Origin of the sequence: Acinetobacter sp. WU_MDCI_Abxd143 (assembly GCF_025514195.1) — a bacterium.
Taxonomy (GTDB): Bacteria; Pseudomonadota; Gammaproteobacteria; order Pseudomonadales; family Moraxellaceae; genus Acinetobacter; species Acinetobacter pittii_H.
Genome location: NZ_JAHPTH010000011.1, coordinates 1 through 57671 on the forward strand (window position 1 = coordinate 1; position 57671 = coordinate 57671).

The following is a 57671-nucleotide window of genomic DNA, read 5'->3' on the forward strand; positions in this document are numbered from 1 at the left end:
GTCCCTATCGTCTAGAGGCCTAGGACATCGCCCTTTCACGGCGGTAACCGGGGTTCGAATCCCCGTAGGGACGCCAAATTCTAAAAAGCCACTGCATAACGTCAGTGGCTTTTTTTTGCCTAAAAAATAAAAAGCTAATCTATGATTAACTTTTTATATGCTCTATCAACTTGCAATTCCTACTTGTACTTCAAGACGACCAGACTGCACTCGTAGTCCTCTAATTTCAAACTGATCTACGAGCTGCTGCACAAGCTCGCGACTTTCTCTCAAAATATTCAAGCCCGGTAAAATACTAAAATCAGTCAAACTCAGAAGCTTTTCAACCATCCATGAACGGTTGTTAATAAAGTCAATAAATCCTGCTTGCTCTAGGTCAATAAACCACATGCGATGCCCATCGCGTTGGATTCCGGGAATATCGCCAATCAAGTGATTAATGAGTGATGGAATAGGCAACATATTTACCACTTCGAAACCAACTCGACCAATACGTCGCACAGCCCAATTTGACAAGGTGCCGCCATGACGAATCTGGACATCAAGACTTTCATCCATTTGACGCAAGCGTAAGAATTTTTCCTGCCCAATACGGCATTCCAATACTTTAAAATCTAAACTCAAACGATACATGAAGCGATGATAATGCCCATCGATCTCGACTTGGAAACTGTCATTGCCGCACTTGATTTTAATATCATCAATTTCTGAGCGATCTATGCGCTTACGAATCTGATTATTTAATAACATTTCGGGTAAGTACAACGTTAAGGTACTTTTGCCTAAAAAAGTTCGCGCCATAATCAACGCGACTTGGCGTGCTGTTTCACTGGTTTCAGACACCATATCTCTTACAGTACCTGCTGCCAGATTTGTCATTCCGACAACTCCACGTCGTGTATGCGTAGTTACTTGATCGAGCGCGCCCAAAGCAGCATCAGCAACCTCTGCAATATTACGTGTCGTGTCACTAGCAAACCCAACTGCATCTTGGGCATGTTGCAATGTCTTATGCAGTAATCGACGAGATAATGACGGTTTAGCAGTATCTGGGGTAGCTAAAACCGGTGCTGTCGTTGTAGGCTGCGACTTATTGTCATCTTGTTGACCCAAGTCCCTCTCTCCTTTTTATATTTATCCCACATCCTATTCGAGTATTTAAGCTCATTTATTGTGCTAATCACACTTCATTTTTCTGTAGATTAGCATGCTCTACAATATTATTTTATTTTTTATGTGTACGGATAAATCATCCGTTTTTTATATTTCTTTGTTTATCCATAAGTAATTTTTCTCCTAACTCAATACATTTCATCGATATATTACAAATTTTTTTCTTTCTGCACATTTCCGTTAGAATAGATTCAAACTAAATGTGGAGTTCCCATGCAATATCGTTGCCCTAAATGTCAAAGTGTTAAAATTATGCCTGTGAGCCAAGGCGTTAACAGCGCAAAACCTGTCGTTCCTAAAAGTCTGGTTATCTTGATTCCTGCAATTTTTGTGCTTTTACTGTTAGTAGTCATTAGCATCTTTATGTGGATTTTTGGCAATGGTGCAGGTAGTTCTCTTCAAATCGCAACAGTAGTTGCATTTGTGGTTACTGTAGGGGCAGGTTTTATGTTCTGGCGTGATTTGCCTGATTTCAAATTGTCTATGCAGGCATTTATGCAGTCACAAAAACACTGGAAATGCCGTGACTGCAATAACGAATGGGAAATTTAAAAAAACTGTTCACATCAGCTCAATGCTGATGTGAATGTGCATTATCTGCATCATCATGTTTATGCGAAGCATGTTGAGCAATATGCTGACAATTGATCTCGGCATCGTCCTCAATCTGCAATGTCACTTCACCAATACCATGTTCATGAGAAAGCATTTCAACCGCATCTTGATACAACTTGGTACGATCAGCTTCAGGCGCAAATAAGTGCACGGTTAAATGGATGTTTTTAGACGTAATCGCCCACACTTTGAGTTGGTGAATACTCTCAACACCATTTAAAGAAAGTAAATCTGCACGTAGCTTCTCAATATCGACCTCTTCAGGTACACCTTCGAGCAAAATGTTAATACTTTGCTTAAGTAAAACCCATGTTCTTGGTAATACCCAAAATCCAATCAGTACTGCAATAAGCGTGTCAATCCAGTACCAATTAGTGAAGTAAATAATAATTGCACCAATAATAACGCCTACTGAACCTAGTGCATCACTCAATACTTCTAGATAAGCACCTTTCACATTTAGGCTGTTATTGGCACTCGACATCAGGATTTTCATTGAGATGAGGTTAATCAACAAACCAATGGTTGCCACGATCAACATGCCCACACTTTGAATTTCGGGTGGCTTAGAGAAACGGATATAGGCTTCATATAAAATATAAATTGCCACAACGAACAGCATGAGTGCATTAAATAAAGCGGCCAGAATTTCAAAGCGCTGATAACCAAAAGTACGTTTATTATCAGCAGGGCGTTTTGAAATCTGAATTGCGACCAGAGCAATTGCCAAAGCAGCTGCATCTGTAAACATATGCGCAGCGTCAGAGAGCAATGCCAGACTTTGTGTGATTAAACCTGCAATGACCTCAACAATTAAAAATGTCGTAGTAAGCGCCAAGGCAATCGTTAGTTTCTTGGCATTACCTTCAGTCACTACAGCATGACTATGGTCATGACCATGTTGTCCACCCATTTTGCGGACTCCTTATTATTTATCTTTATGGTGAGGTAAAAGTAACCATGAATTCATGTTTACCTTTACCTATTTCAAATACTTTTCTGACTCAAACTTTTTCATCAAAAAAGATATCTCAAATCGATGACATTATGAATGCTCAACTTTATTCGGCTTGCTTTCATTCATCCATCGATAAATGACTGGCAATAAAACCAGCGTTAGTATCGTAGATGAAATAATGCCACCGATTACTACCGTTGCCAAAGGTCGTTGTACCTCTGCACCCGTTCCAGTTGCCAAAGCCATTGGAATAAAACCGAGTGAAGCAACGAATGCTGTCATTAATACAGGGCGTAATCGCAGTACCGCACCTTTCCAAGTTGCAGCATGAACATCTAGAGTTGCTCTTAGCTCTTTAATGAATGTGAGCATTACCAGACCATTCAATACCGCAACACCTGATAGAGCGATAAACCCGACTCCAGCAGACATAGAAAGCGGAATATCTCTCAGCCATAGAGCCACTAATCCACCAGATAAAGCGAAAGGAACCCCGCTAAATACAAGTAAACTATCTTTAAAGTTACTAAATACCGCCATCAGCAATACAAAGATCATGATGAGCGCCATCGGCACAACGATTTGCATTCTTGCAGTGGCAGAAGCAAGATTCTCAAATTGTCCTCCATAACCCAACCAATAACCGCTAGGTAGCTTTTGCTGCGCCAGTTTGCTTTGCATCTCTTGTACAAAAGACCCAAGGTCACGATCACGCACATTTGCTGTCACAATCACTCGGCGTTTGCCATTTTCACGGCTCACTTGAGCAAGGCCCAGAATATTCTCAACCTTGGCAACATCTTGTAACTGGATCAGACCGCCGTTTGGTAAGCGAATCGGTAATTGCGCTAGCTGCTGAGGCGTACGCATGTCTTCCTGCAAACGAATCACAAAATCGAAACGTCTATCCCCCTGTAAAATTTGCCCTACGCTTTGTCCTCCAATACTCGCAGCGACAATATCCTGAATAGACTTGACTGATAATCCATATTGGGCAGCCAGAGCATGATCAACATCAACATTGAGTAATGGCAAACCGTCAGTCTGTTCAACTTTGACTTCACTGGCACCTGGAATGCTACGTAGCTGTTGGGCTATTTTTTCCGCTTCCTGATTGAGGACCTGCATATCGTCCCCAAAAACTTTCACCCCGATATCACTACGTACACCTGAAATGAGTTCATTAAAACGTAGTTCGATGGGTTGCGAGAATTCACTGTTATTACCAGGAATCTGGTTCACAAATTGCAGCATTCTGGTACGCAATTCATCTATCGTTTCTTTAGGGTTTGGCCATTGATCGTGCGGTTTTAATAGAACAATACCATCGGAAATATTAGGAGGCATGACATCGGTCGCAACCTCGGCTGTTCCTGTTCTTGCAAAAATGGCTTTAATTTCAGGGAAAGCTTTGAGTAACTGCTTCTCTACATTCTCCTGAATCTTAAGTGACTCTTCTATGCCTGTGCTCGGTGCACGCATGAGTTGTAGTGCAAAATCCCCCTCACTGAGTTGAGGTGCGAACTCACTTCCCACTCGTGTTGCAATAGCACTTGTCAAAATCAAGATGCTGATCGCTGCTGTGACAACAACATATCGGAAGGCATATGCTTTATCGAGTAAGTCTGCATAACCTTTTTTCAGTGACATCATCCAGCGGCTTTCTTTTTCCTTCACTTCACCTGTAACAAACAAAGCGACAGCTGCTGGCACAAAGGTCACAGATAAAATAATTGCACCCAATAACGCTAAAACGACGGTCATTGCCATAGGATGGAACATTTTTGCTTCTACGCCTGCCAAAGCAAAAATTGGCAAGTACACGACCATAATGATGATCTGACCAAATATTAATGGCCGGCGTGCCTGTTTAGCGGCTAGAAAGACCTCAGTGAAACGTTCTGAACGTGTTAATAAGCGACCTTTTAAATGCTGCGCTTCAGCTAAACGCCGAATACAGTTTTCAACAATAACAACTGCTCCATCAACAATGATCCCGAAGTCCAAAGCACCCAAACTCATCAAGTTGGCACTGATTTTTTGTTCTGCCATACCTGTTAAGGTAAAAAGCATTGCCAATGGGATAATACAAGCAGTGATTAAAGCGGCGCGAAAGTTTCCTAAAAAAATAAAAAGGATAACGATGACTAAAATCGCACCTTCAATCAAATTTTTAGCTACAGTTTTAATCGCTTTATCTACGAGGCTACTCCGATCATAGACTGTTTCGATCACAACGCCCTGAGGGAGTGATCTTTGAATTTCCTGAACTTTGTCGTCAATCGCCTTGGCAATAGTTTTACTGTTTTCACCCATCATCATCATGGCGATACCTAAAACAGTTTCCTGTCCATTATAGGTAGCACCACCTGTACGCAAATCATGACCAATCGATACTGATGCAACATCTGCAACCCGTATGGGTAAACCGTTTTTAGTGGCAACCGTAACGTTCTGAATATCTTGTATCGATGTCAGCATGCCCGGAACACGAACGGTGAGTTGCTGGCCATTTTCTTCAATAAATCCAGCACCACGGTTTTCATTATTATTTTGAAGCGCATCCTGTAAATCAGTGAGTGGAATTTGCAACTGTTGTAACCGTGTCAGATCTGGAGAGACCACATAGGTTTTGTTATATCCACCAATGCTATTAACTTCGGCCACCCCTTGTACGCGTTGTAACTGGGGCCGAATAATCCAGTCCTGAATTTCTCGCAAGTCCATCGCGCTATAGGCTGAACCATCTGCTTTTTTAGCATTTGGCTCTGCTTTTACCACCCATTGATAAATCTCACCGAGTCCAGTCGAAATTGGAGACATTTGCGGATCAATGCTATCTGGTAAAGCACTCTTAGCCTCTTGTAAACGTTGGTTAATCAGCTGTCTTGCCCAGTAAATGTCAGTACCATCTTTAAAGATAATCGTGACCTGAGAAAGGCCATATCTGGAAATTGAACGAGTCTGTTCCAGATTTGGAATACCAGACATGGCATTTTCAATCGGATAAGTAATCCTTTGCTCAACTTCAGGTGCTGTAAAACCATTGGCCTGACTATTGATTTGTACCTGTACATTAGTGATATCAGGCACGGCATCAATTGAAAGTTTTTGGTAGCTATAAATTCCGACACCAATCCAAGCCACGACAAACATCATGACCCAAATGGCGTTGTTAATTGAAAACTGAATGATTCGATCAAACAAACCTTCAGCCTTTGGCAGATCAGGTTTATTAATGTCCATGCTCAGCCTCCCCTTTTTCAAGTTCGGACTTGAGCAAGAAACTACCTTGAGTCACATATTGCTGCTTTTCAGTAATTCCGGATTTAACTTCGACCCATTGTGCATCTGAAGAATAATTACCTAACTCAACTGCAACAGGAGCAAAATGAATTTTGTCCTTCTCTTGTTTTGCAATAAAGACGACATTCTTGCCATCAATCTGTTGTATCGCTGTCTTGTTAACTCGTAATACAGTCGCTGCATTATTTTGTTTCAGTAACACATTGACCATTAAGTTAGGACGTAATTCTTTTGAAGGTGTGAGTACCTTGGCACGAACCTGTAGACGACCAGTTTGAGTATCTGCTTCTGAAGTTAAACTTTGTACCTGTGCTTTAAAAATATTATTCGTTTGCAGTGATTTAAATTCAATTTCCTGATTAGGCTGAATATTGGTATTTGCACTTGGTAGCACAAATTCAACCCATAACTGATCTAGGCGATCAATAACAAATAACTGTTTTTCAGGACCAATTTGCTCACCAATGACAATATCTTTACTACTGATTACACCGCTTAAAGGTGCAGTTAAAACATATCGGCCTTTACTTGAGCGATTTGCTCCCAATGCAGATAAACGGCTATTTGCAGCCTGCACCTGGATCTGCGCCTGACGATAAGCATTGTAAGCACGCTGATAATCTTGACGTGCTGAAACACCTTGTTCCCACAATTGTTTTTCACGCTGATAATCTTGCTGCGCTAATGTCAACGCTTCTTGCGCCATACTTAAGTTAGCTTGTTGATCGACTAAATCCGGCACAAATAAAGTCGCAAGTGCCTGACCCTTTTCAACTTGTTGTCCCAGCGCAACATTTACGCTGTCTACTCGTGCAGAAAAAGTTGAAGAGACATGTGCTTGCTGGTCTGTGTTTACGACCAGTTTGGCAGGATACGAGAGATTCTGTTCAACTTCTCCACGTCCTACTTGCTCTAACTTCACTCCATATTCAACCAGTTGCTTAGACGTGAGGTTTAAACTGCCTTCCTCTTTTTCAGATTCTTCATGACCAGCTTCACCCTCTGCATGCTCTTCTTCACCTTCAGTATTAGGCTGTTTTTTTCCAGAGAAAAATAACCAAGCACTTAAAGCAAGGCAGACAATCAGTAGCAAAATAGCAATAAACCATTGGTTTTTCATTTTTTTAACTGACATTACTCTGCCCCTCCAACTGTCGGCAACTTATAGGTGTCTTGCCATAAATTTTGATTAATTTGATTTAATGCATCTCCAGACATCACCACATTTGGATCAATCCCGAGAGCTAAACTTTCTGCCTCAATTGCTTTTTGCCAAGCAGATTTAAGTAGTTGAACTTTTTTCAAACGTTGTTCTTGTAATTGAAGGGTAGATTGCTGAACATCAGTAATTGCAAATTTACCGACTTTAAAGCCAAGCAACATTTTCTCTTGTACCGTCTCTGATAAAGGGATTTGCTGCTCATTCATTAAATTATACTGCTGCTTTAAACCCGCTAACTCGTACTGTAGAGTACGGATAGAATTCTGGCTTTGCTTTTTATAAAAGCTTTGCTGCTGGTCAATTAAATCGAGTTTGCTTTGAGCAACTTTGAGGGCATATTGCTGGCGATTAAAGATATTTAAAGGAACTGCTATACCTACTCGAATCTGATTTTCGGTACTGCTCGTTTCTGCGGTTTTACTACGAACCACGCCCATATTTACAGTAGGCGTAGGCCGATTTTTTGCCTTTAAATAATTAATTTCAGAATTTTGTTGTATTGCTTGAAGCTGTAGGGACTGTTCTAACAAATTCTGTTTTAGATATTGGTCGATATCACTTTCATTTTTTAAAGGCCACGCACTTTTTATATCCGGGCGTAAGGTGAAGTTATCTTCTGCCTCACCCCATAAGTTAGCCAATTTTCTTTTAGCACTACTCAATGATAATTCAACTTCCTGATATAAACGCTGATTTTCAACATGCGTCATAAGAGTTCGATCTAAATCAACCTGAGCAATACTGCCGGCCTGAAAGCGTAAGCGGGTAGCATCAAGAAGATTTTTACTCGTTTTTAACTGGGCTTTAGCAACTTCATGTTCAAGCTCTAAAATAGATACTTGTGACCATAAATATTTTACCGCCAGCTTCAGTTGAGCCTCATATAAAACCTGATTTAACTCAACTTGATTTTGCTGAACACTTGCTAGTTTTTTTGCTGCGGAACGTACACCAAAAATATCTAGTTTTTGCGAGATTCCGAGTTCTAATTCCTGATCTTTTCCAGATTTAAAACCCGTTTGCTGTACAGAAACCGTCGGGTTTTCCCATAGCTGGCTCTGTTTGATATTGCTCTCGGCAATATCTTGTTGAGTTTGCCAAATTCCTGTTTGAGTCTGAAATTGCTTAACCTGATCAAGCACCTGCTCAAACGTTAAAACATTCTGTACCTGCTGCGATTGAGTATTCTCAGCAAGATTCTGATTTGAATTAGCAGCAGTTGTTACAACGCTAGTTGAAAGCGCAACTGCAACAACTAATGATTTAAGTACCCAAGATGTGTTCAGACTAACGAAACGCTTTTCGTATAAAAAAATAGACATAAAATAACCCTATGAAATAAATAATATTTCTGGTGGGCTAATTTTCGGCTACCCCACCTATAGCAGGGTTAAAACAGGAGGCGGGTCTTGTTTAGAAATATGAGGGGACTTATAAGAATTGGACCAATAATATTGTTGTTTTGGCTCAGATGACAGTATTAACGGTGAAACAAGTTTTTCTTGTGCTTCTACAATCACAACATGAAAACATGAAGGTAAATGGTCATGATGATCAGACAAAGTTAAAGGAGCTTTATGAGTAGTTCCTACGATATCTGACTTTTCCGTATGGCTATGCTGTAAAGCTTCATAACTCAACGCTGCATGATGACCAAAATGATGTAATGCCTTTTCCTGATTTTCATGGGCGCAAAATGCCGCTGCCACATTCCATAAACTTTGGAATATAAGCAAACAGAATAAGACGGACATGAAAAGTGCAGAACGTGGCAACAGCACACCATTAAACTAAGAAGTTGAACAAAGCCACTATAGCAGGCTATCGGCATGTAATAAAATTACATCTATAAATAGCAGTATAGAAGCGATCCTAATCTCGCCTGAGTAAAGATAAGAATAAATCATTAAGAATTTTTATCTTTACTCATAGGAAACTAATTATTAAGTAATTAGTTTCCTAAAAAATAAAAATTATTTACGCTTACAAGTTAAATGAGGATTCTTACTTTTTTCAGCTTTAGCTTTTGTTTCTTGCTGAGACTTAATATTCTTTTCGAGGAATATTAACCCTCCATCAGCATGAGCCAAACTTGTTGAAAGAAGTAAAACCATCAAAACTGATTTTGTGTTTAGTTTAATAGACATAATAATCACCTGATCTAAATATTCCGAATTTATTTCAGGACTTAACCCAGAAATAAAATTAATTTTTCGCATGCTTTAGTTAATCAACTCAGGACAAATCTTCTGAGTCTCTAAGAAACATGCGGATATACTTTCATTTCATTTTTAGAACCAACTAAACAATGAAGGGAGAACACCGTGGAGACGCAACTCATCAAAAAGTTGGACTAAGGCCGCAACCCAGATAAACCACACCACCTGCGTCAAAAAAATGCGGAAATGCTTCGGCGAAACCAGATAGAACTCAGGCTCTTTAAAATTTTTGAAACTTGGTAAAAAGCGTGGAATTGTCTTTATATAATCTGAATATGCAGTTCCATATTTTTCACTCAGGAACTGTTCTTCTTGGCGTATGACATAATGGTAGTAACAGAGAAAATAAAGCGTGAATAATATTGGGAAGATAAACGTCTCTGTAATCAACATAATCCCGACCCCACCCAGATAACTAAACAGATAGAGTGGATTTCTACATAAAGAATAGGGACCGTCGGTTACTAACTTGGCATTCTTAAATCCAGAAATGTAAAGACTGCACCATATTCTTCCCATTACTCCTATGCCCACAAAAAACCATCCAAAGAACCATAAAATATGTTCTATAAATGCCGCCTGGAAATGCCATTTACTAAAGCTGAAAGCGAGAATAATAGCTAAAATAAACCCAATCACTCGGGAGCTCACAGTTCTAACGCGGGGGGAAAATAAAATATTCATCTCCATAAACCTCCATCACTGTGAATCATCAGAGATGAGATAACCGATTCATTAAAATGATATTTTTGTTTTCCGGAAAGATTTGACAGAATCTTATATCCCGCCTTGTCATTAACATAAGGACGTGAATGTTTAAGCGAGTAATCTACATAGAAGATTGCTGCGCTTTGTTTGCACATATAATTAAGCATGAAATAACCCTTTGAAATAAATAAATTTCTGGTGGGTTATTTTTCGGCTACCCCACCTATAGCAGGGTTAAGACAGGAGGGGGATTTAAAGAGCCAAGATACGGAGACTGATAAGAATTAGACCAGTAATAAATTTGTGAAAGCTCATGTACACGCACAAAAGGTTCTTGAGCTTGTTGTGCATTTTCAGTCATCACTACATGAAAACACGAAGGTAAATGATCATGGTGATCTTGCCAGCTTAATGGAGCATTATCAGAATTTTCTACAATACCAACATGTTCAGTCTGCCTATGGTCTGAAGATTGATACACATTTAAATCTGCATGATGACCGAAATGTTGTAATGCCGCTCCCCTATTTTCATGCACGCAAAATGCCGCCGCCACATTCCATAAGCTTTGGAATATGAGCAAGCTAAACAAGACGGACATAAAAATTGTAGAACGTGGCAACCGTACACCATGATAATTAGAAATTGCACAAAGTCACTATAGCAAGTGATACCAATGTAATAAAATTACAAAATAATTTTTGGTCAATTTATCGCTGTTTTAAAAAAGTTTTTTCTTTAGAAAAATTATTTTCCTATTTGAGTTCCTGCAATGTATAAACTATTTTCCACCCTAATCGTTATCGTCTGTTTAAATTTGAGTGCTTGTGCCACGACATTGCTTTCAGAAGCCCTTCCTAATGAAACCACAAGAATCGAGAAGATCATTTTAGCAAAAGATCAAATCATTGCTTTAGGGCAAGCTGTTCAAAACCAGCAAGAACAAGGGATCGTATTTGTAGGCCAAGATTTCAGCTATTTAATGACCGAGGGAAGCGCTGAGCTATCAAAACTTCTTCATGCAATCCCGGCAGACCAACGGAGTCTGACCAGTCCATCCCCACTAGTACTGACCATGGATGACCCCAATCATTTTCATGGCGTTTTACAAATACGCTATAACACACGTATGGTTGATTTAAATGACTCGCAAAAAAATTTATTAAAGTCTCTCGGCTTTAGACAAAATTTCAATATCATTCAAAATCAACAAACGGCACCTTATCCTTATATCAATATTTTCTTTAAGGGCCAGCTTTATCAATCACAGGAAGCTAAAAAGATCCAAAAAACTTTAGTGCAACCTTATCCAATTATCCTGCAACAGGAAAATAAAATTACCCAAAAACATCCTTTGAAAAAGGCGACCCGTATGGTGCTCTATCCATTTGCCATGACCTTCGATGTGATTACGGTCGTTCCATCACTGATGTGGGCTGATTTACGAGGCGAATTTAATAATTAATATTTCCAAATCCTTAAATTTAAAAAACCAGCCCTTAGGCTGGTTTTGTTTAAAAATTTATCTTTTGTTTGTTATTTATAATTTTTACTCATGCTTTTTTGATCAAAAAGAAAATAGATACATTATCAAAAAATGATTATTTTCTAGCTATCAAAACACCGCTATAGATAAAGTATATAGAGAAGAGCTAGATTAATTTCACTTAGCATAAAAACACGTGTAACTTTTATGTAAGCCAAAACTTCACTATTTTTCATCCAAATACACTATATCACATTTACAAAAAAAAACATAATATTTCAATATAAGGGACTAGCTTAAAAGTGTGAGTCAATTCAATCAAATTGAGGAACAAGGGAGACTATCATGAATATGAAATCAATCAAGCATGGACTTAATCACTTGTTTGCTTTTGAAAACTTACCTTCTGATATGCATTCGCAAGCAGTTGATGAAATTGAACAGGGTTTACGCTTTGAAGAGTTAGCTGAGCAAGATCATGAACGTATGCAAAACTGGTTAGATGTAACTGCTAATGACCGAAATGCTATGTGGTGCTACTTACGAGCAGCTTTACGAGGTAGTCCCGATGCATCTTTTAAACTTGGTATTGGTTATCTCAATGGTCAATTTGGATTAGATAAAAACTATAACGAAGCTGAAAAATGGCTTAGAAAAGCAGCAAGTCAGGGACATCCCGATGCTGAGCATTGCTTACAAGAAGCTTTTAGTAAACTCGCATTTTCATAAAAAAAACCAGCCCTTAGGCTGGTTTTTTAAATTAACAGAGATTATCCGCTAATTTTTTTGTATTTAGTACGTTTTTGAACAGCGTCTTCACCTAAACGTGACTGACGGTATGCTTCATATTCTGCATAGTTACCTGTGTAGAATTCTGGCTGTTCATTTTCAAATGACAAGATGTGTGTCGCGATACGGTCAAGGAACCAACGGTCATGCGATACCACCATTACCGTACCTGGGAATACAAGAATTGCATCCTCAAGCGCACGTAAAGTTTCAATATCCAAGTCGTTTGATGGCTCATCCAGTAAGATAACGTTTGCACCTTGCTGTAAAATTTTCGCAAGTTGTAAACGGTTACGCTCACCACCAGACAATTCGCCTACGCGTTTTTGCTGGTCTTGGCCTTTAAAGTTAAAGCGGCCGATATAAGCACGTGAAGCAATTTCATAATCGCCCACTTTCAAGATATCTAAACCACCAGACACTTCTTCCCAAACAGTTTTGTTATTGTCTAGAGTGTCACGAATCTGACCTACGTAAGCCACTTTAACTGACTCACCTAAAGTCACAGTACCTGTATCAGGTTGCTGTTCACCGGTCATCATACGGAATAAAGTCGTTTTACCCGCACCATTTGGACCAACGATACCCACAATTGCTGTTGGAGGCACGGTAAACGTTAAGTTTTCGTACAATAAACGGCCGTCAAATGATTTGCTGATACCTTCCACTTCCACAACTTTATTACCCAAACGAGGGCCAGGTGGAATGTAGATTTCAGACGTTTCATTACGTTGCTGGAACTCTTTAGAGTTAAGCTCTTCAAAACGTTCCATACGCGCTTTGTTTTTCTTTTGCTGACCTTTCGCATTTGAACGAACCCATTCAAGTTCTTTTTTCAATGCTTTAGCAAAAGATTCTTCTTGTTTCTGCTCTTGTTCTAAACGAGCATTTTTCTGTTCCAACCAAGAAGAGTAGTTACCTTGGTAAGGAATACCATGTCCACGGTCAAGCTCCAAGATCCACTCGGCAACGTTATCTAAGAAATAACGGTCATGCGTAATCGCAACGATTGTGCCAGGGAAATCTTTCAAGAAGCGCTCTAACCAAGATACAGATTCTGCATCCAAATGGTTCGTCGGTTCGTCAAGAAGCAACATGTCTGGCTTCGAAAGCAATAAACGACAAAGCGCTACACGACGGCGCTCACCACCTGAAAGCTTAGTTACGTCTGCATCCCAAGCTGGAAGGTTCAAGGCATCTGCCGCGATTTCAAGCTGGTTATTTAAGTTATGTGCATCCCAAGCATGGATAATTGATTCTAATTTTTCCTGCTCTTTTGCAAGTGCATCAAAATCAGCATCCGGGTCTGCATACTCTGCAAATACCTGATCAAGACGTTCTAAAGCATCTAAAGCTTCACGCACGCCATCTTCAACGTTACCACGAACGTCTTTAGTCGGATCAAGAGGTGGCTCTTGCTCTAAATAGCCGATTTTAATTCCAGGTTGTGCACGAGCTTCACCAGAGAAATCTTTATCTACGCCAGCCATAATACGAAGCAAGGTAGATTTACCTGCACCGTTCAAACCGAGCACACCAATTTTGGCACCCGGGAAAAATGATAAAGAGATGTCTTTTAAGATTTCGCGCTTTGGCGGAACCATCTTAGACACTCGGTTCATCGTATAAATATATTGGGCCACGCAGGACTCCTCAATTGAAAAACCAATACATCGCATAAGCGATAAATAATCGCGCGTATTATACGCTGAAAACCCCAACAACTTGAAGTTATGATTTCCATCGTACGGATTTATCAAACAATTTTCTTTTTCAATAAGTTGCAAAATGTTTATGGATAAGATTTATACAGCTTTTCAGCGTATATTTTTCTATCTTTATTCCTAAAATTAGAAAACAAACCAGAATTTCTGCAATTTTGTACATAAATTTTAGGCTAGACTCGCTCAATATTTAACTCACGAAGATGAAGTAATCATGACTTATAAAGATGAAACATTAGCAATTCACGCTGGCTACTCACCCGAAGCAACAACAAAAGCGGTTGCGGTCCCTATTTATCAAACAACTTCGTATGCATTTGATAATACACAGCACGGCGCTGACCTTTTCGATTTAAAAGTTCAGGGCAATATTTATACCCGGATTATGAACCCGACTACTGCTGTACTTGAGCAACGCCTTGCTGCACTCGAAGGCGGAATTGGTGCTTTAGCCTTGGCTTCTGGAATGGCAGCGATTACCTATGCTGTCCAAACGATTACAGAAGCGGGAAACAACATTGCCTCCGTCTCAACTTTATATGGCGGAACTTATAATTTATTTGCCCACACCTTACCAAAACAAGGCATTGAAGTTCGCTTTTTTGATTATCAACAGCCTGAAAGCTTACGTAATTTAATTGATGATAAAACTAAACTTGTTTTTGTTGAGTCGATTGGTAACCCACTCGGAAATATTATCGATTTAGAAGCAATTTCAAAAATTGCACATGAATATGGCGTACCTGTCATCGTCGATAATACGGTTGCCACCCCTGCCTTATTAAAACCATTTCAATATGGCGCCGATATCGTTATTCATTCTCTTACTAAATATATTGGTGGTCATGGTAATAGCATTGGTGGTGCAATTGTCGATAGTGGTAAATTTCCTTGGGGTAAATATCCAGAGCGTTTTAAAGTTTTAAATACACCAGACCCAAGCTATCACGGAGTTAATTATGTCGAAGCATTAGGTGAGGCTGCCTATATAGCACGCGCTCGCGTAGTGCCATTACGTAATACAGGTGCGGCAATTAGCCCACTGAGTGTTTTCTTAATTTTACAAGGTTTAGAAACTCTAAACCTCCGCATGGAACGTCATACTGAAAATGCGCAAAAAATTGCGGAATATTTACAGACCCATCCAAAAGTAAAATGGGTGAACTACGCAGGTTTAAAAGATCATCCACAGCACCAACTTGCTCAAAAATATGTAAAAGGCAAACCTTCTGCAATTTTATCTTTCGGGGTGCAAGATGGACGTGAAGGAGGTACTCGTTTCATCGATGCTCTTCAGCTATTTACTCGTCTTGTGAATATTGGTGATGCGAAAAGTTTGGCTTGCCACCCTGCAACTACAACTCACCGTCAACTTAATGAACAAGAACTTAAATCTGCTGGTGTAAGTGAAGATATGGTTCGTCTTTCCATTGGAATTGAGCATATTGATGACTTAATTGCCGATTTAGAACAAGCACTTTCAGCTGTATAACTTTTAAACTATTTATCAAGCCTCTGGAAATAGAGGCTTTTTTCATTTTTTTGTTCATTATATAACTAAAAATAATTAATGGATTAAGATACTATTTTAGAGTTTTTACTCTAAATAAATTGTTAAATTTCATATATTTACAGACTAGACAATTTTTAAACATCTATTAAGATAAGAACAACATTTATGAGTTCATTTGGATGAACCTACGGTTGTAAAAAATAAAAATTACATACCGGAATAAATAGTCCCTGCCCCTACTTAGGTAAAATGCTGTGAATAAAAAATTAGAAGCTCTGTTCCAGGAAAAGGTACAAGATAAAGTCATTTTAGTGACAGGCGCCTCGAGTGGAATCGGATTAACGATTTCAAACAAACTTGCTGATGCTGGTGCCCATGTTTTACTGGTTGCCCGTACTCAAGAAACTTTGGAAGAAGTAAAAGCAGATATCGAAAAACGTGGCGGTAAGGCATCAATTTTCCCGTGTGATCTTAACGATATGGAAATGATTGACCAAGTATCTAAAGAAATTTTAGCGACTGTTGATCACATTGATATTTTAATTAATAACGCAGGTCGCTCTATTCGCCGTGCTGTACATGAATCTTATGATCGTTTTCATGACTTTGAACGCACCATGCAATTAAATTATTTTGGCGCGGTTCGTCTAGTTCTCAATATCTTGCCGCATATGATTCAGCGTAAAGACGGACAAATTATTAATATTAGCTCGATTGGTGTTTTAGCAAACGCTACTCGCTTCTCTGCATATGTCGCGTCTAAAGCCGCTCTTGATGCATTTAGCCGCTGCCTATCTGCCGAAGTTCATGCACACAAAATTGCGATTACTTCAATTTATATGCCATTGGTTCGTACCCCAATGATTGCACCAACTAAAATTTATAAATATGTACCAACACTTTCACCTGAGCAGGCTGCTGACTTAATTGCTTATGCAATTGTGAAACGTCCAAAACGTATGGCAACTAACTTAGGCCGCTTAGCTTCAATGACTTATTCTGTAGCGCCAGGCATTAATAATATGTTCATGTCGATTGGTTTCCGTTTATTCCCAAGTTCAGATGCAGCGAAGGGACAAAAAACCGAGAAATTAAACTGGGCACAAAAAGCATATGCACGTATTTTCCCAGGTGAACACTGGTAATTTTGAGTTAATCGCATAACGAATAAAAAGCGCCTTAAATAAGGCGCTTTTTTTAACTAAAGAACTGATCAATCAAGAAACTGAACGTGCCCTGTTTTTACATCATAAATTGCACCCACAACTACGATCTCACCTCGATCAACCATATCTTTAAGCACACTACTATTATTAATAATGTACTGGATGTTGTAATGAACATTCATTGCTGTGACTTGACTAATAAAAGCATTACCTAATTCACGTGGTTGCATAATGTCATATACGCTATCAACCGAATGCATTAATGGTCCAAGTACATATTGGATGTGTGGCATTTCCTTCACATCAGATACTTGTTTTTGTTCTAAACGCAATTGACATGCACTCGTCACCGCACCGCAATCAGTATGTCCTAAAACAACGATTACTTTAGAACCTTTAGCCTGACACGCAAATTCAAGTGAACCCAATACTTTTTGCCCAGCAATATTACCTGCAATTCGCAAGCTGAACAGATCACCAATACCCACATCAAAAATCATTTCGGTAGGAGCACGTGAGTCCATACACCCAAGGACTGCTGCGATCGGATGTTGCCCTTCATCTGCAGTCACACGAATTTGTCGGTAAATATCTCGTTGAAGGCGTTCATTTTTTACAAAACGTTCGTTCCCTTCTTTAAGTAGGTTAACGACCTGTTGTGGACTCAGCTTTTGTTGCAAATCATGTGTACTAATATCAATATCAAGTACCGCATCATCAACGTCTTGATAGTGCTGTTTGAATCCAACCAATTTAAGATTTACTTGGCGTTTGATAGCCGTTTCACTTTGATAATCTTGAATAACTTGATAGATATCAGGATCGATCGAATCACACTGAGTTGCATCAATAATGAGTTGTTGATGTTTATGCACATGTTCTAATGCCGAAATAAGCGCAGAACGATTAAGAAAAGTCACTTGTGATGGAAGTTCAATACGAGTCACTACGCCATGTAAACGCTTCTCTCTATAAACACGAATACCTTTATTAAAATTGCCATAGAGAATAAAAGCACTACTGGTGAACAGACCAATTAAAATTCCCATTAAAAGATCGGTCAGTAAAATTGCAACCAAGGTAATAATAAAAGGTAAAAACTGTTTCCAACCTTTTTGATAAAGCTGTTTGAATAGTTTTGGATGGGTAAGTTTAAAGCCTGTCACAATAAGGATCGCAGCCAATGCAGACAGAGGAATCATGTTCATTAATGGCACAAAGAACAAAACCGCCAACAGCAACAATACCCCATGAATAATGGTAGAGCATTTACTACGCGCACCTGTATTCGCATTCACCGAACTTCGCACAATCACGGAAGTGACGGGCATGCCACCTATTAAGCCAGAGACGATATTCCCTGTACCTTGTGCCCAGAGTTCGCGATTAGGAGGAGAAGAGCGTTTTTGAGGATCGATTTTATCTGCTGCCTCTAAATTCAATAAGGTTTCTAAAGAGGCCACAACAGCCAGAGTAATTGCCCCTGTGTAAATCATAGGTTCCGCTAAGTAGCTAAAATCAGGGAAAATTAATACTTTTTCGGGTGCCTGTAATATATTCGGCAATTGAATAAGATTATCAATTTGTACTGCCCATGAAGAACCCATACTCACTAAAATAAAATTTAAAACTGCTGCGAGCACAACCGCAATCAAAGCCGAAGGTAAAGCTAGTTTTTTAAGCGGGCTGCTATCCCATGCTAAAATTAAGAATAGACTGAGCAAACCAATAAGTGCCGCTCCTCCATCAAAACGTTGAAGGAATGCATCTGGTGTTGAAGTCCAAACCTGTTTCCATGAAAAATCAGAAAGTCCAAACAGATAAGGCAATTGTGTGGCAATCAGGATGACACCAATAGCGGCTAATAACCCTAAAATGACATTATTTGGAATAAAGTTCGCAAAAAAACCTAACTTAAATAATCCAAATAGAATTTGTAGAACACCGGCAAAAATAATACATAATAAAAAGGCGGCATAATTGCCGCCCAATTGTTCTAATTGCACAAGGATGACAGCAGTCAGCCCTGCCGCTGGGCCTGCAACGCTAATGTGAGAACCACTCAGTAAACCCACAATAATGCCGCCTACAATACCTGCAATAATACCAGAGATGATGGGAGCACCTGAGGCTAAAGCGATACCCAAGCATAGTGGTAATGCCACGAGGAATACGACAACTCCGGATAAGAGGTCTTTTAAATGAAATCTATTTTTCAGGTTTAAAACCGACATAAAACAACCATTTATAATAAAAAGAAATAAGCAAAGTTGTACTATTACAGCCTGAAAGTGAGTAAATGCTTCAAGGCTGGGTTGATGATGTCGAACAACTGAATATCATTAAAGTTTAGTTATGCTATAACGTTGTGTATTTAATTGTGTATTTAACAACGATTTGTTGATCTTAAGATTCACCTCATCTTTACGACTGCTTTTTTCTTATTTTGCTTTTATATAGTTATTAAAAACATAATATTTAACCCATAAAAAAGCCTCCAATTGGAGGCCTTTTTATCAACTAAAGACTCTTATTTAGAACCTTTAATTCCTGCTTGTAATAACAATGCACCTAAACCACCGATCTTTTGTTCTTGTGGTTTCTCTTGCTTGCTACGCTGAGGGCGTTCAGCTTGATCTTTACGTGGTTGAGGACGTTTACCTTGAGGCTTACGTTCAAAACGCTGTTCTGTACTTTGTTCACGGCGTGGTGGACGCTGTGCTTTTACAGGTGCAGAGCCTTCAGCACGCATACTTAAGTTCACGCGGTTACGTTCAACATCAACCTGCATAACACGCACTTGTACGATCTGACCTGGTTTTACAACTTTATGCGGGTCAGAAACAAACTCATTCGCTAATTCAGAAATATGAACTAGACCATCCTGATGCACGCCAATATCAACAAAGGCGCCAAAGTTTGTGACATTAGTGATCACACCTTCAAGCTGCATACCTTCAGTTAATTGACCAACTTCAGTGATATCTTCGCGGAATTTAGCAGTACGGAACTCTGGACGCGGGTCACGACCCGGTTTTTCAAGTTCAGCTAATACGTCTTGAACTGTTGGCAAACCAAATTTGTCATCAACAAATTCATCAGCTTTTACTTGGCGAATGATTTCGGTATTACCAATGATGTCTTTAACAGTTGTCGCTTTTGCAGCAACAATTTTCTCAACAAGACCATAACTTTCAGGGTGAACAGCAGAAGCGTCTAAAGGTTCAGAACCATTTTGGATGCGTAAGAAACCAGCCGCTTGTTCAAACGTACGCTCACCTAAACGTGGTACGCTTTTCAAAGCTTGACGGTTATCAAAACGACCATGCTCTTTGCGATATTCAACAATTTGCTGAGCAATGGCTTTATTCAAACCTGCAATGTAAGCCAAGATTGCTGGCGACGCCGTATTTACATCAACACCAACAGCATTCACACAGTCTTCAACTACCGCATCAAGTGTTTTAGCCAAACCAGTTTGATTTACGTCGTGTTGATATTGACCTACACCAATTGATTTCGGATCAATCTTAACAAGTTCAGCAAGTGGATCTTGTAAACGGCGAGCAATCGACACTGCACCACGAATTGAAACATCAAGCTCTGGAAGTTCTGCCGCAGCAAGCTCACTTGCAGAGTAAACAGATGCACCCGCTTCACTTACAGTCACACGTGTTAATTTAAGGTCTGTATTAGCAGCCATCATTTCAGCCACTACAGCTTCTGTTTCACGGCTAGCTGTACCATTACCAATAGCAATAAGCTCTACATTATATTCACGGCATAGACGTGCAAGTTCAGTAATAGAACCTTCTTTATCTTCTTTAGGTGCGAATGGGTAAATCGTGCTATGGGCAAGTACATCACCTGCATCGCTTACTACCGCAAGTTTCACACCAGTACGAATACCAGGGTCAACACCTAAAGTAGTACGACCACCTGCTGGCGCTGATAATAATAAATGACGAAGATTTTCAGCAAATACCTGCATTGCTTCTGCTTCGGCAGTAAGTCGTTTCTCTGTTAGCAATGAATGCTCGATTTGAGGACGAACTTTACCTAACCAGAATAATTTTGCAGTTTGTTTTAAGAAATCTTGACGTGCTTGAGGTTGAATTTGCTCAAGGTTGTATTCAGTTTCAATACGCGCTAATGGCGCATCATCTTCACCATCAACTTTTAAACCTAATACATTTTCTTGACGACCACGCAACATCGCCAATAAACGGTGTGAAGGTAATTTGTTTAAACCTTCAGAAAATTCAAAGTAATCACGGAATTTTTTACCGACTTCTTTCTTTTCTTCAGAAGCAACAGTACTTTTTAAAACCGCAGTTTTTGCAAAAGTTGCTTTTAATTCTGTAGTAAGCGCAATATTTTGTGCCCAGTCATCAATCAGAATATGCTGGATCGCATCTAACTGACTTTCAACATCTGGATAGTCTTCATGACTAAACCCAGCCACTGCTTCTGTCGGGTCAACTTGTTCTGCAATAATTTTTTCAGCAATTGGTCCTAAACCTGCTTCTTTTGCTTTAAAAGACTTACTTGTACGCTTAGGACGATACGGTGCATAAATTTCTTCTAAAGCATTTTTTGTTTCGGCTGCATTCACCCGCGCCAACAAGTCATCATTCAATTTATTCTGTTCTTGCAAAGACTGAATGACCTTTTCACGGCGCTCATATAAATCACGTAAATACGCTAAACGAGTATCTAATTGGCGTAACTGCGTATCATCTAAACCTTGTGTTACTTCTTTACGGTAACGGGCAATGAATGGAACACTGGCACCTTCGTCAATTAAGCGGATGGCAGCTTCTACTTGGTTTGGACGTACGGCAAGCTCACTTGCCAACTGCTGAACTAAGTCAGTCATCGTGTTTGATCCCACAAGGATAAAGTTTAAAAGCACTGATTATAAAGACCAAGCCCATAAAATCCACACTTGTTTGCGTATTCAAAACGTTTTTTTGTATTGACTCTGAATATTTATACTTTTTACGACTACTAGAGCACATAAAAACAGTGATTTAAGTATGAAAAATTTGAGAGCAACCCCTCCCTTTTAATCTTTAAAAAATATAAACGTATGACTTGTGTCATGAACGTGACAAAAAATTAATATAATTTATGAGAAATTGATCATATTGATACATAGCCCAAAAGACAAAAATATTAAGGTCGAGCACTACTTTATTCTTCTAATTTGTTATTTACTCAGTTTTTTTATCTTATTCAACAATCAAAAGCCTATTATATTTATTTCAAATAACTTATTTGAAACAATTAGTTATTACTATTGAGTGATTAGAAATTTATTGAAAATTTAACTATTTGTTGTTTTAGATCTATCTTTGCTAAATTATGGGCTTAAGATGTTGTTTTTTGGTTTCAAACCACCTTGAAAATTGTAATTTTGAGCAAATTGATACATAGTCTAAACAAGAACATCGGCATTATACTGAGGGCTTGTTGGCAATAAGCCTATCCGACCCAATAATATATAAATTATGACTTTAAAAGGGAGTACATCATGAGTTTAGTTGTACCTGCTGAACATCCTGAAACCGTACACAACGAAACGGATCGTGTCGAACGTATTTTAGTGGTCGATGACGATGTGCGTTTACGTACCCTCTTGCAACGTTTTTTGGAAGATAAAGGCTTTGTTGTAAAAACTGCCCACGATGCTTCGCAAATGGACCGCCTATTACAACGTGAGTTATTTTCACTTATCGTACTCGACTTTATGTTACCGGTTGAAGATGGTTTAAGTATTTGCCGTCGTTTGCGCCAATCAAATATTGATACGCCAATCATCATGTTAACAGCACGTGGTAGCGATTCAGACCGTATTGCAGGTCTTGAAGCTGGTGCAGATGACTACTTGCCAAAACCATTTAACCCAAATGAACTTTTAGCACGTATCCGTGCAGTATTACGTCGCCAAGTTCGCGAAGTTCCGGGTGCACCAAGCCAACAAGTTGAAGTTGTAAGCTTTGGTCCATGGTCTCTAGACTTGTCTACTCGTACGCTGACACGTGAAGGACAAATCGTTACCTTAACAACTGGCGAATTTGCAGTATTAAAAGCATTAGTACAACACCCACGTGAACCATTGACACGGGATAAACTGATGAACTTGGCGCGTGGCCGTGAATGGGGTGCAATGGAACGTTCAATTGACGTTCAAGTTTCTCGTTTACGTCGTTTAATTGAAGATAACCCTGCACGTGCACGTTACATCCAAACTGTATGGGGTGTAGGCTATGTATTCGTTCCGGACGGTGCTGAATAAGCTTGAGATAAAATAGAGTGAGTTTAGAACCAATCGCCCCACAGAACTTTACCGATTACGTTGCCTATTCAGAACGTAAACGGACTCGATGGGAACGTTTTCTCGACAAAATAAAGCCACGTTCTGCTGCCATGCGTACCACTATTCTGGTACTGCTGGTGGTGTTCTTTAGCTTATTTATGTCGTTATGGTTCTTTTGGCGCACTCTTTATTTACCTGAAATTCAACAGCACGCCCGTTATCTTGCGGTTGAGCTTGAGCTCGTCAATAATCCTGATATACGAATTTTTCATCGTGAAAATGAAGTAGATATTGATGCGTGGTTGCGTAATCGAGTCGGTATTGAATACGTTACCAACCCCAAAGAATATCCAAGTGTCCGAGAAAAGGTCATTGCCGAGTTTTTTACCAATCACGTTGAAAATAAGCTGGCAAATGAGATTGGGACTAAAGATGTTACCGTTTACTTCCAGTTTAAACCGAGCCCACGCATTTGGATTCAAACACCTGAAATGCATGGGAACTGGGTTCGTGAGCCTTTAAAAACCTATGCTAACTATAGTCCTGAACTTTTAGTGGGTTGGGTCGTAGGTGTTCCATTACTGTCGGCTATCATTATTTTAATTTTGGTTCGACAGATGAACCGCCCTCTGCGTCGTTTGCAGAATGCTGCCAATGAATACAGTAAATCCGGAACAGCGCCATACCTTGATACCAATCACGGTCCACTAGAAATTCGTCAAGTAAACCAAGCCTTTAATCGTATGGTCTATACACTCGATCAGACTGAGCGTGAGCGACGTATTATGTTGGCAGGTATTTCACATGATTTACGTACTCCTCTTACACGCATACGTTTAACAGCAGAGATGCTACCTGATGAGTTTTTGCGTGAAGGTTTGGTTTATGACGTAGATGATATGGATGCAATTCTTAATCAGTTCATTTCGTACATGCGCGATGGCTCAGATGAGGAGTTGAAAGACACCAATATCAACATGCTTTTGCAAGAACTTGTTGTGCAATTTAAACCTCTCGATATTCAATTCGAGATGCAGGATGTACCTATTATTCCGGCACGTAGTCTTTCTTTAAAAAGATTGATTGCCAACTTAATTAATAATGCAAAACGCTATGGTGCCGAACCGATAGAGCTCAGTGCAAAAGTTGAAAATGAATCTATTTTAATTACTGTTGCCGATCATGGTGAAGGCATTCCAGCAGATCAAATTGAAGAATTAATGCAACCTTTTGTTCGCGGAGACTCAGCAAGAACCATTCAAGGTAGTGGTCTTGGGCTGGCTATTGTTAAACGTATTGTCGATATTCATCATGGCGAGATTCAAATTCATAACCGTGAACAAGGTGGTCTAGAAGTTATTATTTCTTTACCAATTCCAAAACCGAGTACCGAAGAAAATACCTCAACCAATCCATTGGAAAAAATAAAACAAACTTTAAGTGAGCGCTTTTAATTTGATCAATCAGCAATTAAAAGCCTTGTTTTAATGATAAATAAAAGCAATAAAAATCAATTAAATAAATACTATAAATATAATTTATACCGCCATTTATTTACAAAATTAGACCTTAGCCTAACACCTATGCACTTTTCAATTTTTCATAGCTAAAATCCCGTATGTTTTGACAATATTGAGGATGTCCAATGTCTTTAAGTCGTATTCGCCTAGCTTCTCTTCATGACAAGGTCATCAGTGCTGAACAAGCTGCGCAATTCATCGAAAATGGAATGACCGTTGGTATGAGTGGTTTTACTCGTGCCGGTGAAGCTAAAGCTGTTCCACAAGCACTTGTAGAACATGCAAAGAAAAATCCGTTAAAAATCACGTTAATTACGGGTGCTAGCTTAGGTAATGACTTAGACAAACAACTCACGGAAGCAGGTGTTTTATCTCGTCGTATGCCATTTCAGGTAGACAACACTTTACGTCGTGCGATTAACAACGGCGAAGTTATGTTTATTGATCAACATTTATCAGAAACTGTTGAGCAAATGCGTAACCAACAACTTAAACGTCCAGACGTTGCGGTAATTGAAGCAATTGCGATTACTGAAGATGGCGGCATTATTCCAACAACTTCTGTAGGTAACTCTGCAAGCTTTGCTATTTTTGCCGAAAAAGTTATTGTTGAAATCAACACATCTTTAAGCGAAAGCTTTGAAGGTTTACACGACATCTATATTCCGACTTACCGTCCAACACGTACTCCAATTCCATTAACAAAAGTGGATGAGCGTATTGGTACAACGGCAATCCAAATCGATCCTGCAAAAATTGTAGGTATTGTATTTAACGATACACATGACTCACCATCAACAGTAACTCCTCCAGATGATGAGACTCAAGGCATTGCAAACCACTTAATTGCTTTCTTTAATAAAGAAGTTGCAGAAGGACGTTTACCGAAAAACCTTGGTCCATTACAAGCAGGAATTGGCTCTATTGCCAACGCTGTACTAACAGGTTTAAAAGATTCTGATTTTGAAGACCTCATCATGTACTCAGAAGTACTACAAGACTGTACTTTTGAACTCATTGATGCAGGCAAAATGAAATTTGCTTCTGGTAGCTCAATTACCCTTTCTGCAAAATGTGGCGAAAAAGTTTTTGGTAATATCGAAGCTTACAAAGATAAATTAGTGCTCCGTCCACAAGAAATTTCTAACCACCCTGAATTGGTTCGTCGTTTAGGAATTATCGGCATTAACACTGCGCTTGAGTTTGATATTTACGGTAACGTGAACTCAACTCACGTGTGCGGCACTAAAATGATGAACGGTATTGGTGGTTCAGGTGACTTCGCTCGTAACGCCCACTTGGCGATCTTTGTAACCAAATCAATTGCTAAAGGCGGCGATATCTCTTCTATCGTGCCAATGGTGAGCCACGTTGATCACAGTGAACACGACGTTGATATTTTAGTGACAGAGCAAGGTTTAGCTGACTTACGCGGTTTAGCGCCTCGTGAACGCGCTCGTGCAATTATCGATAATTGTGTACACCCACTTTATCGTGATGCATTAAATGACTACTTTGACCGTGCATGTGCTAAAGGTGGACATACCCCTCACTTACTTCGTGAAGCATTGTCTTGGCATGCAAACTTCGAAGAAACAGGTCAAATGCTTCAAGCAGCACCAGTTGCAAAATCAGCTTAAATCACTGGTTGAATCCAAGCACTCCTTCGGGGGTGCTTTTTTATTTGTTTAAATTATTAATAAAAAACTGCTCAAGCTCGAATTTTTATTTTATCTTTTGAGCACATCAAAACAAAAAGTAGAAATCCATATGTTTATTATTCGTCAATTTACAAATGCAGATCTGGATGATGTCGTTATTTTATGGGAAAGCTGTGGACTGACCCGCCCTTGGAATAATCCGGAAACCGATATTTTCAGGAAAGTCTCACAACAGGATGATTTGTTTTTGGTTGCTATTAAAGATGAGCAACTGATTGGTACGCTTATGGGCGGCTACGACGGCCATAGAGGCTGGATTAACTATTTGGCTGTTCACCCCCACCAACAACGCTTAGGAATCGCTACAGCGCTTGTTCAGCAGCTTGAGAAGCGTCTCATTGCTCGTGGCTGCCCAAAGCTTCAATTATTAGTCCGTAAAGACAATTTGAATGTATTGAATTTTTACGAACAACTTGGCTATGACGAGGTAGAAGCCGTGTGCTTAGGAAAACGACTTATTCGTGATAGTTCTCATGATTAGAACCACGTTTCGGTTGAGCCATTTTTAAAAACTTAAGGCGATATTGGGGATAACCCTCTTTGCTTGTGGATAAAATGAGATTTATACACAGGTAAAGTCTTAATCTTATTATTAAATAAACAGGCATGAAAAAAGCCCCATACATTATGTATGGGGCTTTTTTGAATATGGTGGCGAGACCCAGGATCGAACTGGGGACACACGGATTTTCAATCCGTTGCTCTACCTACTGAGCTATCACGCCGATGGCCTGTATTAAGCCGTATCTCAGAACAATAGTCAACAATTATCCTGAGTTTCTGATTTAAATGAGTATTTTTTATACTTAAAAAAAATCCCTGATGGGATCAGGGATTGAAAACACAAATAATGGTGGCGAGACCCAGGATCGAACTGGGGACACACGGATTTTCAATCCGTTGCTCTACCTACTGAGCTATCACGCCGAAGTGGGCGTATTAAACAATGTTTATAAGAAGACGTCAAGCAACTTCCGCGTTTTTTGTAACAAGTGATTATTTTTAAATCACAACTACAAAATAATAGAAATTTTTAGTGATGTAGTTTACCAATGTGAGCCAAACAGCGATGAATCGCGCCACAGCCTGGCTCAAAAGTTTTAACACCTTTTGACTCTTCTATGCGGCAAGCTTCTTCAACTAAGCGCTCAGCTACCCCACGACCACGGTTAGCAGGGTGCACAACAATATATTCAAGAACCTTGCTTTCGCCTTGTCCTGAAGACCAAATTGCACCTATAATTTTGGTGTTAAATTCGGCAGTGTATAGCGTGGTATACTGTTGTAAATCTTGTTCAAGTTGTTCAATCGCATCGTGCCCGTCACCAAACTCCGGACTTGTATCATACAGTCGCTCAAGCTGATCGCGGATCTCTGAATTATCTAGAGAACTATAAGCATGTACGGTAATAGGCATTGATTAACCCTCCTGAGCAAACTATGATGCTGTCACGAATTCGTCACAGCGAAATTGTCGTTAACATCCAATCATTTTTGACGTTTTTTGAGGAACGTGTCCATGACGCAACGTATCAGTGAAGTGGTTAGAAATACCAATGAAACCAAAATTCGAGTTCGTTTAAATCTCGACGGTACTGGTCAAGGCACACTAAACACTGGAGTTCCATTTTTAGACCATATGATTGATCAAATCAAGCGACATGGCTTATTTGATATCGATATTCATTGTGACGGAGACCTTGAGATTGATGATCACCACACCGTAGAAGACTGTGGTATCACGCTTGGACAAGCTTTTGCACAAGCTTTGGGCGATAAAAAAGGTTTAAAACGCTATGGTCATTTTTACGCACCATTAGACGAAGCTTTATCTCGTGTTGTCGTAGATTTATCTGGTCGTCCAGGTTTATTCATGGATATTCCATTTACCCGTGCACGCATCGGTACCTTTGATGTCGATTTATTTTCCGAGTTTTTCCAAGGCTTCGTAAACCATGCGCTTATGACCTTACACATCGATAACTTAAAAGGTAAAAATAGCCATCATCAAATCGAAAGTGTTTTTAAAGCACTTGCTCGTGCTTTACGTATGGCATGTGAAGTTGATCCACGTGCAGAAAACACGATTGCATCGACAAAAGGTAGCCTCTAATGACACGTATCGCATTGCTTGATTATGGCATGGGCAATCTACACTCAGCAGCTAAAGCACTTGAGCATGTAGGTGCAACAGTCGATGTAACCAATGACCCAAAGTTAATTGCACAAGCTGACAAAATTGTTTTTCCGGGCGTTGGTGCAATGCGTGACTGCATGCAAGGTATGCGTGAAGCAGGTATCGATGAAGTAGTACGTAAAGCCGCTTTTAATAAACCTGTTCTTGCGATTTGCGTAGGCATGCAAGCATTACTACAAAGTTCTGAAGAAAATGGCGGTGTAGACGCATTAGGTATTTTTGACGGCGTAGTAAAACATTTCCCTCAAATGGAAGGTTTAAAAGTACCACACATGGGCTGGAACCAAGTTCACCAAATGGACCCAAGCCATCCAATGTGGAACAACATCGAACAAGATGCTCGCTTCTACTTTGTACATAGCTACTATGTCGAACCAAAAGATGAAAGCTTAGTTGCCGCCACATGTGAGTATGGTGTGAATTTCTGCACAGCCATTCACAAAGATAATTTATTCGCGACTCAATTCCACCCAGAGAAAAGTCATACTGCTGGTTTGCAGTTACTTAAAAACTTTGTGGAATGGAATATTTAATCTGATTCAAAACTGAAAAAGATCAGGTCGAGATGGCCTGATCTTTTTTTTTATTTATAATAACAACTAATCATTTATAGAATGATATTTTATTCAACAAAATATTGAATATTTATACTTTTAAATAAAACCAAATGATCAGGAAAACAAAATGAATTCACCTTTTGAAAATCAGCCACTTCAACAAGATTCACCCTTTAAAGCTAGTGGTCGTTTTGGACGACTCTCTTATGCTGCTTGGACATTCTTATTTTCACTCGTGATCGGTATCGCTGTTGTCATCATCGCTTTTACTTTTGGATTTACATCTAGTCAGGAACTAACAGGCCTTTCTACGGCAGGCATGATTGTTATCGCCATTCTTTATATTGTTTGCCTCTATATAAGCTTTGTATTTACCATCCGCCGTTTGCATGACCGCAATAATACAGGATGGCTATCGTTACTGATGCTGATCCCTGCCGTAAACCTCATTTTTATGATTTATCTCTTTGCGGCAAAAGGTACGGAAGGCAATAATGATTATGGTCCGCAGCGCCCTACCCCTGGTTGGGAACGCGTTTTAGGCTGGATTTATATTGTCCTAATTCCACTTGCTTTTGTTTTTGCCATTGTTGCTACAATCATGGCTCCGACCTATGAAGGCTATGTTGAGAAAAGCGAAAGTGTGGTCATTGGTACACCTTCTCAATCTCAATAATTTTTAAAGACATTCATAAAGCCTAGTCCTCTAGGCTTTATTCATATATAAAGTAAATAGCCCAATTCATTTGTACGCTATTAAATATGTCCGAAGCCGTTGCCCTCCTTGATAAAGCCTCTATTCAGCAGCTTCCTCCTTTTGAAAATCTTAACCACCATAATATTGTGGTGATTGAAAATTTTGAGCAATGCAAAAATATTGAAGAAGAATTAAAAAACGCTGCAATTTTGGGATTTGATTCTGAGTCTAAACCTACATTTAAAGTGGGTGAAATCTCAACTGGGCCACACTTGATTCAACTTGCTACAGCACAAAAAGCCTATTTATTTCATGTTAATTCATCGACTTTAAAATTCTTGCAGCCCATTTTATCTAACCAAAAACAAATTAAAGTTGGCTTTGGCCTTAAAAATGATAAGCACATTTTTCATAAAAAAGGCATAGAGCTAGAAAGTTGTGTTGACCTTGCCAAAGGATTTAGTCACTTTGGTTTTAAACAGCAGATCGGTCTACAAAAAGCGGTAGCACTGTTATTTGGACAATATCTGGCAAAGTCGAAAAAAGTCGGGACTTCAAACTGGGCACGAAAGCCACTTACATCTCAGCAAATAAATTATGCCGCCGCTGATGCTTATGCTGCATTACTGGTATTTGAAGAACTCAGAAACCAAAAACTATTACCCGCCCACATTTCACAAACGATTCAAACCGTGCTTCAGGCGTAAAGTAATAAAAGTCTTTTCTAAGGCTTAGCGATTGATCAATACTTTGCTAAGATGTGCACAATTTCATAATCATGATGAAGCAAGGAGCGGAAGCATGCTAATCATTCCAGCAATTGACCTGAAAGATGGTAAATGTGTGCGTTTAAAACAAGGGCGTATGGAAGACGATACCGTTTTCTCTGACGATCCGGTTGCAACTGCCCAGCATTGGGTAAATGAAGGTGCGCGCCGTTTGCATTTGGTTGATTTGAATGGTGCTTTCGCAGGTACGCCTATTCATAAGCCTGTTGTTGAAGCGATTGCTAAAGCTCAGCCAGAATTACCAATTCAAATTGGCGGTGGTATTCGCTCATTAGAAACGATTGAACACTATTTAGAAGCTGGTGTGACTTTTGTCATTATCGGTACTAAAGCAGTTCAAGAGCCTGAATTTGTAGAAGAAGCTTGTAAACGCTTTGCTGGTCACATCATTGTTGGTATTGATGCCATGAATGGTATGGTTGCAACTGATGGCTGGGCAAACGTTACTGATGTGAAAGCAACTGATTTAGCGAAACGCTTTGCAGATGCGGGCGTGTCTAGCATTGTTTACACGGACATTGCACGTGACGGCATGATGCAAGGTGTAAATGTTGAGCAAACTGTAAACTTGGCTCAATACTCAGGTTTACCAGTAATTGCTTCTGGTGGTGTAACCAACCTTGATGACGTTCGTAACTTAAAAGGCCAACCGGGCATTTTAGGTGCGATTACAGGCCGCGCAATTTATGAAGGTACTTTAAATCTTCGTGAAGCTCAGCTTTTGTTGGATGAAAACCGTCTTTAATTTTTAAGATGTAAAAAAAGAGCCGCTTTAGGCTCTTTTTTATTGCTGTCATGAAAATATATTCCAAATCAATACACCACATTACGAGTAAATTTAAGCACTTGGTTACCACTATTGATATAGGTATAAGTAACAGAACTTTCAAAAATAAAAGACGAACCAGCAGATATTATTTTTTTGCTGTCAGTAAATTGTATGGTCAATTCACCTTCTAGTACGTAAATAATTTCCTGCCATCCATCTGCATCTGCTTCCGCAACGTAAGACTCCCCTACAGCCAAGGACCATATCCAAAGTTCAACTTGGGAACGAGATGGAACTGAAGCGAGTAAGGTTGCTCTGCTTTCTTCTTTTTCACCTTGCCAAGCCAGTGCATTGACCAAAGCTTGTTCTTTGTGCTCAGGTGCACTCACAATCGTTCTAAAATCGACGCCCAACACTGCCGCAATTGCATCGAGTTTAGCTAAGCTAATATTGACTTGCCCTGTTTCCAAAGCAGCAATGGTACGTCTACTGACTCCGGCCTGATCTGCCAAATCTTGCTGGCTCAAATCTCGCTCATCTCTTAAGGAACGAATATTTGTGCCTACGTGCTGTAAAACGGTACTCGACTGGCTCATAGAATGGATCAATAAGAAAATTTGAGCAATATATTGCACAAAACAAAAGAATAGCGCAATATGTGCAGTATATTGCACAATTAATATTAATTTGAGTATGTCGCCAATTTCTCTGAGTTCAAGCAAAGCCCCACAGTTAGCACTCATTTTGATTACGATCATTTGGGGTGGAACATTTCTTACTGTGCAGTATGCACTGAATTTTTCATCGCCTATGTTTTTTGTAGGTTGCCGTTTTGCTGTCGCGGCTCTTACTTTGCTTCTTATTTCATTAAAAAGTATGAAAGGTGTTACGTTAAAAGACTTAGGTGCGGGTTGCGCGATTGGTCTTGTGATTGCGGCAGGATACGGCACCCAGACCATTGGCCTACAAACCATTCCGAGTAGTGAATCAGCATTTTTAACAGCGCTATATGTTCCACTTGTTCCTATTTTAATGTGGCTCATCTTTAGAAAAACTCCACACATCATGACTTGGGTGGGAGCAGCTCTGGCTTTTACTGGTCTTGTTTTATTGACGGGAAATGGCTTTAAGCAAATTTCCTTAAGTTTTGGACAGCTTTTAACAGTACTCGGCGCCTTTGCGATTGCTTTAGAAATTATTTTTATTAGCTACTTTGCCGGAAAGGTAAATTTACGCCGTGTCACAATCATTCAACTTGGTGTGGCGTCTCTACTTTCTTTCGCCATCATGCCTATGGTAGGTGAACATACGATTCCTGCATTTTCATGGCCCCTAGTACTCATTGCTGTTGCATTAGGTTTAGCGAGTGCGCTCATTCAATTTGTTATGAACTGGGCTCAACGTGTGGTTGATCCTTCACGCGCTGCAATTATCTATGCAGGCGAACCCGTTTGGGCGGGCATTATTGGCAGAATTGCCGGTGAGCGTTTGCCATTGATTGCCCTTTTTGGGGGTGCGTTAGTGGTCTTAGGTGTTTTAATCAGTGAGTTAAAAATTAAACTGCCGATTAAGAAAAATAAAAGTGTTCAAGAATAAAAAAGAGAGCTTAATGCTCTCTTTTTTACTATCTATCATTTTTTCTTCAATAACGTACACGGTTGATAGTACTCAACCGTCGGCATTGGGTCATAAAATGGATGGAGCAAAGTCTTCCATTCCTGATAAGCCTCAGACTTTCTAAACCCTTCTGTATGGTTTTCAATTTCATCCCAGAAAATCATTAAAATATAATGATGGGGATCTTTTGCATGCTTAATCAATTGGACAGCATTAAAGCCTTCCATTGGATAAACAATATGTTTAGCCTGCTCGAATGCTTTAAGAAATGCTTCACTTTGCCCAGACTTTATACTCAGATACACATGTTCAATAATCATGATTTATTGATACATCGGACGGTTATCATTTAACGCAATCAATCCACGAATTGCACGATATACAATCCAAATCCATGCAGCACCAATTACACCCACACAGAATACGGTCGATGAAATGGCAACGCCTGCAAATAGGTCAGTATTTTCGCCCGTAAAGAACAAGAAAATAAACGGCAAAAAGGCAATAATATTCCAAGCGAGATACCACCAGAATGTTCTGATTTGCCATGTAAAGTGGCTCGCAAAAATCGAGCCTTGTACATCAGAACGTTTTACGTAGTTAATAATTAAAGCAATAACCGCAAGTAAGCCGCCTGTAAAAATGGCAACAATATAAAGTACATATAAAATAAGTGTTAAAGTACGATTTGGATCTTGGTCGATAGAACTATTCATTTTTATACCTCTCAAGTTTAATAAAACGATTTACTTTTATGAGCCACGCAATACATTTAAGGGAGAAATTAGCCACAAAATCAAAAGTAAATGAAAGAATATGGTACAAAAATAAATCTTACGAAAGGGTTGTTTTTGTGTTTTATGTCTCAGTTTTTGTTGTGCCCACCATGCAGCTGGCCAACCTCCTAGAAAGCTAACAATGTGCAATGTTTGTTCAGGTACACGGCGATTACCTAATTGTGCGGCTTCTTTGTCTTGTGAATAAAGCCAATAACTCAACACATTCATCATTAAGACGAACAATAAAGTATAAGCTGGCAGAACATGAATAAAACTCATAATGCCCATTAAAACGAAATAAAACACAATCCCCATTTGCATTACAGACAACGGGCTGGCTTGAAATGAAGATTCTGCTTTTGCAGTTTTTGAAGCTTTCCGAGTTTGAGATGCCTTTAAATAAGTGACCTGCTGAGCACGAAAACGGCCTCTTTCGTCGAGAATCACCCGATATTCCAGTGCACAGCCAATAATTGGCCGAGGTCCGGGGCGTGCAAAATCTTTGATATGCAAAAAGACTCGCTCTTTTTCAGCATCATCTGGCTGAATAAAGCCATATCCTTTTTCGTCGAACCATTCGACTAAACGCCCCTGATCTCGCATCTTCATTCCCTTTTATGCTTTTACATGGCTTAAACGATCTTGCATCATTGCTCGCATTTCTTGCGGGTCTTTTTGCAAAATGTCATCACCGGTACGTCCTTCTTCTTTATTTTTTTGAGCAACTTGCAAACGCATTGACCAAAAACGGCATGCTGCCATTGCCAAGAATACATCTAAACATGCTAGCTCATCTGTTGTAAGCGCACGAACTTTTTGGTATGCCGCTAAGTAAGCTGCGACTTTGTCTGAGTTTAAGTGTGCTGCTGGATATTCGGTACAAAAATCATTGATAGTAATCGCAATATCAAATAGCAGTTCATCTTGATTTAACTCATAAAAATCTAGGATACCTTGTAATTGCTCACCTTCAAACAAGGTATTGTCACGGAACAAATCAGAGTGAATAAAACCTGTTGGTCGATTTGAATACTGCGCTGTTTTCGCATTAAAAGCTTGATAGACCTGCTCAAGTAAAGTTTGGTCATCTTGAGTCATGCTTGGTTTAAGCTGCTCTGCAACACCTGTCCAATATTGATGATCACGGCGATATTCACGTTCAAGCGGAAAATCTTGTAAAGCTACATGTAACTTCGCCTGTGCATCTGCAATTGCAGCAACTTGAGCTACTGTAGTTTGCATGGGATGGTGCCCCATTAAACGTGGTGCAATTTGTGCAGGCTTGTCTGCAATCACATGAACCGCTTGGCCACTGTGCTTTAATGGCACGGCAACGGGTACATCATGAGTACCTAATTGCTCAAGCACAGGAATGAGTTCGCCTGCACCTTGTGCATCTAACTCTTCAAATACGGTGAGTACATATTGTTTGCGGTTTACATCAACCAGAAAATAATTGGTGTTTTGAATACCTCCCTGAATTGGGTTCAGCTCCAACACCTCTAATCCATAAGGTGCAGCAAAGGTGCGAACTTCATCTAAACTCAACGGGGTATAAACCGACATGGAAAACCTGCAAAAAACATCTGTGAAGTTTGATAGAATACCTCTTCCCTCCATGAAGGTGTAGCGCCTGTGTAGGAACTTTCACCAACGGCGATTATTTTTGGAAAAAGCTATGCTTGCTAAACGTATTATTCCTTGCCTAGACGTTGATAACGGACGCGTAGTTAAAGGCGTTCAATTCCTCGATATTCGTGATGCTGGCGACCCTGTTGAAGTGGCACGTCGCTATAACGAACAAGGTGCAGACGAAATTACTTTCTTAGACATTACCGCTACACATCATGGACGCGATACCACTTACCGTACTGTTGAGCGTATGGCCGAGACTGTATTTGTGCCATTAACTGTCGGTGGTGGTGTACGTAAGGTTGAAGATATTCGTGCGTTATTAAATGCAGGTGCAGATAAAGTGAGTATTAACTCGGCTGCCGTATTTAATCCGGAATTTGTTCAAGAAGCTTCTCAGCACTTTGGCGCACAATGCATTGTGGTTGCGATTGATGCCAAAAAAACTGGCGATAACAAATGGGAAATCTTTACTCACGGTGGACGTAAACCAACAGGTATTGATGCCATTGAATGGGCTGTAAAAATGGCTGACTATGGTGCGGGCGAATTACTAATTACCAGTATGGATGCCGACGGTACTAAAGCGGGTTATGATATTGCGTTAATGCGTGCCATTAATGACCGCGTTACCATTCCAACGATCGCTTCAGGTGGTGTGGGCAACTTACAACATCTTGCAGACGGTATTTTACAAGGTGGTGCCGATGCAGTATTGGCAGCAAGTATTTTCCACTTTGGTCAGTTCACCATTCCAGAAGCTAAACAATATTTAGCTGAACAAGGCATCGAAATGCGCTTGTAAACTTATTGATATTTAAAGGGGCGACATGCCCCTTTATTTTTTTATGCAGCGCCATCTACCGCATTTATGTCACTAACCAATTGAGGCTTTTCTTTTTTCTCGACCCATTTTGCAGGAAAAATTTTTTCTATAGCTTGAGACAATGGTCTAGCAAGCGCAGTAGGTAACCGTATACCCAAAGGATTTTGTTCTTTTAAATCTGCCGACGACACCACCCGTGTTCCCATTACATAGTCAAACCAAGGTTTGGTCACACACCAATTAGCGTCTTGATTAGAGTTCATATGGTGGTCGTAATGCCATGGAATTTTACGCTTTGCCCAGTCAGGCTCTAAATGTGCACGGCGATGAATATAATAATAATTTCCAGCACTGTACCAAGCTGCGAGTGCCATACCTTTTGAAAAAGGGTAAAAAATTGCAATTGAAACGGTTGCCACCACAGCAAGCGAAATTAACTCATTTTTAGTTCGCCAGTTTCCCACGCCTTCCACATAGCAATCATCATGAAATTGTTGTTTGCGGACTTCACGATGGTGTGCCCAATGAGATTCCATGCTTTTTGGCACTGGGCTATAACGTGGTTTTCCAGCACGGTGTACACCATGTAAAATATATTTGTGCGCTACCCATTCAAATGCATTCGCAACTGCAATTCCTGCAATAAACCCTTTTAACATCACCTAACTCCTTTTTTCTTTTTATTCAGCATATAAAATTCGTTATGCTAGGTATTGACCAGAATTAATGGTTTCATTGACAAATCACGACAAGAAAGAGGTGGTTAGGGATGCCACAACTAAAAAATTATACAGGCTCAGTGTATGGAGGACTGGGGCATCTTTTAAAAGCTTATTGCGAAGCCAATGAATTAGCTATTCCAGAACAATTAGAACAAATTCAAAATCTGGAACGATTTGACTATGTGGTTTGGCGTGACCTATTAGAAGTGATTTATAAACTAGACCCGAAGCCGGGTTTAGGGCTAGAAATTGCCAAATATGTACAACCCAAACACTTAGGGATTATTGCCTATCTCGCGCTCTCTTGCGATAACTTAGGTGAAGCCTTAATTCGCTATCATGATTTTCATCGTCTGATTTATGACGGTAGCCCTTTAGTGGTTGAGCTACAGGGGCGGTATGGTTCTATTCGCTGGGAAGCGACCGAGCTACACCCTACCCAGCTTACCGATGAAATCGCGATTGCGTTGGTGATTCAGTTCTTACGTCTTTTTATGTCTCATGAAGACGTGCATTTACATGAAGTGCGTTTCTTAAATGCTGCCCCTAAAAATATCAGAGTCTATGAACAATATTTTCAATGTCCCGTTCGTTTTAGCCAGCCGCGTACAGAGTTACTCATTCCAATTACAGAAATTCATAAGCCACTTAGCAGCGCCGACCACACCTTACAGCAACTATTGGTTCAGCAAGCACAAGCACTTTTAGAACAATTACCAAATTCGACCCAACTTGATCAGCGTTTACAGCATTCGATTTTGACTGGTCTACAAAAGAATCAATATCAAATTGAACATATTGCTGCTCAATTAGGTCTGTCAATTCGACAACTCCAAAGACACTTACAGCAACAAGGCACCACCTTTCAGGAACGCGTTCAGCAAGTGCGATTTATGCTTGCAACCGAGTATTTAAAAAACCCACATTTAAGCCTACAAGAGATTGCGCTTTTGCTTTGTTATTCAGAACAAAGTGCCTTCCAGAGAGCATTTAAACATTGGACTCATCAAACACCGCAACAATGGAGAGATCAACTTTTAAACAAAGAATAACCTACCAAAACTTACAAATCTTTTCTTGATTAAAACAACACTGAAAACAAAAATTTCATATAGTCACATGCTTCAAATTTCTGTGACGTATTTCACATTAATTAAAATAGATTAAATAGATGAGTAATCACAATGAATAAATATTTTGCTGAATTTCTAGGTACGTTTTGGCTAGTCTTTGGTGGTTGTGGTAGCGCAGTATTAGCCGCAGCTTTCCCTGAACTTGGTATTGGCTTTGCAGGTGTAGCCCTTGCCTTTGGTTTAACCGTACTCACAGGTGCTTATGCTCTAGGGCATATCTCAGGTGGACATTTTAATCCCGCGGTAAGTGTTGGCCTTTGGGTCGGTGGCCGCTTTGATGTTAAAGATTTAATTCCCTATATCGTTGCTCAAGTGGTCGGTGCAACTGCTGCTGCATTTGTTCTCTATATTATTGCTCAAGGCCAAGCAGGCTTTAGTGGTGTTGGTGGTTTTGCTTCAAATGGTTTTGGAGATTTATCACCAAACAAGTTTGGCTTAAGTTCAGCTTTCATTATTGAAGTAGTACTTACAGCTTTCTTCTTAATCATTATTTTAGGTGCAACCGATCGCCGCGCGCCTGCTGGCTTCGCTCCTATTGCGATTGGTTTAGGCTTAACACTCATTCACTTAATCAGTATTCCAGTCACGAACACTTCGGTAAACCCTGCACGTAGTACAGGTGTTGCGTTCTTTGCTGAAACGGCTGCATTAAGTCAGTTGTGGTTGTTCTGGGTGGCGCCGATTTTAGGGGCTGTGATTGGGGCAATTATTTATAAGGTGGTTGCTGGAGATAAAGATTAACTTTACCTAGACTCAATCTACTATCGCGGAGGGTGACATGGATGTCACCTGTTGAGCAGGGGTACATGGATGTACCCTCTGATCAACAAAGCCTTTTGTTTACTTTTGGGCTTTCAAAAGTAAAAAATGTCTATACACAATTAATAAAATTTAACGTGGTATTAAAGACTGTATTGCAACATGACCATGCTAAACATCACGCATAGCATGCATAAATTATAAAAACGGATTATTAATTTCTTGTTCAGCTGGACGTTCAATTTTCTCAGGTAATTCTTCTTTTTCCAAAGCTGCAACTACATCGTTTAAAAAGCTCTGTAAAGCCTTTGCCTGTTCTAACCCGACTTTGTCTTTGGTAATTTGCAAATTGCCATAAATACTGACGCAATCGACATCATTTTCTAATGTTAAATCTTCAATTGATGAAGACTCTGTACCCTTTTCAAATGGCTTAAACATATGTGTTGTCTCGTTGTTATATATTCACAGTGTAATACGATCAATTTAAAAAAAATCGATCAAAATTAAAAGTGCCGATAAAATTAAGAAAGCGCCCATTAAGATATTAAAATATTTCAACCGGTTGCCCTGATTAAGCACCACTGAAAATTTATCACCACATAGTCCCCAAAAGAACAAACACGCGTAGCAAGTGAAAAAATAAATAACGATAAAGATCGGCAACGACTCTGGGTTTTCAATGCTAGTAAACATGGTAATGCCTGACACACAAGCCAACCACGCTTTGGGATTCAGCCACTGTAACAAGAAACCATCTTTAAAATTAGGAATAATCATTTGCTCTGCAGGAACATTGGAAATAGAAATATTTGCAGCAGAAAGAATAATTTTAATCCCGATATAACAAACAAATAGCGTTCCACAAACTGCAAGAATTTTTAATACAACAGGAAACTGAGTTAATAAACTCTGAAGACCAAATGCCATAAAAATTAAAAGTAAGGTAAAACCAATCGTGGCCCCTGAAATATAGGGAATCGATCTTTTTAAACCATGATTTAAACTGGTCGATAAAATGACAGTATTGACTGGGCCTGGGGTAATAGACATTGCAAATGAAAAAAGAAACATCGAGGCAAACATTGTTATTGTCCTTATTAAAATAGAATCCATAGACAGATCTGTCTATGGATTCTATTTTAAATAATTACGATGTTGCAATAACAATCAAAAAAAGCTGCTTATTTCATTATTTGCAAGAAGTAGTTCACCAATGCTTCAACCAGTTGCTTCACAATAGCTTGGCGTGTTTCTTCGTCAATCGTTGGAACTTTTGCTTCCATCGGTTCTGTAGAGCCACTTTTTTGCTTTTTAAACTGGTCTTGTAACGCTTGAATTTGTTCGGCATTTAAGTCTTGTTCACACTGACTTTCACCATCCCAGTGTAAATAGTCTAACTTTTGATTTGCCTTAACTTGACTCGCTGTTAAAGGTAGGCGATAGACATTACGCTTTTGTTGCTCGGTTAATTGCGGGAATAGGTTAACGCCTAAGCGCTCCTCAAGGTAGCAAACACTCACGACTTTTACTTGTAGAGAGTTATTGTTAGGTGCGTAATAAGCCCCGATCGCGCCAGTTTTTGGCATATAGACCGCTTTATAAACTGCGGTTGGTACAATCACACCCTGCCCAATCGTTTTAAGACGTTTGCCTTCAAAAACAGGGCCTGTCACCACATAAACATCTTGTTTTTGTTTAGTGGCAATAGCACGGGTCGCTTCTTCGAGCTTACGCCAGACTTCTTGGTTATTTTTTGGTGCTTGCGGCACCATGTTACTGAGCGAGAAACTATCAGATTGGGATTCTTTATTTGACATATCACCATTAGGTGCCATATGCCCACGGTCATAGCCTGAACCGCGATAGTCACTTAACAGTGCCCGATGCTTTTGAGGAACACGCGTTTCTTCATGGAAGTTATCTTCACGTTTAATTTTGACACTCAAACGTTCTGCATTTAAATGCTCAGCCGACCATAATGGTGTTTTAGAAATGCCTGAATAGAGGACATTAAAACCGTTAAAGCACAGTGGATAGCTGTCTTTTTTTAGACTGTCTTTATTTAAAGCAGGCGGAACTTCTCGATAAAACTGGTTAAGACAAGTCGAGTTAGTACTTAAAGGCGAAAACCACTGCGAAATCTTTTCACTACCGAAAGCAATTGCAAAGCTTCCGGCTGCAATACAAGCAAGAATAATCTTGCCAAAATGCTCACTTAGAGAGAATGAATTTTTGCCTTTACTGCGTTTTTTACTTGCCATGTTTCTATCAATACTACTGTCCAGACGCAGCTTAACAATCCTGCTTTTTTAAGTATATCTCTTATCTTTCATATGGTTAAAACATGGTCATCTTTTTTGTAACTCTATTTCCCCTTACGTAACAATCTGTTGGAATTATGAGAGGCTTTGGCTATTGAATTACGTCAATTGCGTATCTTTCGTTGAAAAGCACTTATGGCTTATGACATGGTTAGCTCCACAAATTTGGATAAAAATATAATCGGAGTCCACTTAATGATCCATTCAAAGATTATTGGTATTGGCGTAATCACAGGATTGTGTAGTATGGCAGCATTAGCTGAGCCAGCAGTCCAGCCAGGAGATACTTTAGAAAGTTTGTCTAAAGTGAAAGTTACTACCACTGTAAATGGCCAACCTGGTTCTATTAGCGATTTAGTCAATAGCGGACAAGTACAGCAAGTTTCTGCTGCACCAACAAATGCAGCGCCTACAGGTGGTGAAATGGCGCCACCAGCAGCACCAACTGATGCAGTACCACCTGCACCAAATCAAGCGCCTCCAGCGCCACAAGATCCAAACACACCACCGCCTCCGGCAGCTCCAAATCAGTCGGCAGATCCGATGGCAAAAGATGGTGCTTTACCAGCAGATGCACCAATGCAACAAGCTCAATAATCAGAGCCATAAAAAAACCAAGACATCTGTCTTGGTTTTTTTATTACATCAGTTTTTATATTTCGATTTGGCTACCTAACTCAACCACACGGTTGGTTGGAATTTGGTAGAAATCACTCACTGGACTAGTATTACGCTGCATAGAGATAAATAGTTTCTCTCTCCATGGAGACATACCTTCACCCACTGTATGCACAATACGGTCTCTTGAAATAAAGAAACTCATTTGCATCATATCAAATTCAAAATCTAGCTCTTTATAAGCTTGTTCCAAAGCATTTGGAATATTCGGTTGATCCTTAAAACCATAGTAAACAAAGATGCGATAGAAATGATCATCAAGTTTCTCTACTTTTAAGCGGTCAGCCGCAGCTACATAAGGAATATCCTGAGTATATACCGTGAGCATTACATTACGATTGTGCAGCACTTTATTATGTTTAATATTATGCAACATTGCATGTGGAACAATATTTGGAGTACCTGTTAAAAAGATTGCTTCACCAGGAACAAAATGTGTCTCTTTACTCATCCCAATGCTTTTTATGAATAAATCGATCGGTAATGCATTGGTTTCCATACGCTTATATACGATTTCACGCCCACGTTTCCATGTCATCAAAATCGTATAAACCACGACACCTATTAGAATTGGCACCCATCCACCAGCTAAAATTTTAAGCGATGTTGATGTAACAAAAACTAAATCAAGGAATAAGAATGGAATAGTAAATAATGCGACTTTCCACCACGCCCAACGCCAAACCCCATAAGCCAATGTTGAGATTAAAATCGTACCACATAACATGGTCATGGTAACCGCGACACCATATGCACTAGCAAGCTCTGCACTACTTTCAAAAAGTAAAATCAGAATCAAGACAGAAATAAATAATACCCAATTAATAAAAGGTAGATAAATCTGCCCTTGCTCTACGTCCGATGTATGGTGAACTGTCAATCGAGGTAAATAACGCAATTGAATTGCCTGATTAGCAACCGAAAATACACCTGTAATCACGGCTTGTGAAGCAATCACTGCCGCAGCTGTGGCTAATCCAATCATCGGGAACAAAGCCCATTCTGGAACTAAAATATAGAATGGATTTTCAATCGCTTGAGGATTACGCAATAACAATGCGCCTTGACCCGCATAATTCAACAATAGACATGGTAATACAATAATGAACCATGCCAATTTAATTGGCATACGTCCAAAGTGTCCCATATCAGCATATAGCGCCTCGCCACCTGTCATCGTCAGTACAACAGCACCCATGGTGATAAAAGCAACGGCTGGTTGTTCAAACACGAAATTCAGTGCCCAGTATGGATTTATCATCATCAATACATATGGTGTTTGGATAATACTCCATAGACCAATCAAGCCGATAGAAATAAACCAAAGTAAGGTAATTGGACCAAAGAATTTCCCCATTGTCGCTGTACCATGTCGCTGTACCATAAACAGTGCGGTTAAAATTCCTAATGCAATTGGAACTAGCCATTGATCTAAAGCAGGTGTAATTAAACTCAAACCTTCAATCGCAGAGAGTACAGAAATTGCAGGTGTAATGATTCCATCGCCAAAAAATAAGGATGCGCCAATAAAACCAAGGGCAATGAGATAGATCTTATTTTTATCTGAAAAGACTGTAGAGCGAAGATTTAACGCCAACAGCGATATGATCCCCCCTTCACCATTGTTATCAGCACGCATAATTACGGAAACATATTTATAGCTGATACTTAAATTCATACACCAAAAAATCAGTGACAATATACCTAAAACAGATGCTTCGTTAATTGGCATATGCCCCGTTCTGAAACACTCACGTATGGCATACAATGGACTTGTTCCAATGTCTCCAAAGACCACCCCTAAGGCTGCCAGTGTCATCACTGACAATCCGGCTTTTTTTGCAGTGCTTTGCATATGTTGTCTTCAAAATAGAACGTTGTATGCCGCAATATTATCACTAGCTAAAAAGTTTTTCTGCAAATCTGTTTGACTACAACTTGGCAGAACTCGTTTTTTTAGTTACTATCGCACGCCTTGGTGAGGTGTCCGAGTGGCTGAAGGAGCACGCCTGGAAAGTGTGTATACGTTTGCGCGTATCGAGGGTTCGAATCCCTCTCTCACCGCCAAATTTAATTTCTATGATGTCTCATAGAGTCCTAAAAGCTTAAATCTAAAGGATTTAGGCTTTTTTTATTGCCTTATACTATTCGATGAGATCTATTGTAATCCCCTATAACGTGGGGGATAATTGGGGGACTATTTTAAATCAACAATAATCATCCCCCAATATATAAGGATAACATCCTAAATGCTTACTGATGCGCAAGTTAGAAAGATCAAACCAATTGATAAGAAAAAACGCTATTCAGATGAAAAAGGGCTTTATTTAGAAGTTACACCTTCAGGTGGACGTTTCTGGCGGTTAAAATATCGATTTAATGGACGTGAAAGCACTTTAACAATAGGAAGCTATCCTGAAGTCTCTCTCGCTCAGGCTCGACGTGTCCGTGATGAGGCACGAATACAACTTTTTAATAATATCGACCCTAACGCCGCAAAAAATCAACGTTTAGAGCAAACTGATAAAAGCAAGCTTTTCAAAGTACTAGCAATGCAATGGATGCAAGACCGTAAAGAGGCGATTACCGAAGGCACTTACTTACGCGATTTATCCGTATTTGAAAAAGACCTATTTCCAGCTCTAGGTGATATGCCAATTGATCAAATCAAGGGGAAAGACGTATTAGCTTGTGCTAAAAAAATTGAAGAACGTGGCGCATTAGAAATGGCTAAGCGCTCTATTCCTTTGACTGGTCGAATTTTCCGTTATGCAATCCGTAAAGGAATCATTGAGAATGATCCGACCCCTCATTTACAAGAGGCATTAAAGCCACGCAAAGTAAAACATATGGCTCGTCTAGATATTTCAGAGTTTCCACCATTCTTGGAACGTATGGATCGTTATCATGGCAGCATCTTGGTTAAAACAGCATTACAACTAATGACTTTAACATTTGTAAGAACTGCTGAACTCATCAATATGGAGTGGAATGAGATTGATTTTGATAATCATTTATGGCGTATTCCTGCATACAAAATGAAAATGGCTTTACCTCATATTGTTCCTTTATCAAGACAAGCTATCGAGCTAGTAGAAAGTCTCCGACCAATTACAGGTAACAAGCAATTCGTTTTTTACAATCACAGTAAAGCCAAACCTTTAAGCAACAATGCTCTCTTAAGTGCAATTCGAACTATGGGATATATGGGAAAAATGACTGGACATGGATTTCGTGGGCTCGCTTCCACGACCCTACATGAGAAAGGCTATATGCATGATGCGATTGAAATTCAATTAGCCCATACCGTAGGCAATTCTGTTTCACAGGCTTACAACCATGCCCAGCACTTAGATTACCGAGTAAAAATGATGCAGGAATGGTCTGATTTTATTGATGGGTTGAGGAGATAAATTCTGTCTTTTCCTAAGCGAAAAGCAGTTTAATCTTAAAGTAATAGGAGCGTATATATTCTATTTAACTATTGATTAACTAAAATTCAACCTGGTTTAAGAAAAAATTAAAAGTCCTAGTAGAATAAAGAAACAGAGCATAAAATCCATTCAAAAAATTGCTTCTACCCCTATGTTCTTATACTTTATTATTTATTAACTTATACAAGAGCGCATAGAAATATGGATGAAGCAACTAAGGACTATTTCTATAGTATTTTTTTCCGCTTAGAAATGTATAGACGTTCTGGAGAAGAGTTTCAGATTTTCTTCTCAGACTTGATGTTTTTAACAGACCCCCATTTTATAAAAGTGGCTCCTTTTGGAGGAGATGGTGGTAATGATGGATGTGTTGCTAACAAAGGACACTACTATCAAATTTATGCACCCAAACCTACGACTCCAGCTCATCAAACACATAAAACCGTTTTGCAAAAATCTGTTACTGATTTTGAAAAATTAAATACACATTGGAATGGTCAAACAGGTCTACCCAATATATCAGAATATTATTTTGTCTATAATGATAGGTTTCAAGGTATTCCACCTGATATCATTACCACTTTAGCAACCTTAAAGAGTACTTATAATTTAAACAATTCTGAATGTATCCATTCAGCTATTATTGAAAATTACTTCGACATACTAACAGAAAAACAAAAGCTTAAACTTTTAAATAGAGCGCCAATAAATGAAGTACCTTTTACAGTAGACCCCTCTGCTTTAGGTAAATTACTCCAACATTTATCTAACCAAAATATCAATAGTTTAGGTTTTTTAGAAATTGATGTACCTATTTGGGATGAAAAAATTAAATTTAATGGAATTAGTCAAAATTTGAACTTGAAGCTAAAGACTAATAGCTTACAAGGTCACAGGGTAAGAGATTACCTGAAAGGTAGTAAAAGTACAGATTCCCAAGATATTGCACAGCAAATTAACAATATTTATAAAGAAAGTAAAATACACCTCCCTGACACTTTAGAGAATTCGGCAGATATGCGATACTTTTGGATAGTTGATAGACTAATTCCGACAGATATCTTCCAAACTGCTTCGATTCCAGTCTTACAAGCATTTAGAAATGCTTCTGAGATAGTTTTAGCTCATTACTTTGACACTTGTGACGTATATGACAATCCTAACCAGCTTCATGCCTAACAAACATATTCTGTTTAGCAACTCCTTATTAGCAGTTGCAGGATTACTACGTTCCAAGTTAGCAGTAAGATCATTGACCATAGATGAATTGTGGTTAACTATAAAACATGATAATTCAATAATTAAACCTGATTTTACAGAAGTCATTTTAGCAATCAATATTTTATATGCAATACAGCAACTTACATTAAATGACTATTCTGAACTTGTGCTAAAACCTATAAGTTCTGCGGAGATTGCAAATGAAGTTGATTAGCTTATCTTGCAATCAGCCAAGTTTTAAAACTTTAGTATTCAACGAGAATGGTATTTCTATAATCTTAGGCGATGGTGCTAAAGATCTTAATGGTACGAGTAATGGGGTTGGTAAGACTTTATCTTTGAAGCTCATCCACCATTGTCTGGGTGCAAATGCTGATCCTGCTTTTACTGCCGTCTTTCCAGAATGGATTTTCAGTTTAAAGTTTAAGCATGAAAATGTTGTTTATGTCATTTCTAGAACGGGTGATGGAAAAAAAATATGGTTTGGTGATCAGTCTATTTCCTTGACAGATTACAGAAACTGGTTAAATGAACAAAACTTTTTTAACTTAAAAAACAAAATATCTGATCTTGGATTCAGATCATTATTTAAACGTTTTTCAAGGGTAAAAAAGGCTGATTGCGACAGCCCATCTAAAACAGATAAAGAACAGGACTACCCAGCCCTCCTACGGACTATGTTTTTGATGGGAGCAAATCATGAATTAATTGTAAACAAACATAATTCAAAAGCTGAATTAGATAAAGCCAACCAAAATATCAAACAGTACAAAGAAGACCCTGTACTTTTAGATTTTTTTCGGGCAGGGACTCAACCAAGAATAAGATTAGAATTCCTAGAACAGGAAATTCCAAGATTACGTAAAGATATTAATCTTTTTAAAGTAGCTGATGACTATCGTGATATTGAAATACAAGCTAATGAACTAACTGAACTCATCAAAAATACTGCCTTTGAACAAGAGTCAATAAAACAACAATTGACTGATATCAGCCAAATGATAATGGAACAGCCTGATATCAGTAAAGATGATCTTCTAGAGCTTTATAAAGGCATTGAAATGGTCTTTAAACCAGAAGCTCTTATGCATTTCGACTCAGTAGAGAGATTCCACCAACAACTATCTGTTAATCGTAAAGTTCGCCTTGAAGAAGAAAAAAGCCACTTACTTGATAAGCTAGAACGTTTAGACTCGGAGAGATTTAATTTTGAAAGTGAGCGTGATCAAAAAATTCAATATTTACATGGAAAAAGAGCACTTGATGATTATGTTGCATTAACCCAAGAATTGTCCAATCTAAACAATGAATTTGAACGTCTCACTGAATATTATGGCGCTATTTCAGCTCTTGAAAAAAAGAAGCTTGAAATTAAGCAAAGGCGACTTGAAGATGATAAAAGGGCTACTGCTTACGTTGAAGCCAATCCATTAGAGAATTTTGATAAAAATTTTAAATCACTTGCAAATCAACTATATCCAAGAACTCCCGCAGGTATAACACTTTCAGCAAATACTAGTGACCGTAATCAGATTAGATTTAATTTAGATATCAATATAGAAGGTGATAGCTCAGATGGAATAGGTGATGCAGTTATTTTATGCTTTGATTGGATTATTTTAACTTCTGGTCTGAACCATTCCATTGAGATGTTATGGCATGATAATCGCCTCTTTGCAGATATTGATCCAAAGGTTAGGTCGAATTGGCTCAGCTATATAGCATCGGAAGCAGAAAAAAGAGGATTACAGTACATCATTTCAATTAATACTGAAAACTTTGAAGCAATGGAAGATTATCTTTCTTCTGACGAATACAATAGTTTAAAATCTAGACAGATAATTCAACTTAAAGGGGATACTCCAGAAAATAAACTTTTAGGTATTCAATTCGGTTGAGAAAAATTTAAGCTTTATTAGCATTACGTATTTCATGCACTTATTTAGGTTAGTCAATTACAGATTTCCCTTTCAAAATCACCGTGATTTTTTCTGTACTTAGCGTATTCCCATCTTTTATCGGAATCTTGAATGGTAGTCGTAGCTTTTACCCCAAGTTATTAAACGTCCTTCAAATTCAGGGATTAAAAATTCAATAAATTGATTTGATTCATGTTTTTCTAAGTTTTGCTATCCTCAGACTGTTGGGTATATTTTTATAACGTTCTTTCAATTTATCGGAAGCATCTGTCTTGTTTAATAATTTGGTATTACTTATTATCTTTAAAGTAAGCATAAAATGCTTAACGTAAGCTGGATGATTTTCAATCAAGTTATGAGCGATGGTCACCATATCACTAATATTGTTACCTACGACATAACTAAATTTTTCACCTAAAATTGAGTTAATGACTGTTCTACAGGGTACATGAAAAAATATATTTTGGTGTACTGATCCTCCATTAGCTTAAGCTCCTTACGAATAGGAAACTACTCAAAGTTGAATTGGCTTTCAGTAAGATAATTAGATTTTTCTCGTGATTGAGCAGTTTCATGCTGAATTACATCCATTTATTAACCAAACCAAGCTACTGTATAAAAATAATTTGTTTATACAAATTCCTATCTTTAATAGAAAATACCAAATAAATTAATAGATTCATCATCAATAATGATGGTGAATCTATTAAACCAGAACTATTTAAGATTCTTATTGATTTCTTTAAAAATAGTTTCAAATCTTGATAAAGTTGATTCTGAAAGGCTATTAACAAAATCCTTATTACTAGCAAACTCTTTTGCAGGTAAGTAGTGATTAAATCTATTTTTTTTAATAACTTTATTAATTTTTGACAATATATCTTCAATTTCCACACTTAATTCATCCACCTTAATTTCAGCATGGGTAGATGATAGGGAAATATTAAATAGTTGAAGATATTCATCAACAGTAAACATATCCTCAATATCAGCTTTTTTTCTATTATCCAAATAATCATGAAAGAATTTTATATTTTTATCAGATATAATTTTTTGTATAGTTAGACTATCAAATCTTGCTTGCGACTTTTGATCAGTAAATGAATCTAAAAGACAGAAAATTGATAGTTTTGAACCTCGAAGTAATGAGATAAAACTAGCAACTTTATCTAAGCCACCTGTAGGTACAATTGTAATATCCTCATTTAAACCAGTTCTGCTGTTCGCATTCAAATATTCTGAAATTGTGGTTAAATATAGTAAATCCGAGACCCCTTCAACTAGTAGATTCTTTTTAGAAATGAATAAATTCTGTGCAACATCATATCCTAAAGCAGCTTGTAAAGGGAAAAGAGTATTAGGATCTTTTTGTTGAATACTATCACTAACGATAGAGCTATCGGAGTCACTAAACACCGTTCTGACACGATTTAATTTCGTTGTTTCTACCATAAATGGTGAGTGAGTTGTATAAATAACTTGATATTTATCAACTAAACTCTCTAAAAAACGTAGTAAATCTGCTTGGGCAGTTGCATGTAAGTTAAGACCCGGCTCATCTAGGAGTAGGATATATTTTGAATTTGAATCAGCCTGAATTTTATTAAACCAGACTAAGAATGAAAAAAACCAATTAAACCCTTTGCTTCTATTCTGGAGAGGTAAAGAAACTCTAGTTTTTGAGTTTTTTACACGAATGTCTAAAACATGTTCAACAATATTTGTATCGACTGTTGTTGCATTACCATAATTTGTATTTACATGTCTTTGAGCAGTAGCTGTTTTTTTATCAATTTTAAACTCGATATTTAAGTCCTGATTTGCAGACCAATATTGGAATAATGTGTCAGAAATCAAAGCTTCAGTTGCTTCTAATTCTGCAATAAAATCCTCAAAATCATCTGTATTAATAATATCATTGATATTTATATCTGCTAAATCTAAAAGTGCTTTTGCTGTTTTTAGATCATCCGATAGTTCCACACCCTCATCTAAAAAATTTTCTAGTACAATTCTGGATGGAAGTTGGTAATATTCATCATAATAAATGAACTTTGGTAGATGCTTTTTTATTAAACTAGTATAAACATATCTTTCAATAAAGCTGTTCCATGTAGAACTTTTAAAAAAATATTTTTTCAAGGGTTCTAACTTGTCTGAATCTTCGGGAAATCTTGTTAGTAATTCATCAAATTCTGATATAGTTAAGGTTGATTTAAGCTCTTTTTTTAGACTTTCATTAATACTAGAGAGATTATAGTGTTTTAAAAAAGCTTCAAAATTTATCGAAACACCACTGATTAGAGTAGCACCATCTTTGTAAGAGCTTGTCACCGTAATCTCATCTTTTCCCTGCCAAGTACCTTTTCCTAATAAGTGTTCAATAAAATCAATAAGTTTTTTTGAAAGTTTATACCTACAAATAATAGCATTAGGATTTTCATCTGACTTATTAATGCTTTTTAATTCTTTACGTGGATAATCTAGTGTTTGATTAAACTTGAATTTCTCATCAGTTTCAAAATAATTAGTTTTTGCTAAACATTCTAAAATAGAGGTTTTTCCTGATTCATTCATTCCAACCAGTACAGTTATATCATCTTCAATATGTACGGATTGAGGAGTGGTAAATGACTTATATTTTAATATCTCAATATTTTTAAGTTTAATCATTAATATTCCCTCCTAAAATTAAATATCCAACTTCGGTAAACTTCTCACAATCTTCATTGTTTCTAAGCTGACCGTTATCACACGTAAAAATAAATTCAATGGATATTTAGCATCACCCATTGTTTCAATCGCCCAATCATTCGCATCGTTCACAATGCCACTGTCTTTGTGCGTAGAAACACCTTGACGATCCATAACCCATTCAAGTGCTGACTTTCCATTTACAATATAATCATAAGCTTCTAGAGGTATTTCACGAATAGTAATAGAACTATTGTAAATTACCATATCTTTAATTTTTTCTTTCCCTTTTTTAGCAAATGTCATATTAGTTACATAAAAGTCTTTATCTTCTAATTGTTGCAATGACTTATTACCAAAATCCAATTTAGCTTTATATGGCTCTACAGTTTCATAGTTTAAATGCCAATAAGCCAAATCACGTCCTGCTTTAGAGAACGTCCAAAAATCTTCCGCTTTTTTTACACAAGGGATTCGTGGTAATTCTTTAGTTAAATTATCCGCATAACGTGTGTGATAATCTTCATTATGTAAGAGTCCATAAACATAATAAAAAATATCTTCTTTACTAATTTTTTCACTCGAATAAGCCTCTTGGAAATGCTTTAATCCAGCATCATTAATTCCATCTTTAATGGTATATTTCCTATCTATTGTGCTTGATTCAGTATTATTAAATAAGTCACTATTATTTTTCTTTTCTGAACTTTCTTCATACAAATATAGAGGGAATGCTTGTCCATTATCTAAGGTTTGTATATCAAATATTTGATTAACTATAAATGTAGAAAAGCCTCTTCTTGCTCCAACTCCAGATACAACAATTAATATATTATTCAATCCGTTAGGAAAGAAATAAGGGATTTTTAATTGCATTTCATTTAAGTACTTATCAAAATATAAGTTTGTTTTAGTAAAAGGCCTATAAGTCGATTTTACTATTTTAGCAGTGTCATAATGCAGTTTTTCATTTTTTTGATGGAACTTTTTTAGTCCCCGTGTCCAGCTAATATGTGAAAGATCATTACTATTCTCGAGACTTTTGTCTGATAATGATGAATTAAAAAAATTAATAGTTTTTTTGATATTTTTTTCTAGAGTAAATCTTGAAAAATTGTAGCACCATGCATCTCTATTGGTAGCAACCCCTAAAGAATAATCATTAAAAATTTGCAAGGTATTTTTATCTTTTTTATTACCCATAGTTATATATTGATTAAAGTCTAGATCTCGTTGACCTATCCAATCATCATATTCATTAGGTTCAATAATATCCCATTCTATATTTTTGATACTTCCATATTTACTAATTATTTCTTTTTTCTCTTTTAAATCAAGACTATTTCCAATATCGTGATAATAAATATTATGATCATGTTTTTCAGTATTTTTCACGAATAAACTAATGCATATGCCAGACATACTTCCAGCATCAAAAATATTATCTCCTTCTTGAGCCTTTCCTTGACTCATCATATTTTTTCTTATATCTCCTCTTAAGTTGAAAATATAGATACTTGAAAAAGTTTCATGTAAAACATGTCTCATACCATTTAAGGCATTTTTTTCAACATAACCACTAGCTGAAATAAATCCAATAACCCCATTTCCTTTGAGTCTATCGCTAGCCCATTTAATAGCTCTAACATAACTATCATATAAAGTTCGTTGAAGAGTTGAGGAACTATTATTGCCGTAAGTATTTTGGATACTAGCATCTAAAGATGGATATTTTACATTTTGATTATTATCATTCGTTGATGTCTGTCCAATCGAGTATGGTGGGTTACCTATAATGACTTGAATATCTAACTCTTTTTGACGTTTACGTCTTTCACTGTTATCAACAAGAACTTTACTTACTAGATCATCTTTTTCATACATTTCAAAGGTGTCGGTTAAGCAAATACCTTCAAATGGTGCATATTCAAGATCGGGATTAACTGTTTTCATCTGATCGTGATATACGGTTTCAATGTTGATTGAGGCAATGTAATACGCCAATAAAACGATCTCATTGGCGTGGATTTCATTTTTGTATTTGTAGGTCAAACGATCCGCAGGAATTAATCCAGACTGAAGCAAACGGTTGATAAACGTACCTGTACCCGTAAATGGATCGAGTACATGCACATTGTCATCAGCAAAGGTTTTACCAAACTCACTTTTGAGTACGTCATTTACACTATGGATAATAAAGTCCACCACCTCTACAGGGGTATAAACAATCCCTAGTTTCTCGGTCATACGTGGGAAGGCATTTTTAAAGAATGAATCGTATAGCGTTAAGATAATGCTTTGTTTACCTTCGGCAGTATTAATGCCTTCTGCTCTCATACGTACTGATTCATAGAAGGAATTAAGAGTATCCGCTTCTTTCTCTAAGTGATGCTCATTAAGGGCATCAAGTACCTTTTGCATTGCCAAGCTCATTGGGTTGTGTTCAGCAAAGCTATGGTCTTTAAAGAGTGCATCAAATACAGGTCTAGTAATTAAATGCTGTGCCAACATTTCAATGATTTCAGCATCAGATACGCTATTGTTTAAGTCATCACGTAGTTCATGTGCAAATTCATTAAATGCTGCAATTTCATTTGTATTAGTAGGGTTTTTAAGGATGGCTTGAATACGGTCAATATGAGTTTTAGCAATTTTAGCAACATCACTAGCCCAATCTTCCCAATGATGGCGATTACCGCATTTTTTTACGATTTTGGCATATAAAGCACGTTCAATTTCGCCAACTTCAAATTCCATTTCTGTTTGCTGTGGCATTGGTGAGGCAGCTTGACCAATAGATGATCCACCTCTAGCTTGGGCTTTTGCCTTGCGTTTTTTACCTTCACTTAAACCTGATTGACCAGATGTTTCATTTCCATCAGTCGGTTGTGGCTTTGCTTTTTTAGTTTTTTTAACAACTTTATCTGCAATGGCAATGACTTCCATACGAGATACATCTTTGCCATTAAACTCAAGTTTGTTAATCATGGCATCAAAGCGGTCATCATGTGCGCGTAGGGCATTTAATACTTGCCAAACTACACGATATGCTTCGTTATTATTTAATGCTTGTTCTGGCTCTACACCCGCAGGGATAACGACAGGTAAAATTACATAGCCCAATTCTTTGTTTGGAGCTTTACGCATGACACGGCCAACAGACTGAACCACATCTACTTGTGAGTTACGAGGTGTAAGGAAAAGCACTGCATCAAGTGATGGAACATCAACACCTTCTGATAAACAGCGCACATTCGATAAGATACGGCATGTGTTTTCAGGTGCTTGCTCTTTTAACCAAGTAATTTTTTCTTTTTTCTCTGTTGCATTCATACCACCATCAACATGTTTCACTTGGCAACTTAGTTTCAACGATGGATCAATATATGGATCTTCTTCTGTTTTATATAAATGATCCATTTCCGCTTGTTGATAGGCTTCAACAACAGCACTAAACATCTCAGTAATTTGTTTTGAACTTACCTTATGTTTTTTACCTTTGTATTCTTTTTCAATGACCTGACAGAAAGCAACTGCACGTTCCATTGGCTTTGCAACTGTACCATCTGGATTATATAAACCTTGTTTAGCTAGTGCTTTCCAACAGCCAACAATTTTTGCAGCATCATCAACTTTTAGAGAATTATTTTCGTCTTTTAATAAGCTCTGCAACTGGCGATTAATGTGGCTTTCTTCAACAGCAAGTACAATTACTTTGTAGTCACATAGAATCCCCATTTTTACAGCTTGTGAGAATGTAATGACATATAAATCTTCACCGTAAAGTGACTTATCATCCATTGAGCAAAGTGTAACTCCCTCTGTTTCTTTAGCTGTATCGCCATAAATACGAGGGGTAGCAGTCATGTATAAGCGTTTCTTCCCTTGTACATAATCATTGTTATGAATACGCACAAATTTAGATTCATCTTCACCTTCAAAAGTTGCCCCTGTGGTACGGTGAGCTTCATCACAAATGATTAAATCAAATTCAGGGAATCCTACTTTTTGAGCTTCTGCAATCACATCAATGGAATGATAGGTTGAGAACACGACATTCATGTCCTCATCCGCTTCATTCGGTTTAAATAAATCTCTTGCCTTAAATGCTTTAACTAAACTTTGAGGATTGGTTGTAGCGGGGAATTTTAAATCACTAATCCCAACTACAATATTGTCATCATCTTTTTTCTTACCCACATCACTATCAGAACAAACTGCAAAGCTACGAATACCAATCATGGTATCCTGTGTCCATTCATCAAGTGTTTGGCTTAATAACGCAAGGCTAGGTACAAGAAATAAGACATTTTTACCACGCCCCGCTAATTCTTCCGCAATACGCAAGGAGGTAAAAGTCTTACCTGTGCCACATGCCATAATGAGCTTGCCACGATCAGCAGTCGCCAAGCCGTGTTTAACAGCTTGAAGTGCAGGACGTTGATGTTTGCGTAATTGTTTTTTATCACGAAAAATAGGCTTCACATTTGGGTCAAAATTAAACTGTGACCAGTCAATTAAACTTCCTTCTAAATCTAATAATGAAATAGTCGCAACAGGAGGATGTGCATCCACTAAAGATGATTTTGCATTATCAGTCCAATCATCCGTTGAAGCCACAATATAACGATATGCAAAATAAGATTTACCAGAGCCGCCTAAAAAGCTATCAATATCTTTCTTCTGAATTTTTGTAGTGTTGTAATTTTTACATTGGATTGGATGAAACTCACCATCAATCGTTACCGCAACCAAGTCAATACCATAGTCACGTTTATCAGTAATTTTTAACTTTTCACCGTACTTTCCAACCCAATCCGAATAAGACAGAACTTCTGTGTAAATTTCAGCATATTTAGGTTCATTCAAAAAATATTGAACCATCAAATTTTCAAATGATGTGCCTTTATCTCTATTTGTAAGTGTAATTTTTTCGATTGATTGAAGTAAATTCGTTAAAGCCGACATTTTGAACAAGCTCCAAATTATAAAGTGTTTTTTATCACTTAAATTTAAAAAATATATTGATGCGAAATTTAGCATATTTAAAAAGAAGCATTTAAAAATATGAGGTTTTTGGCACACAAAAAACTCAAAAATATTGATTTCGATGAAGAGTCCACAGATAAGTTATTTTTTCCTAAGTAGAATTAACTTGATTAGGGCAGTAACACCAAAAAAATAAGGGAGCAAATGCTCCCTTATTACTTTCGTTGTTTCATCTTAGACTCAATCCACTGATGGATTTCCCAAGCTGACCACCCAATACGCATTTCTGTTAACCGCACGGGTTGAGGAAATGTAGGATCATAATACTTTGACTCCTTGTTAATCATCTCGTAGATTTTTGATCGGCTTAGAGCAGTAAACTCAACAACATGCTTGATGTTGATAATTTGGTTCATCTGAAAAGTTTGACCTGTAAACGCATTCATGATGTTTAACTCCTAATCATTGATGCGAGCGGTAATTGCTCAAATGATAGGTCTCCTAAATAAAAAATTACTTGATCCAATCTGATCCAACACCGTCTAATTCAAAGCCTGCACCGACTGCTGCAACCCTTTCTGAATATCCTGAACACGGTCAACTTGATTCGATGTGTCTTGGATTTGCTGATCAGATTCATCCGAGTAAAACTCCTCAACAATATCCAATCCCTCCTCACCGCCCACCTCAAAGCTCGCATTACCATAGCCCTTCCGCGCTACTTGGTCTAAAGCCTCCTGATAGAATCCTGCTGCCTTGCTCTGTTCACTGATTTGCTTAGCATTGCTAATCGCTTCCTGCAAATTGGTTCCATCACGTAAAGTTAAATCCACGTAATAAATCGGTGTACGATAACTTTTTGTGGTGCTTTTACCTCGTAAAGTCAGTTGCAATGGCAAACATGAAAGTAGATCACCTGAAGCCGAACTGTAATAACGGAGTCGTGCTGCCAGTGTTCGTATGCTGTTAAAGCCTGTTGTTCTAAAGATGAAGGTGCCGAATTCATCGGATTCATCTAAATTGACGTAAAGTCTGCCATAAGGCTTACACAGTCCGCCTTGTGCCAAGGGACATAAATCAGGGGATGGACATGGATGTTGTTCAATCCCGTTTTGTCCAAGTCGCTGGCAAGTTTCTCCATTGCCTGAACAGATTAAGCGTCCTGTTTGTCGGTCAAATAGGCTGTACTCTGCCCTTAGATTCAGTTCAGGATCATTAAAGATCATCCGCACTGGAATGCTTCTAAGTTTTTGATTCGAAGCTTTTGCTCGGAGTTGTTCATCCAAGGGATGCTTAATCCATCCGTCTTTTCCTTGAATTTGGCTGGTAATGGTAAATTGATCGTCCTTTTCAGGCAGACGTTTGCCGTTCTTTTCCACGATCTTACCGATACTGATCCGACCTAAAACGGGTGGTGTAATTGCTAAACCTTTAATCATGGTGATGTCCTCTATATAGGTGTTGAAGTAATGTTTAGATTTTGGGCATAAAAAA

At 38.3% G+C, this 57671-nt stretch carries 53 protein-coding genes and 4 tRNA genes; 27 read left to right on the forward strand and 30 right to left on the reverse strand.

Going from position 1 to position 57671, the window contains the following annotated elements:
- Positions 1 to 76 (forward strand) — tRNA-Glu (locus tag KTI79_RS15595).
- Positions 77 to 165: 89 nt separating this feature from the next.
- Here the strand turns inward: KTI79_RS15595 and KTI79_RS15600 are convergent.
- Complete coding sequence (locus KTI79_RS15600) at positions 166 to 1113, reverse strand: hypothetical protein (protein WP_086264784.1); 948 nt, start codon at positions 1111 to 1113, stop codon at positions 166 to 168.
- A gap of 273 nt (positions 1114 to 1386) precedes the next feature.
- Between KTI79_RS15600 and KTI79_RS15605 the strand changes: the two genes are divergently transcribed.
- Positions 1387 to 1725, forward strand: a complete 339-nt coding sequence (locus KTI79_RS15605) for a hypothetical protein (RefSeq protein ID WP_002117013.1) — start codon at positions 1387 to 1389, stop codon at positions 1723 to 1725.
- A gap of 19 nt (positions 1726 to 1744) precedes the next feature.
- On the opposite strand, the gene KTI79_RS15610 is transcribed toward KTI79_RS15605, so the two are convergent.
- From KTI79_RS15610 to KTI79_RS15650, 9 genes are all read right to left on the reverse strand, one after another.
- Positions 1745 to 2701: a cation diffusion facilitator family transporter gene (locus tag KTI79_RS15610; RefSeq protein WP_057085355.1), complete on the reverse strand. Its 957-nt coding sequence runs from the start codon at positions 2699 to 2701 to the stop codon at positions 1745 to 1747.
- Between the two features lie 132 nt (positions 2702 to 2833).
- Positions 2834 to 5992 (reverse strand): efflux RND transporter permease subunit, encoded by a 3159-nt coding sequence (locus tag KTI79_RS15615; protein ID WP_086264783.1) that lies wholly within the window; start codon positions 5990 to 5992, stop codon positions 2834 to 2836.
- Positions 5982 to 7187, reverse strand: a complete 1206-nt coding sequence (locus tag KTI79_RS15620) for an efflux RND transporter periplasmic adaptor subunit (RefSeq protein ID WP_086264782.1) — start codon at positions 7185 to 7187, stop codon at positions 5982 to 5984. Before KTI79_RS15620 ends, KTI79_RS15615 begins: the two co-directional genes overlap by 11 nt.
- Positions 7187 to 8596 (reverse strand): TolC family protein, encoded by a 1410-nt coding sequence (locus tag KTI79_RS15625; RefSeq protein WP_086264781.1) that lies wholly within the window; start codon positions 8594 to 8596, stop codon positions 7187 to 7189. Before KTI79_RS15625 ends, KTI79_RS15620 begins: the two co-directional genes overlap by 1 nt.
- A 57-nt stretch (positions 8597 to 8653) precedes the next feature.
- Positions 8654 to 9049, reverse strand: a complete 396-nt coding sequence (locus tag KTI79_RS15630; RefSeq protein ID WP_336237515.1) for a cation efflux protein, CzcI-like — start codon at positions 9047 to 9049, stop codon at positions 8654 to 8656.
- Positions 9050 to 9247: 198 nt separating this feature from the next.
- Positions 9248 to 9421, reverse strand: a complete 174-nt coding sequence (locus tag KTI79_RS15635; protein ID WP_199964075.1) for a hypothetical protein — start codon at positions 9419 to 9421, stop codon at positions 9248 to 9250.
- A 144-nt stretch (positions 9422 to 9565) separates the two neighbouring features.
- The gene (locus tag KTI79_RS15640; RefSeq protein WP_086264780.1) at positions 9566 to 10183 is read right to left on the reverse strand and encodes a methyltransferase family protein; all 618 of its coding nucleotides are present in this window, start codon (positions 10181 to 10183) and stop codon (positions 9566 to 9568) included.
- Positions 10174 to 10368, reverse strand: a complete 195-nt coding sequence (locus KTI79_RS15645; RefSeq protein WP_086264779.1) for a hypothetical protein — start codon at positions 10366 to 10368, stop codon at positions 10174 to 10176. The genes KTI79_RS15640 and KTI79_RS15645 overlap by 10 nt, the downstream gene beginning before the upstream one ends.
- A 56-nt stretch (positions 10369 to 10424) precedes the next feature.
- Positions 10425 to 10823: a cation efflux protein, CzcI-like gene (locus KTI79_RS15650; protein ID WP_199964074.1), complete on the reverse strand. Its 399-nt coding sequence runs from the start codon at positions 10821 to 10823 to the stop codon at positions 10425 to 10427.
- A gap of 150 nt (positions 10824 to 10973) precedes the next feature.
- Here KTI79_RS15650 and KTI79_RS15655 point away from each other — a divergent pair, with 150 nt between their 5' ends.
- Positions 10974 to 11666: a hypothetical protein gene (locus KTI79_RS15655; protein WP_086264777.1), complete on the forward strand. Its 693-nt coding sequence runs from the start codon at positions 10974 to 10976 to the stop codon at positions 11664 to 11666.
- Positions 11667 to 12032: 366 nt separating this feature from the next.
- On the forward strand, positions 12033 to 12416 hold the full coding sequence (locus KTI79_RS15660; protein WP_199964073.1) for a tetratricopeptide repeat protein: 384 nt from the start codon (positions 12033 to 12035) through the stop codon (positions 12414 to 12416).
- A 41-nt stretch (positions 12417 to 12457) separates the two neighbouring features.
- Here KTI79_RS15660 and ettA read toward each other — a convergent pair whose 3' ends face one another.
- The gene (gene ettA, locus KTI79_RS15665; protein WP_086264776.1) at positions 12458 to 14119 is read right to left on the reverse strand and encodes an energy-dependent translational throttle protein EttA; all 1662 of its coding nucleotides are present in this window, start codon (positions 14117 to 14119) and stop codon (positions 12458 to 12460) included.
- A gap of 295 nt (positions 14120 to 14414) precedes the next feature.
- On the opposite strand from ettA, the gene KTI79_RS15670 reads away from it, so the two are divergent.
- Positions 14415 to 15692, forward strand: a complete 1278-nt coding sequence (locus tag KTI79_RS15670) for an O-acetylhomoserine aminocarboxypropyltransferase/cysteine synthase family protein (protein WP_086264775.1) — start codon at positions 14415 to 14417, stop codon at positions 15690 to 15692.
- 275 nt (positions 15693 to 15967) lie between these two features.
- Positions 15968 to 16858: an SDR family NAD(P)-dependent oxidoreductase gene (locus KTI79_RS15675; RefSeq protein WP_002116932.1), complete on the forward strand. Its 891-nt coding sequence runs from the start codon at positions 15968 to 15970 to the stop codon at positions 16856 to 16858.
- 68 nt (positions 16859 to 16926) lie between these two features.
- Here KTI79_RS15675 and KTI79_RS15680 read toward each other — a convergent pair whose 3' ends face one another.
- Positions 16927 to 19113: a SulP family inorganic anion transporter gene (locus tag KTI79_RS15680; protein ID WP_005067022.1), complete on the reverse strand. Its 2187-nt coding sequence runs from the start codon at positions 19111 to 19113 to the stop codon at positions 16927 to 16929.
- A 296-nt stretch (positions 19114 to 19409) separates the two neighbouring features.
- A complete protein-coding gene (locus tag KTI79_RS15685) occupies positions 19410 to 21758 on the reverse strand; it encodes a Tex family protein (protein ID WP_086264774.1) in 2349 nt (782 codons plus the stop codon).
- Between the two features lie 657 nt (positions 21759 to 22415).
- Here KTI79_RS15685 and ompR point away from each other — a divergent pair.
- The 5 genes from ompR to KTI79_RS15710 all read left to right on the forward strand — a co-directional run bounded on the left by ompR (position 22416) and on the right by KTI79_RS15710 (position 26923).
- Positions 22416 to 23180 (forward strand): two-component system response regulator OmpR, encoded by a 765-nt coding sequence (gene ompR / locus KTI79_RS15690; RefSeq protein WP_000060753.1) that lies wholly within the window; start codon positions 22416 to 22418, stop codon positions 23178 to 23180.
- A 17-nt stretch (positions 23181 to 23197) separates the two neighbouring features.
- Positions 23198 to 24655, forward strand: a complete 1458-nt coding sequence (locus KTI79_RS15695; protein ID WP_086264773.1) for an ATP-binding protein — start codon at positions 23198 to 23200, stop codon at positions 24653 to 24655.
- Between the two features lie 33 nt (positions 24656 to 24688).
- Positions 24689 to 24811, forward strand: coding sequence for a hypothetical protein (locus tag KTI79_RS15700; RefSeq protein ID WP_086264772.1), 123 nt, complete (start codon positions 24689 to 24691; stop codon positions 24809 to 24811).
- A 35-nt stretch (positions 24812 to 24846) separates the two neighbouring features.
- The gene (locus tag KTI79_RS15705) at positions 24847 to 26361 is read left to right on the forward strand and encodes an acetyl-CoA hydrolase/transferase family protein (RefSeq protein WP_002116671.1); all 1515 of its coding nucleotides are present in this window, start codon (positions 24847 to 24849) and stop codon (positions 26359 to 26361) included.
- Positions 26362 to 26491: 130 nt separating this feature from the next.
- Positions 26492 to 26923 carry a GNAT family acetyltransferase gene (locus KTI79_RS15710; protein ID WP_002116887.1) on the forward strand — a complete coding sequence of 144 codons (432 nt, stop codon included), beginning with the start codon at positions 26492 to 26494 and terminating at the stop codon, positions 26921 to 26923.
- A gap of 168 nt (positions 26924 to 27091) precedes the next feature.
- Here KTI79_RS15710 and KTI79_RS15715 read toward each other — a convergent pair.
- The 3 genes from KTI79_RS15715 to KTI79_RS15725 all read right to left on the reverse strand — a co-directional run bounded on the left by KTI79_RS15715 (position 27092) and on the right by KTI79_RS15725 (position 27859).
- Positions 27092 to 27167: transfer RNA gene (locus tag KTI79_RS15715), tRNA-Phe, on the reverse strand.
- A gap of 126 nt (positions 27168 to 27293) precedes the next feature.
- A tRNA-Phe gene (locus KTI79_RS15720) sits at positions 27294 to 27369 on the reverse strand.
- A 106-nt stretch (positions 27370 to 27475) separates the two neighbouring features.
- Positions 27476 to 27859 (reverse strand): GNAT family N-acetyltransferase, encoded by a 384-nt coding sequence (locus KTI79_RS15725; protein WP_002116928.1) that lies wholly within the window; start codon positions 27857 to 27859, stop codon positions 27476 to 27478.
- A gap of 102 nt (positions 27860 to 27961) precedes the next feature.
- On the opposite strand from KTI79_RS15725, the gene hisB reads away from it, so the two are divergent.
- The 5 genes from hisB (at position 27962) to hisA (ending at position 31426) form a co-directional block, all read left to right on the forward strand.
- The gene (gene hisB, locus KTI79_RS15730) at positions 27962 to 28555 is read left to right on the forward strand and encodes an imidazoleglycerol-phosphate dehydratase HisB (RefSeq protein WP_002116767.1); all 594 of its coding nucleotides are present in this window, start codon (positions 27962 to 27964) and stop codon (positions 28553 to 28555) included.
- On the forward strand, positions 28555 to 29172 hold the full coding sequence (gene hisH / locus KTI79_RS15735) for an imidazole glycerol phosphate synthase subunit HisH (protein WP_086264771.1): 618 nt from the start codon (positions 28555 to 28557) through the stop codon (positions 29170 to 29172). Before hisB ends, hisH begins: the two co-directional genes overlap by 1 nt.
- A gap of 151 nt (positions 29173 to 29323) precedes the next feature.
- Positions 29324 to 29872 carry a DUF805 domain-containing protein gene (locus KTI79_RS15740; RefSeq protein ID WP_086264770.1) on the forward strand — a complete coding sequence of 183 codons (549 nt, stop codon included), beginning with the start codon at positions 29324 to 29326 and terminating at the stop codon, positions 29870 to 29872.
- Positions 29873 to 29958: 86 nt separating this feature from the next.
- On the forward strand, positions 29959 to 30600 hold the full coding sequence (locus KTI79_RS15745) for a 3'-5' exonuclease (RefSeq protein WP_086264769.1): 642 nt from the start codon (positions 29959 to 29961) through the stop codon (positions 30598 to 30600).
- Positions 30601 to 30694: 94 nt separating this feature from the next.
- Positions 30695 to 31426, forward strand: coding sequence for a 1-(5-phosphoribosyl)-5-[(5-phosphoribosylamino)methylideneamino]imidazole-4-carboxamide isomerase (hisA, locus tag KTI79_RS15750; RefSeq protein ID WP_000905538.1), 732 nt, complete (start codon positions 30695 to 30697; stop codon positions 31424 to 31426).
- A 68-nt stretch (positions 31427 to 31494) separates the two neighbouring features.
- Here hisA and KTI79_RS15755 read toward each other — a convergent pair whose 3' ends face one another.
- Positions 31495 to 32046, reverse strand: coding sequence for a helix-turn-helix domain-containing protein (locus KTI79_RS15755; protein WP_199964072.1), 552 nt, complete (start codon positions 32044 to 32046; stop codon positions 31495 to 31497).
- A 97-nt stretch (positions 32047 to 32143) separates the two neighbouring features.
- On the opposite strand from KTI79_RS15755, the gene KTI79_RS15760 reads away from it, so the two are divergent.
- Positions 32144 to 33046: a DMT family transporter gene (locus KTI79_RS15760; RefSeq protein ID WP_086264767.1), complete on the forward strand. Its 903-nt coding sequence runs from the start codon at positions 32144 to 32146 to the stop codon at positions 33044 to 33046.
- A 35-nt stretch (positions 33047 to 33081) separates the two neighbouring features.
- On the opposite strand, the gene KTI79_RS15765 is transcribed toward KTI79_RS15760, so the two are convergent.
- Genes KTI79_RS15765 through KTI79_RS15780 form a run of 4 tightly spaced genes read right to left on the reverse strand, consistent with a single transcriptional unit; the run spans position 33082 to position 35412 of the window.
- The gene (locus KTI79_RS15765) at positions 33082 to 33387 is read right to left on the reverse strand and encodes an antibiotic biosynthesis monooxygenase family protein (protein ID WP_086264766.1); all 306 of its coding nucleotides are present in this window, start codon (positions 33385 to 33387) and stop codon (positions 33082 to 33084) included.
- 3 nt (positions 33388 to 33390) lie between these two features.
- Entirely contained in the window at positions 33391 to 33783 is a 393-nt protein-coding gene (locus KTI79_RS15770; protein ID WP_005300857.1) for a DUF4870 family protein, read from the reverse strand.
- A 36-nt stretch (positions 33784 to 33819) separates the two neighbouring features.
- Positions 33820 to 34449 carry a DUF1294 domain-containing protein gene (locus KTI79_RS15775; protein ID WP_069141278.1) on the reverse strand — a complete coding sequence of 210 codons (630 nt, stop codon included), beginning with the start codon at positions 34447 to 34449 and terminating at the stop codon, positions 33820 to 33822.
- A gap of 12 nt (positions 34450 to 34461) precedes the next feature.
- Positions 34462 to 35412, reverse strand: coding sequence for a homoserine kinase (locus KTI79_RS15780; protein ID WP_086264765.1), 951 nt, complete (start codon positions 35410 to 35412; stop codon positions 34462 to 34464).
- 112 nt (positions 35413 to 35524) lie between these two features.
- Here KTI79_RS15780 and hisF point away from each other — a divergent pair, with 112 nt between their 5' ends.
- Positions 35525 to 36283 (forward strand): imidazole glycerol phosphate synthase subunit HisF, encoded by a 759-nt coding sequence (hisF, locus tag KTI79_RS15785; RefSeq protein WP_044119127.1) that lies wholly within the window; start codon positions 35525 to 35527, stop codon positions 36281 to 36283.
- A gap of 41 nt (positions 36284 to 36324) precedes the next feature.
- On the opposite strand, the gene KTI79_RS15790 is transcribed toward hisF, so the two are convergent.
- Positions 36325 to 36963 carry a hypothetical protein gene (locus KTI79_RS15790; RefSeq protein WP_086376065.1) on the reverse strand — a complete coding sequence of 213 codons (639 nt, stop codon included), beginning with the start codon at positions 36961 to 36963 and terminating at the stop codon, positions 36325 to 36327.
- A gap of 110 nt (positions 36964 to 37073) precedes the next feature.
- Between KTI79_RS15790 and KTI79_RS15795 the strand changes: the two genes are divergently transcribed.
- From KTI79_RS15795 to KTI79_RS15805, 3 genes are all read left to right on the forward strand, one after another.
- Entirely contained in the window at positions 37074 to 38078 is a 1005-nt protein-coding gene (locus tag KTI79_RS15795) for an AraC family transcriptional regulator (protein ID WP_086264764.1), read from the forward strand.
- 132 nt (positions 38079 to 38210) lie between these two features.
- The gene (gene aqpZ, locus KTI79_RS15800; RefSeq protein ID WP_078224946.1) at positions 38211 to 38900 is read left to right on the forward strand and encodes an aquaporin Z; all 690 of its coding nucleotides are present in this window, start codon (positions 38211 to 38213) and stop codon (positions 38898 to 38900) included.
- A gap of 41 nt (positions 38901 to 38941) precedes the next feature.
- Positions 38942 to 39106, forward strand: a complete 165-nt coding sequence (locus tag KTI79_RS15805) for a hypothetical protein (protein WP_086264763.1) — start codon at positions 38942 to 38944, stop codon at positions 39104 to 39106.
- A gap of 10 nt (positions 39107 to 39116) precedes the next feature.
- Here KTI79_RS15805 and KTI79_RS15810 read toward each other — a convergent pair whose 3' ends face one another.
- The 3 genes from KTI79_RS15810 to KTI79_RS15820 all read right to left on the reverse strand — a co-directional run bounded on the left by KTI79_RS15810 (position 39117) and on the right by KTI79_RS15820 (position 41182).
- Positions 39117 to 39359, reverse strand: a complete 243-nt coding sequence (locus KTI79_RS15810) for a hypothetical protein (protein ID WP_000476055.1) — start codon at positions 39357 to 39359, stop codon at positions 39117 to 39119.
- A gap of 45 nt (positions 39360 to 39404) precedes the next feature.
- The gene (locus tag KTI79_RS15815) at positions 39405 to 40004 is read right to left on the reverse strand and encodes a LysE family translocator (RefSeq protein ID WP_199964071.1); all 600 of its coding nucleotides are present in this window, start codon (positions 40002 to 40004) and stop codon (positions 39405 to 39407) included.
- A 98-nt stretch (positions 40005 to 40102) separates the two neighbouring features.
- Entirely contained in the window at positions 40103 to 41182 is a 1080-nt protein-coding gene (locus KTI79_RS15820) for a DNA/RNA non-specific endonuclease (RefSeq protein ID WP_199964070.1), read from the reverse strand.
- Between the two features lie 255 nt (positions 41183 to 41437).
- Between KTI79_RS15820 and KTI79_RS15825 the strand changes: the two genes are divergently transcribed.
- Positions 41438 to 41839, forward strand: coding sequence for a hypothetical protein (locus tag KTI79_RS15825; protein ID WP_086264761.1), 402 nt, complete (start codon positions 41438 to 41440; stop codon positions 41837 to 41839).
- Positions 41840 to 41894: 55 nt separating this feature from the next.
- Here the strand turns inward: KTI79_RS15825 and KTI79_RS15830 are convergent, their stop codons facing one another.
- Positions 41895 to 43775, reverse strand: a complete 1881-nt coding sequence (locus tag KTI79_RS15830; RefSeq protein ID WP_086264760.1) for a potassium transporter Kup — start codon at positions 43773 to 43775, stop codon at positions 41895 to 41897.
- 122 nt (positions 43776 to 43897) lie between these two features.
- On the opposite strand from KTI79_RS15830, the gene KTI79_RS15835 reads away from it, so the two are divergent.
- The 5 genes from KTI79_RS15835 (at position 43898) to KTI79_RS15855 (ending at position 48473) form a co-directional block, all read left to right on the forward strand.
- A tRNA-Ser gene (locus tag KTI79_RS15835) sits at positions 43898 to 43987 on the forward strand.
- Between the two features lie 182 nt (positions 43988 to 44169).
- Positions 44170 to 45333 carry a tyrosine-type recombinase/integrase gene (locus KTI79_RS15840; protein WP_086376064.1) on the forward strand — a complete coding sequence of 388 codons (1164 nt, stop codon included), beginning with the start codon at positions 44170 to 44172 and terminating at the stop codon, positions 45331 to 45333.
- Between the two features lie 222 nt (positions 45334 to 45555).
- Positions 45556 to 46533 carry an ABC-three component system protein gene (locus KTI79_RS15845; RefSeq protein ID WP_086376063.1) on the forward strand — a complete coding sequence of 326 codons (978 nt, stop codon included), beginning with the start codon at positions 45556 to 45558 and terminating at the stop codon, positions 46531 to 46533.
- Positions 46526 to 46789 carry an ABC-three component system middle component 6 gene (locus KTI79_RS15850; RefSeq protein WP_086376062.1) on the forward strand — a complete coding sequence of 88 codons (264 nt, stop codon included), beginning with the start codon at positions 46526 to 46528 and terminating at the stop codon, positions 46787 to 46789. The genes KTI79_RS15845 and KTI79_RS15850 overlap by 8 nt, the downstream gene beginning before the upstream one ends.
- Positions 46776 to 48473 (forward strand): DUF2326 domain-containing protein, encoded by a 1698-nt coding sequence (locus tag KTI79_RS15855; RefSeq protein WP_086376061.1) that lies wholly within the window; start codon positions 46776 to 46778, stop codon positions 48471 to 48473. Before KTI79_RS15850 ends, KTI79_RS15855 begins: the two co-directional genes overlap by 14 nt.
- 738 nt (positions 48474 to 49211) lie before the next feature.
- Here the strand turns inward: KTI79_RS15855 and KTI79_RS15860 are convergent.
- The 4 genes from KTI79_RS15860 to KTI79_RS15875 all read right to left on the reverse strand — a co-directional run bounded on the left by KTI79_RS15860 (position 49212) and on the right by KTI79_RS15875 (position 57616).
- Positions 49212 to 51167 (reverse strand): AAA family ATPase, encoded by a 1956-nt coding sequence (locus tag KTI79_RS15860; protein WP_086376059.1) that lies wholly within the window; start codon positions 51165 to 51167, stop codon positions 49212 to 49214.
- A gap of 18 nt (positions 51168 to 51185) precedes the next feature.
- On the reverse strand, positions 51186 to 56156 hold the full coding sequence (locus KTI79_RS15865) for a DEAD/DEAH box helicase (RefSeq protein ID WP_199964069.1): 4971 nt from the start codon (positions 56154 to 56156) through the stop codon (positions 51186 to 51188).
- A 236-nt stretch (positions 56157 to 56392) separates the two neighbouring features.
- Positions 56393 to 56623, reverse strand: a complete 231-nt coding sequence (locus KTI79_RS15870; protein WP_199964068.1) for a helix-turn-helix transcriptional regulator — start codon at positions 56621 to 56623, stop codon at positions 56393 to 56395.
- A 96-nt stretch (positions 56624 to 56719) separates the two neighbouring features.
- Positions 56720 to 57616 carry a hydrolase or metal-binding protein gene (locus KTI79_RS15875; protein WP_199964067.1) on the reverse strand — a complete coding sequence of 299 codons (897 nt, stop codon included), beginning with the start codon at positions 57614 to 57616 and terminating at the stop codon, positions 56720 to 56722.
- Between the last annotated feature and the right edge of the window lie 55 nt (positions 57617 to 57671).

Bases quoted from the DNA above. Each gene is read 5' to 3' on its own strand.
- KTI79_RS15615 (WP_086264783.1), bottom strand. From the start codon at position 5,992: ATGGACATTAATAAACCTGATCTGCCAAAGGCTGAAGGTTTGTTTGAT.
- KTI79_RS15830 (WP_086264760.1), bottom strand. From the start codon at position 43,775: ATGCAAAGCACTGCAAAAAAAGCCGGATTGTCAGTGATGACACTGGCA.
- KTI79_RS15770 (WP_005300857.1), bottom strand. From the start codon at position 33,783: ATGAATAGTTCTATCGACCAAGATCCAAATCGTACTTTAACACTTATT.
- KTI79_RS15820 (WP_199964070.1), bottom strand. From the start codon at position 41,182: ATGGCAAGTAAAAAACGCAGTAAAGGCAAAAATTCATTCTCTCTAAGT.
- KTI79_RS15635 (WP_199964075.1), bottom strand. From the start codon at position 9,421: ATGTCTATTAAACTAAACACAAAATCAGTTTTGATGGTTTTACTTCTT.
- KTI79_RS15725 (WP_002116928.1), bottom strand. From the start codon at position 27,859: ATGCCTATTACCGTACATGCTTATAGTTCTCTAGATAATTCAGAGATC.
- KTI79_RS15740 (WP_086264770.1), top strand. From the start codon at position 29,324: ATGAATTCACCTTTTGAAAATCAGCCACTTCAACAAGATTCACCCTTT.
- KTI79_RS15775 (WP_069141278.1), bottom strand. From the start codon at position 34,449: ATGCGAGATCAGGGGCGTTTAGTCGAATGGTTCGACGAAAAAGGATAT.
- KTI79_RS15825 (WP_086264761.1), top strand. From the start codon at position 41,438: ATGATCCATTCAAAGATTATTGGTATTGGCGTAATCACAGGATTGTGT.
- KTI79_RS15815 (WP_199964071.1), bottom strand. From the start codon at position 40,004: ATGTTTGCCTCGATGTTTCTTTTTTCATTTGCAATGTCTATTACCCCA.
- KTI79_RS15745 (WP_086264769.1), top strand. From the start codon at position 29,959: ATGTCCGAAGCCGTTGCCCTCCTTGATAAAGCCTCTATTCAGCAGCTT.
- KTI79_RS15710 (WP_002116887.1), top strand. From the start codon at position 26,492: ATGTTTATTATTCGTCAATTTACAAATGCAGATCTGGATGATGTCGTT.
- KTI79_RS15870 (WP_199964068.1), bottom strand. From the start codon at position 56,623: ATGAATGCGTTTACAGGTCAAACTTTTCAGATGAACCAAATTATCAAC.
- KTI79_RS15845 (WP_086376063.1), top strand. From the start codon at position 45,556: ATGGATGAAGCAACTAAGGACTATTTCTATAGTATTTTTTTCCGCTTA.
- ompR (WP_000060753.1), top strand. From the start codon at position 22,416: ATGAGTTTAGTTGTACCTGCTGAACATCCTGAAACCGTACACAACGAA.
- KTI79_RS15860 (WP_086376059.1), bottom strand. From the start codon at position 51,167: ATGATTAAACTTAAAAATATTGAGATATTAAAATATAAGTCATTTACC.
- KTI79_RS15760 (WP_086264767.1), top strand. From the start codon at position 32,144: ATGTCGCCAATTTCTCTGAGTTCAAGCAAAGCCCCACAGTTAGCACTC.
- KTI79_RS15805 (WP_086264763.1), top strand. From the start codon at position 38,942: ATGTCACCTGTTGAGCAGGGGTACATGGATGTACCCTCTGATCAACAA.
- hisB (WP_002116767.1), top strand. From the start codon at position 27,962: ATGACGCAACGTATCAGTGAAGTGGTTAGAAATACCAATGAAACCAAA.
- KTI79_RS15620 (WP_086264782.1), bottom strand. From the start codon at position 7,187: ATGTCAGTTAAAAAAATGAAAAACCAATGGTTTATTGCTATTTTGCTA.
- KTI79_RS15610 (WP_057085355.1), bottom strand. From the start codon at position 2,701: ATGGGTGGACAACATGGTCATGACCATAGTCATGCTGTAGTGACTGAA.
- KTI79_RS15865 (WP_199964069.1), bottom strand. From the start codon at position 56,156: ATGTCGGCTTTAACGAATTTACTTCAATCAATCGAAAAAATTACACTT.
- KTI79_RS15765 (WP_086264766.1), bottom strand. From the start codon at position 33,387: ATGATTATTGAACATGTGTATCTGAGTATAAAGTCTGGGCAAAGTGAA.
- KTI79_RS15840 (WP_086376064.1), top strand. From the start codon at position 44,170: ATGCTTACTGATGCGCAAGTTAGAAAGATCAAACCAATTGATAAGAAA.
- KTI79_RS15660 (WP_199964073.1), top strand. From the start codon at position 12,033: ATGAATATGAAATCAATCAAGCATGGACTTAATCACTTGTTTGCTTTT.
- KTI79_RS15755 (WP_199964072.1), bottom strand. From the start codon at position 32,046: ATGAGCCAGTCGAGTACCGTTTTACAGCACGTAGGCACAAATATTCGT.
- KTI79_RS15655 (WP_086264777.1), top strand. From the start codon at position 10,974: ATGTATAAACTATTTTCCACCCTAATCGTTATCGTCTGTTTAAATTTG.
- KTI79_RS15705 (WP_002116671.1), top strand. From the start codon at position 24,847: ATGTCTTTAAGTCGTATTCGCCTAGCTTCTCTTCATGACAAGGTCATC.
- KTI79_RS15780 (WP_086264765.1), bottom strand. From the start codon at position 35,412: ATGTCGGTTTATACCCCGTTGAGTTTAGATGAAGTTCGCACCTTTGCT.
- aqpZ (WP_078224946.1), top strand. From the start codon at position 38,211: ATGAATAAATATTTTGCTGAATTTCTAGGTACGTTTTGGCTAGTCTTT.
- KTI79_RS15700 (WP_086264772.1), top strand. From the start codon at position 24,689: ATGATAAATAAAAGCAATAAAAATCAATTAAATAAATACTATAAATAT.
- KTI79_RS15685 (WP_086264774.1), bottom strand. From the start codon at position 21,758: ATGACTGACTTAGTTCAGCAGTTGGCAAGTGAGCTTGCCGTACGTCCA.
- KTI79_RS15640 (WP_086264780.1), bottom strand. From the start codon at position 10,183: ATGGAGATGAATATTTTATTTTCCCCCCGCGTTAGAACTGTGAGCTCC.
- hisF (WP_044119127.1), top strand. From the start codon at position 35,525: ATGCTTGCTAAACGTATTATTCCTTGCCTAGACGTTGATAACGGACGC.
- KTI79_RS15790 (WP_086376065.1), bottom strand. From the start codon at position 36,963: ATGTTAAAAGGGTTTATTGCAGGAATTGCAGTTGCGAATGCATTTGAA.
- hisA (WP_000905538.1), top strand. From the start codon at position 30,695: ATGCTAATCATTCCAGCAATTGACCTGAAAGATGGTAAATGTGTGCGT.
- KTI79_RS15855 (WP_086376061.1), top strand. From the start codon at position 46,776: ATGAAGTTGATTAGCTTATCTTGCAATCAGCCAAGTTTTAAAACTTTA.
- KTI79_RS15645 (WP_086264779.1), bottom strand. From the start codon at position 10,368: ATGCTTAATTATATGTGCAAACAAAGCGCAGCAATCTTCTATGTAGAT.
- KTI79_RS15875 (WP_199964067.1), bottom strand. From the start codon at position 57,616: ATGATTAAAGGTTTAGCAATTACACCACCCGTTTTAGGTCGGATCAGT.
- KTI79_RS15810 (WP_000476055.1), bottom strand. From the start codon at position 39,359: ATGTTTAAGCCATTTGAAAAGGGTACAGAGTCTTCATCAATTGAAGAT.
- KTI79_RS15795 (WP_086264764.1), top strand. From the start codon at position 37,074: ATGCCACAACTAAAAAATTATACAGGCTCAGTGTATGGAGGACTGGGG.
- KTI79_RS15850 (WP_086376062.1), top strand. From the start codon at position 46,526: ATGCCTAACAAACATATTCTGTTTAGCAACTCCTTATTAGCAGTTGCA.
- KTI79_RS15605 (WP_002117013.1), top strand. From the start codon at position 1,387: ATGCAATATCGTTGCCCTAAATGTCAAAGTGTTAAAATTATGCCTGTG.
- KTI79_RS15680 (WP_005067022.1), bottom strand. From the start codon at position 19,113: ATGTCGGTTTTAAACCTGAAAAATAGATTTCATTTAAAAGACCTCTTA.
- KTI79_RS15625 (WP_086264781.1), bottom strand. From the start codon at position 8,596: ATGTCTATTTTTTTATACGAAAAGCGTTTCGTTAGTCTGAACACATCT.
- hisH (WP_086264771.1), top strand. From the start codon at position 28,555: ATGACACGTATCGCATTGCTTGATTATGGCATGGGCAATCTACACTCA.
- KTI79_RS15670 (WP_086264775.1), top strand. From the start codon at position 14,415: ATGACTTATAAAGATGAAACATTAGCAATTCACGCTGGCTACTCACCC.